53 protein-coding genes and 2 pseudogenes (1 of these 55 running past the window's edge) are annotated in these 55870 nt (G+C 68.3%); 33 read left to right on the top strand and 22 right to left on the bottom strand.

All coding sequences use genetic code 11. The features are described from left to right. The first annotated feature begins 150 nt into the window (after positions 1 to 150). Positions 151 to 1521, top strand: coding sequence for an MFS transporter (locus HWX62_RS11770; protein ID WP_175928406.1), 1371 nt, complete (start codon positions 151 to 153; stop codon positions 1519 to 1521). Here HWX62_RS11770 and HWX62_RS11765 read toward each other — a convergent pair. After that, complete coding sequence (locus HWX62_RS11765) at positions 1518 to 2318, bottom strand: SDR family oxidoreductase (RefSeq protein WP_175928407.1); 801 nt, start codon at positions 2316 to 2318, stop codon at positions 1518 to 1520. The genes HWX62_RS11770 and HWX62_RS11765 overlap by 4 nt on opposite strands. Before the next feature lie 132 nt (positions 2319 to 2450). Between HWX62_RS11765 and HWX62_RS11760 the strand changes: the two genes are divergently transcribed. Both HWX62_RS11760 and HWX62_RS11755 read left to right on the top strand, forming a co-directional pair. Next, complete coding sequence (locus HWX62_RS11760; RefSeq protein WP_175928408.1) at positions 2451 to 3410, top strand: GlxA family transcriptional regulator; 960 nt, start codon at positions 2451 to 2453, stop codon at positions 3408 to 3410. Between the two features lie 78 nt (positions 3411 to 3488). Beyond that, the gene (locus HWX62_RS11755; protein WP_175928409.1) at positions 3489 to 4637 is read left to right on the top strand and encodes an epoxide hydrolase family protein; all 1149 of its coding nucleotides are present in this window, start codon (positions 3489 to 3491) and stop codon (positions 4635 to 4637) included. Between the two features lie 94 nt (positions 4638 to 4731). On the opposite strand, the gene HWX62_RS11750 is transcribed toward HWX62_RS11755, so the two are convergent. Next, positions 4732 to 5223: a 2,4'-dihydroxyacetophenone dioxygenase family protein gene (locus HWX62_RS11750; protein ID WP_175928410.1), complete on the bottom strand. Its 492-nt coding sequence runs from the start codon at positions 5221 to 5223 to the stop codon at positions 4732 to 4734. Between the two features lie 172 nt (positions 5224 to 5395). Here HWX62_RS11750 and HWX62_RS11745 point away from each other — a divergent pair, with 172 nt between their 5' ends. The 3 genes from HWX62_RS11745 to HWX62_RS11735 are packed head-to-tail and all read left to right on the top strand — an operon-like array spanning position 5396 to position 7477. Further along, positions 5396 to 5866 carry a MarR family transcriptional regulator gene (locus HWX62_RS11745; RefSeq protein ID WP_175928411.1) on the top strand — a complete coding sequence of 157 codons (471 nt, stop codon included), beginning with the start codon at positions 5396 to 5398 and terminating at the stop codon, positions 5864 to 5866. 37 nt (positions 5867 to 5903) lie between these two features. Next, positions 5904 to 6239 (top strand): hypothetical protein, encoded by a 336-nt coding sequence (locus HWX62_RS11740; RefSeq protein WP_175928412.1) that lies wholly within the window; start codon positions 5904 to 5906, stop codon positions 6237 to 6239. Then, positions 6236 to 7477, top strand: coding sequence for an MFS transporter (locus HWX62_RS11735; protein ID WP_175928413.1), 1242 nt, complete (start codon positions 6236 to 6238; stop codon positions 7475 to 7477). Before HWX62_RS11740 ends, HWX62_RS11735 begins: the two co-directional genes overlap by 4 nt. Positions 7478 to 7495: 18 nt before the next feature. On the opposite strand, the gene HWX62_RS11730 is transcribed toward HWX62_RS11735, so the two are convergent. Then, positions 7496 to 8446 (bottom strand): LysR family transcriptional regulator, encoded by a 951-nt coding sequence (locus HWX62_RS11730; RefSeq protein WP_175928414.1) that lies wholly within the window; start codon positions 8444 to 8446, stop codon positions 7496 to 7498. 105 nt (positions 8447 to 8551) lie between these two features. On the opposite strand from HWX62_RS11730, the gene HWX62_RS11725 reads away from it, so the two are divergent. Together HWX62_RS11725 and HWX62_RS11720 are read left to right on the top strand one after the other, a co-directional pair. Then, positions 8552 to 9907, top strand: a complete 1356-nt coding sequence (locus tag HWX62_RS11725) for an aspartate aminotransferase family protein (protein WP_175928415.1) — start codon at positions 8552 to 8554, stop codon at positions 9905 to 9907. Positions 9908 to 9956: 49 nt separating this feature from the next. Further along, positions 9957 to 11474, top strand: a complete 1518-nt coding sequence (locus HWX62_RS11720) for a CoA-acylating methylmalonate-semialdehyde dehydrogenase (protein ID WP_175928416.1) — start codon at positions 9957 to 9959, stop codon at positions 11472 to 11474. Positions 11475 to 11603: 129 nt separating this feature from the next. Here the strand turns inward: HWX62_RS11720 and HWX62_RS11715 are convergent, their stop codons facing one another. Continuing rightward, positions 11604 to 11978 (bottom strand): hypothetical protein, encoded by a 375-nt coding sequence (locus HWX62_RS11715; RefSeq protein ID WP_175928417.1) that lies wholly within the window; start codon positions 11976 to 11978, stop codon positions 11604 to 11606. Positions 11979 to 12477: 499 nt separating this feature from the next. Then, the gene (locus HWX62_RS11710) at positions 12478 to 13278 is read right to left on the bottom strand and encodes a helix-turn-helix transcriptional regulator (protein WP_175928418.1); all 801 of its coding nucleotides are present in this window, start codon (positions 13276 to 13278) and stop codon (positions 12478 to 12480) included. A gap of 124 nt (positions 13279 to 13402) precedes the next feature. On the opposite strand from HWX62_RS11710, the gene HWX62_RS11705 reads away from it, so the two are divergent. Both HWX62_RS11705 and HWX62_RS11700 read left to right on the top strand, forming a co-directional pair. Continuing rightward, a complete protein-coding gene (locus HWX62_RS11705) occupies positions 13403 to 14809 on the top strand; it encodes an APC family permease (protein WP_175928419.1) in 1407 nt (468 codons plus the stop codon). Between the two features lie 64 nt (positions 14810 to 14873). Next, entirely contained in the window at positions 14874 to 15983 is a 1110-nt protein-coding gene (locus tag HWX62_RS11700; protein ID WP_175928420.1) for a P1 family peptidase, read from the top strand. Positions 15984 to 16121: 138 nt separating this feature from the next. On the opposite strand, the gene HWX62_RS11695 is transcribed toward HWX62_RS11700, so the two are convergent. After that, on the bottom strand, positions 16122 to 16334 hold the full coding sequence (locus tag HWX62_RS11695; RefSeq protein ID WP_175928421.1) for a hypothetical protein: 213 nt from the start codon (positions 16332 to 16334) through the stop codon (positions 16122 to 16124). 136 nt (positions 16335 to 16470) lie between these two features. Further along, a complete protein-coding gene (locus HWX62_RS11690; protein ID WP_175928422.1) occupies positions 16471 to 18654 on the bottom strand; it encodes an FUSC family protein in 2184 nt (727 codons plus the stop codon). 199 nt (positions 18655 to 18853) lie between these two features. Here HWX62_RS11690 and HWX62_RS11685 point away from each other — a divergent pair, with 199 nt between their 5' ends. After that, complete coding sequence (locus tag HWX62_RS11685) at positions 18854 to 19801, top strand: LysR family transcriptional regulator (protein WP_175928423.1); 948 nt, start codon at positions 18854 to 18856, stop codon at positions 19799 to 19801. A 95-nt stretch (positions 19802 to 19896) separates the two neighbouring features. Here the strand turns inward: HWX62_RS11685 and HWX62_RS11680 are convergent, their stop codons facing one another. Further along, a complete protein-coding gene (locus tag HWX62_RS11680) occupies positions 19897 to 20199 on the bottom strand; it encodes a DUF4148 domain-containing protein (protein ID WP_175928424.1) in 303 nt (100 codons plus the stop codon). A 215-nt stretch (positions 20200 to 20414) separates the two neighbouring features. After that, positions 20415 to 21557: a porin gene (locus HWX62_RS11675; protein WP_175928425.1), complete on the bottom strand. Its 1143-nt coding sequence runs from the start codon at positions 21555 to 21557 to the stop codon at positions 20415 to 20417. A gap of 340 nt (positions 21558 to 21897) precedes the next feature. Between HWX62_RS11675 and codA the strand changes: the two genes are divergently transcribed. The 5 genes from codA to HWX62_RS11650 all read left to right on the top strand — a co-directional run bounded on the left by codA (position 21898) and on the right by HWX62_RS11650 (position 27363). Beyond that, positions 21898 to 23139: a cytosine deaminase gene (gene codA / locus HWX62_RS11670; protein WP_175928426.1), complete on the top strand. Its 1242-nt coding sequence runs from the start codon at positions 21898 to 21900 to the stop codon at positions 23137 to 23139. A gap of 164 nt (positions 23140 to 23303) precedes the next feature. Further along, positions 23304 to 24638, top strand: a complete 1335-nt coding sequence (locus tag HWX62_RS11665) for a chloride channel protein (protein ID WP_175928427.1) — start codon at positions 23304 to 23306, stop codon at positions 24636 to 24638. Positions 24639 to 24914: 276 nt separating this feature from the next. Then, a complete protein-coding gene (locus HWX62_RS11660; protein ID WP_175928428.1) occupies positions 24915 to 25352 on the top strand; it encodes an STM2901 family protein in 438 nt (145 codons plus the stop codon). Next, positions 25345 to 25692: a DUF1493 family protein gene (locus tag HWX62_RS11655; protein ID WP_175928429.1), complete on the top strand. Its 348-nt coding sequence runs from the start codon at positions 25345 to 25347 to the stop codon at positions 25690 to 25692. Before HWX62_RS11660 ends, HWX62_RS11655 begins: the two co-directional genes overlap by 8 nt. 348 nt (positions 25693 to 26040) lie before the next feature. After that, on the top strand, positions 26041 to 27363 hold the full coding sequence (locus HWX62_RS11650; RefSeq protein WP_175928744.1) for a TIGR00366 family protein: 1323 nt from the start codon (positions 26041 to 26043) through the stop codon (positions 27361 to 27363). A 63-nt stretch (positions 27364 to 27426) separates the two neighbouring features. Here HWX62_RS11650 and HWX62_RS11645 read toward each other — a convergent pair whose 3' ends face one another. The 4 genes from HWX62_RS11645 to HWX62_RS11630 form a co-directional block, all read right to left on the bottom strand. Then, positions 27427 to 28755, bottom strand: a complete 1329-nt coding sequence (locus HWX62_RS11645; RefSeq protein WP_175985138.1) for an MFS transporter — start codon at positions 28753 to 28755, stop codon at positions 27427 to 27429. A gap of 194 nt (positions 28756 to 28949) precedes the next feature. Continuing rightward, a complete protein-coding gene (locus HWX62_RS11640; protein ID WP_175928431.1) occupies positions 28950 to 29882 on the bottom strand; it encodes a 3-keto-5-aminohexanoate cleavage protein in 933 nt (310 codons plus the stop codon). 35 nt (positions 29883 to 29917) lie between these two features. Continuing rightward, positions 29918 to 30724: an SDR family oxidoreductase gene (locus HWX62_RS11635; protein WP_175928432.1), complete on the bottom strand. Its 807-nt coding sequence runs from the start codon at positions 30722 to 30724 to the stop codon at positions 29918 to 29920. 68 nt (positions 30725 to 30792) lie between these two features. Continuing rightward, positions 30793 to 31503 carry a GntR family transcriptional regulator gene (locus HWX62_RS11630; RefSeq protein ID WP_175928433.1) on the bottom strand — a complete coding sequence of 237 codons (711 nt, stop codon included), beginning with the start codon at positions 31501 to 31503 and terminating at the stop codon, positions 30793 to 30795. A gap of 296 nt (positions 31504 to 31799) precedes the next feature. Between HWX62_RS11630 and HWX62_RS11625 the strand changes: the two genes are divergently transcribed. After that, positions 31800 to 32252, top strand: coding sequence for a type VI secretion system amidase immunity protein Tai4 (locus HWX62_RS11625; protein WP_175928434.1), 453 nt, complete (start codon positions 31800 to 31802; stop codon positions 32250 to 32252). Positions 32253 to 32309: 57 nt separating this feature from the next. Here HWX62_RS11625 and HWX62_RS11620 read toward each other — a convergent pair whose 3' ends face one another. After that, the gene (locus HWX62_RS11620; protein WP_175928435.1) at positions 32310 to 33101 is read right to left on the bottom strand and encodes an IclR family transcriptional regulator; all 792 of its coding nucleotides are present in this window, start codon (positions 33099 to 33101) and stop codon (positions 32310 to 32312) included. A 160-nt stretch (positions 33102 to 33261) separates the two neighbouring features. Between HWX62_RS11620 and HWX62_RS11615 the strand changes: the two genes are divergently transcribed. The 5 genes and pseudogenes from HWX62_RS11615 to HWX62_RS11595 form a co-directional block, all read left to right on the top strand. Continuing rightward, positions 33262 to 34038: an ABC transporter substrate-binding protein gene (locus HWX62_RS11615; protein WP_175928436.1), complete on the top strand. Its 777-nt coding sequence runs from the start codon at positions 33262 to 33264 to the stop codon at positions 34036 to 34038. Positions 34039 to 34126: 88 nt separating this feature from the next. After that, positions 34127 to 34783 carry an amino acid ABC transporter permease gene (locus HWX62_RS11610; RefSeq protein WP_175928437.1) on the top strand — a complete coding sequence of 219 codons (657 nt, stop codon included), beginning with the start codon at positions 34127 to 34129 and terminating at the stop codon, positions 34781 to 34783. Next, complete coding sequence (locus HWX62_RS11605) at positions 34780 to 35535, top strand: amino acid ABC transporter ATP-binding protein (RefSeq protein ID WP_175928438.1); 756 nt, start codon at positions 34780 to 34782, stop codon at positions 35533 to 35535. Before HWX62_RS11610 ends, HWX62_RS11605 begins: the two co-directional genes overlap by 4 nt. Then, positions 35532 to 36182, top strand: a pseudogene (locus tag HWX62_RS11600) (FAD-dependent oxidoreductase); the annotation flags it as partial. The gene HWX62_RS11605 and the pseudogene HWX62_RS11600, both read left to right, overlap by 4 nt. 5 nt (positions 36183 to 36187) lie before the next feature. Beyond that, positions 36188 to 36531: pseudogene (locus HWX62_RS11595) on the top strand (methyl-accepting chemotaxis protein); the annotation flags it as partial. Positions 36532 to 36573: 42 nt separating this feature from the next. Here the strand turns inward: HWX62_RS11595 and HWX62_RS11590 are convergent. Then, entirely contained in the window at positions 36574 to 37614 is a 1041-nt protein-coding gene (locus tag HWX62_RS11590) for a sigma-54 dependent transcriptional regulator (protein WP_175928469.1), read from the bottom strand. Between the two features lie 390 nt (positions 37615 to 38004). On the opposite strand from HWX62_RS11590, the gene HWX62_RS11585 reads away from it, so the two are divergent. The 4 genes from HWX62_RS11585 to HWX62_RS11570 all read left to right on the top strand — a co-directional run bounded on the left by HWX62_RS11585 (position 38005) and on the right by HWX62_RS11570 (position 41764). After that, entirely contained in the window at positions 38005 to 40002 is a 1998-nt protein-coding gene (locus HWX62_RS11585) for an ATP-binding protein (RefSeq protein WP_175928470.1), read from the top strand. A gap of 50 nt (positions 40003 to 40052) precedes the next feature. Then, positions 40053 to 40463, top strand: a complete 411-nt coding sequence (locus HWX62_RS11580; protein WP_175928471.1) for a BON domain-containing protein — start codon at positions 40053 to 40055, stop codon at positions 40461 to 40463. Between the two features lie 79 nt (positions 40464 to 40542). Beyond that, complete coding sequence (locus HWX62_RS11575) at positions 40543 to 41088, top strand: hypothetical protein (protein ID WP_175928472.1); 546 nt, start codon at positions 40543 to 40545, stop codon at positions 41086 to 41088. A gap of 49 nt (positions 41089 to 41137) precedes the next feature. After that, on the top strand, positions 41138 to 41764 hold the full coding sequence (locus tag HWX62_RS11570) for a DUF4142 domain-containing protein (RefSeq protein WP_175928473.1): 627 nt from the start codon (positions 41138 to 41140) through the stop codon (positions 41762 to 41764). Between the two features lie 25 nt (positions 41765 to 41789). Here the strand turns inward: HWX62_RS11570 and HWX62_RS11565 are convergent, their stop codons facing one another. The 3 genes from HWX62_RS11565 to HWX62_RS11555 all read right to left on the bottom strand — a co-directional run bounded on the left by HWX62_RS11565 (position 41790) and on the right by HWX62_RS11555 (position 43415). Further along, entirely contained in the window at positions 41790 to 42293 is a 504-nt protein-coding gene (locus tag HWX62_RS11565; protein ID WP_175928474.1) for a PRC-barrel domain-containing protein, read from the bottom strand. A gap of 103 nt (positions 42294 to 42396) precedes the next feature. Next, complete coding sequence (locus HWX62_RS11560) at positions 42397 to 42828, bottom strand: CBS domain-containing protein (protein WP_175928475.1); 432 nt, start codon at positions 42826 to 42828, stop codon at positions 42397 to 42399. Positions 42829 to 43166: 338 nt separating this feature from the next. After that, a complete protein-coding gene (locus HWX62_RS11555; protein ID WP_175928745.1) occupies positions 43167 to 43415 on the bottom strand; it encodes a hypothetical protein in 249 nt (82 codons plus the stop codon). A 123-nt stretch (positions 43416 to 43538) separates the two neighbouring features. On the opposite strand from HWX62_RS11555, the gene HWX62_RS11550 reads away from it, so the two are divergent. The 5 genes from HWX62_RS11550 (at position 43539) to HWX62_RS11530 (ending at position 49617) form a co-directional block, all read left to right on the top strand. Continuing rightward, positions 43539 to 43838 carry a hypothetical protein gene (locus HWX62_RS11550; protein WP_175928476.1) on the top strand — a complete coding sequence of 100 codons (300 nt, stop codon included), beginning with the start codon at positions 43539 to 43541 and terminating at the stop codon, positions 43836 to 43838. 308 nt (positions 43839 to 44146) lie between these two features. Further along, a complete protein-coding gene (locus HWX62_RS11545; protein ID WP_175928746.1) occupies positions 44147 to 44458 on the top strand; it encodes a hypothetical protein in 312 nt (103 codons plus the stop codon). A gap of 203 nt (positions 44459 to 44661) precedes the next feature. Continuing rightward, complete coding sequence (locus HWX62_RS11540; RefSeq protein WP_175928477.1) at positions 44662 to 45537, top strand: MipA/OmpV family protein; 876 nt, start codon at positions 44662 to 44664, stop codon at positions 45535 to 45537. Positions 45538 to 45625: 88 nt separating this feature from the next. Continuing rightward, on the top strand, positions 45626 to 47320 hold the full coding sequence (locus HWX62_RS11535; protein WP_175928478.1) for a VRR-NUC domain-containing protein: 1695 nt from the start codon (positions 45626 to 45628) through the stop codon (positions 47318 to 47320). Further along, the gene (locus HWX62_RS11530; protein ID WP_175928479.1) at positions 47317 to 49617 is read left to right on the top strand and encodes an ATP-dependent DNA helicase; all 2301 of its coding nucleotides are present in this window, start codon (positions 47317 to 47319) and stop codon (positions 49615 to 49617) included. The genes HWX62_RS11535 and HWX62_RS11530 overlap by 4 nt, the downstream gene beginning before the upstream one ends. Before the next feature lie 18 nt (positions 49618 to 49635). Here the strand turns inward: HWX62_RS11530 and HWX62_RS11525 are convergent, their stop codons facing one another. Next, positions 49636 to 50409: an IclR family transcriptional regulator C-terminal domain-containing protein gene (locus HWX62_RS11525; protein ID WP_175928480.1), complete on the bottom strand. Its 774-nt coding sequence runs from the start codon at positions 50407 to 50409 to the stop codon at positions 49636 to 49638. Positions 50410 to 50557: 148 nt separating this feature from the next. On the opposite strand from HWX62_RS11525, the gene HWX62_RS33300 reads away from it, so the two are divergent. After that, entirely contained in the window at positions 50558 to 50722 is a 165-nt protein-coding gene (locus tag HWX62_RS33300; protein WP_244136142.1) for an AbrB/MazE/SpoVT family DNA-binding domain-containing protein, read from the top strand. A gap of 382 nt (positions 50723 to 51104) precedes the next feature. Here the strand turns inward: HWX62_RS33300 and HWX62_RS11515 are convergent, their stop codons facing one another. Further along, positions 51105 to 52406 carry a UDP-N-acetylglucosamine 1-carboxyvinyltransferase gene (locus tag HWX62_RS11515; protein ID WP_175928481.1) on the bottom strand — a complete coding sequence of 434 codons (1302 nt, stop codon included), beginning with the start codon at positions 52404 to 52406 and terminating at the stop codon, positions 51105 to 51107. A gap of 204 nt (positions 52407 to 52610) precedes the next feature. Continuing rightward, complete coding sequence (gene shiA, locus HWX62_RS11510) at positions 52611 to 53912, bottom strand: shikimate transporter (RefSeq protein ID WP_175928482.1); 1302 nt, start codon at positions 53910 to 53912, stop codon at positions 52611 to 52613. Between the two features lie 358 nt (positions 53913 to 54270). Between shiA and HWX62_RS11505 the strand changes: the two genes are divergently transcribed. Beyond that, positions 54271 to 55398: a VOC family protein gene (locus tag HWX62_RS11505; protein ID WP_175928483.1), complete on the top strand. Its 1128-nt coding sequence runs from the start codon at positions 54271 to 54273 to the stop codon at positions 55396 to 55398. Between the two features lie 155 nt (positions 55399 to 55553). Here the strand turns inward: HWX62_RS11505 and HWX62_RS11500 are convergent, their stop codons facing one another. After that, positions 55554 to 55870 carry the 3' end of a type II toxin-antitoxin system HipA family toxin gene (locus HWX62_RS11500; protein WP_175928484.1) on the bottom strand. It continues 1024 nt past the right edge of the window, so 317 of the gene's 1341 nt are visible here — the last part of the coding sequence; the start codon falls outside the window, past its right edge; its stop codon occupies positions 55554 to 55556.

Raw genomic sequence — 55870 nt, 5'->3', positions numbered from 1 at the left:
CTCGCCGTTTTCCTGAAGCTGGCGGCAGCCGCGGCGGTATCGCGCCGCGCTGCCGCCAGCCGTATCCGGTCTTCACAAGAAAGCAGGGCGCATGCACGCCCTCGGAGACTGCCGCGCGCTCGACATCGCACGGCCCGTTTGGAGAGAGACATGCCCCAATCGCTTCCCGCCGAAGCGACGCTCGCGCACGCGAGCGCCTCGGCGTCGACTGCCGCATCCGAATCCGCACCCGGCGACGCGCTGCTGTTCCGCAAGATCGCGTGGCGGATCGTCCCGTTCCTGTTCCTCTGCTACGTCGTGTCGTTTCTCGACCGCATCAACATCGGCTTCGCGCAGTTGCAGATGAAGCACGATCTCGGCTTCAGCGATGCGATGTACGGCCTCGGCGCCGCGGTGTTCTACGTCGGCTACGTGTTCTGCGAAGTGCCGAGCAACCTGCTGCTCGCGCGCTTCGGCGCGCGCCGCACGTTCACGCGGATCATGCTGCTGTGGGGGCTCGCGTCGACCGGGATGATGTTCGTGTCTCAGCCGTCGCATTTTTACGTGCTGCGCTTCCTGCTCGGCGTGTTCGAAGCCGGCTTCTTCCCCGGCATCGTGCTGTACCTGACCTACTGGTTCCCCGCGAACCGGCGCGCGGCGGCGATCTCGGTGTTCTTCGCGGGCGTCGCGGTGGCCGGCGTGCTCGGCGGTCTGATGTCGGGCTGGATCATGCGCGACATGAGCGGCGTGCTCGGGCTGCACGGCTGGCAGTGGATGTTCGCGATCGAGGGCGCGCCGGCGATCCTGCTTGCGTTCGTCGCGTTCGTATTGCTCGTCGACCGGCCGCAGGACGCGACGTGGCTCACGTCCGGCGAGAAGGCGCGCGTTACCGCGCTGTGCGCCGAAGGCCGCGCACACGGCAGTGCGCACGACGCACGCAGCGTGCTGGCCGCGCTCGCGAACCCGCGCGTGTACCTGTTCGCGTTCATCTATTTCTCGCTGACCTGCGCGTCGCTGACGCTCAACTTCTGGATGCCGCTGATGATCCGCGACTTCGGCGTGACCGACGTCGTCGCCGTGAGCCTCTATACGGTCGTGCCGAACGCGGTGGGCGCGGTGGGGCTGGTGCTGATCGCGCGCCGCTCGGACCGCACCGGCGAACGCCGCAAGCACTTCGCATGCTGCACGATCGGCGGCGGCCTCGCGCTCGCGGCGCTGACGCTGCACCTGCACAGCTTCGCCGCGATGCTCGCGTGCCTGTCGATCGCGGCAACCCTGATCTTCGCCGCGCTGCCGATCTTCTGGGCCGTGCCGACCCGCTACCTGTCCGGTCACGCGGCCGCGGCCGGGATCGCGCTGATCAGCAGCATCGGCATCACGAGCGGCATCGTCAGCCCGTGGGTGATCGGGATGATCCGCACGCGCACGGGCAGCATGGATTCGGCGATGCTGATGATCGCCGGATTGCTGGCCGCGTGTGCGGTCGCGATGCTGCTGGGCGTGCGCGCCGCCCCGCGCGGGGCGGGCCCGGCCGCCAATTAGCGCGCCGCGGTGTAGCGCGGGGCCGGCGTATCGGCCGACAGGTGCGGCGCCATCGTGCGGCGCGCGGCCTCGTACGCCTCCCATTCGTCGCCCGCGTGCAGCGACGGGATCGTCACGAGTTCGCCGCGATCGAACCCGACCAGCGCCGCATCGACCATGTCGTGCGCGGTCATCACGATTTCCTTCGGCAGGTGCTCGAGCGGCAGGCCGCCCGTCTGCCAGAAATCGGTGGCCGTCGCGCCGGGCAGCACGGCCTGCACCTGCACGCCCTTGTCCGCGAGCTCGTGATGCAGCGACTGGCTGAACGCGAGCACGAACGCCTTGCTGCCGCCGTACACGCCGTTCAGCGTTTCCGGCGAGATCGCGACGATCGACGAAATGTTGATCACCGCGCCGCGGCCGCGTGCGACGAAGCCGGGCACGGCCGCATAGGTCAGGCGCGTGAGCGCGGTCACGTTCAGGTCGATCATCCGCGTCATCGCGTCGACGTCGCTGTCGAGCAGCGGTGCGTGTGTGCCGATGCCCGCGTTGTTCACGAGCAGCGTGATGCTCGCGTCCTGTTTCAGCTTGGCTTCGACGGCGGCGAGCGCCGCGCGGTCGTTGAGATCCGCATCGACGATCTCGACGCCGCGCTGCGTGTCGTTCGTGATGCGCTCGGCGAGGGCGCTCAGCCGGTCGCGGTTGCGCGCGACCAGGATCAGGTCGTAGCCGCGGCGTGCGAGGCGGTCCGCGTAGATGGCGCCGATGCCCGACGACGCGCCGGTAATGAGGGCGGTACCGCGATGTGCTTGCGTCATGATGTGCTCCGTTTCGATGAGGATGGCCGGATGGCGTGAACGCATTCTGGCCTCGAAACGCTGCGACACAAATGACGTAGATGGGTATGATTTCGGACATCGGGCCAATCGGCACGCGACCGGAGAACGCACATGCACCGAATCGGCTTTCTGATCAGCGACGGCTTCCAGATCATGGCGCTCGCCGCGCAGTCGGTGTTCGAGTACGCGAACATGGGCCTGGATGCGCCGTTCTACGCGATGGACAACTATTCGGTCGACGGCGGCGACGTGCGCTCGTCGCTCGGGCTGCCGGTCGCCACGCGCGCGCTGCGCGGTCGGATCGACGTCGATACGTGGATCGTCGCGGGCGTCAACGATCCGCTCGCCGTGCCGGCGCCGGCCGGCGTCGTCGCGTACCTGCGGCGCGCGAATGCCCGTGCGCGGCGGATCGCCGGCATCTGCACGGGCGCGTTCGTGCTGGCCGAGGCCGGGCTGCTCGCGCAGCGCCGCGCGACCACGCACTGGGCGTTCGGCCGCGACATGCAGCGGCACTACCCGGAGATTCGCGTCGAGGACGACCGGATCTTCATCGTCGACGGCCCGATCTGGACGTCGGCCGGGATGACGGCCGGACTCGATCTCGCGCTCGCCATGGTGGAAAAGGACCTCGGCGCCGATGCCGCTCGGTCGGTCGCGCGCAAGCTGGTGATGCATCAGCGCCGGGCCGGCGGCCAGTCGCAGCATTCGGAAATGCTCGATCTCGCGCCGAAATCCGACCGGATCCAGAACGCGCTCGACTACGCGCGGCAGAACCTCGGGCGTGCGCTGACCGTCGAGGATCTGGCCGAGGCCGTGCACCTGAGCCCGCGCCAGTTCAGCCGCGTGTTTACGCTCGAAACCGGGCAGTCGCCCGCGAAGGCGATCGAGCGGCTGCGGCTCGAATCCGCGCGGCTGATGATCGAACAGAGCCGCCATCCGCTCGACGTGATCGCGAAGGAGAACGGCTTTCGCGACCGCCGGCACATGCGCGACGCGTTCGTGCGCGGGTTCGGCGTACCGCCGCAGGCGCTGCGGCGCGATGCGCGGGCGGATGAGCGGGAAACGGGCTGACGCGCGCGGCCGCCCGCCGCCGGCGCGAGTCGGAAAAAGCGCGCAGAATCTCGTCGACAGGCTTCGCGAGGAGACACGATGCACGCCGTACCGTTCGACATTGCAATACCCGATCAAGCGCTCGATGACCTGCGCCGGCGCCTGCGCGACGCGCGCCCGCCGACGCTGACCCCCGCCGAGCCCTGGCAGCAGGGGACGGACGGCGCATGGCTGCGCGAGCTGGTCGCGTACTGGGCCGAGGGCTTCGACTGGCGGGCGGTCGAGCGTGCGCTGAACCGGCTGCCGCAGTTCGTCGCGGACGTGGACGGGCAGCGCGTGCACTTCATCCATCGGCGCGGCGCGGGGCCGACACCTTATCCGCTCGTCATCACGCACGGCTGGCCGGGCTCCGTGTTCGAATTCGGTGCGCTGCTCGATCGGCTGTGCGACCCGGCCGCATTCGGCGGCGACACTCGCGACGCGTTCGACGTGGTCGTGCCGTCGCTGCCCGGCTTCCTGTTCTCGCCGGCGCCGGCGGCACCCGGCATGTCGGCGTTTCAGGTCGCCGATCGCTGGGCGGGGTTGATGGCCGGCCTCGGGTATCGACGCTTCGGCGCGCAAGGCGGCGATATCGGCGCGGCCGTGTCGGTGGCGCTCGGCGCGCGACATGCCGACGTGGTGGACGGTATCCATCTGAACTACCTGCCCGGCAGCTACGAGCCGGCGATCGACCCGGCCGCGCCGCCGACCGACGACGAGCAGGCATTCCTGAAGCAGCGCACCGACTGGGTCGCGATGGAAGGCGGGTACGCGCACGTGCACGCGACGAAGCCGCAGACGCTGGCTGTCGCGCTCAACGATTCGCCGGCCGGGCTGGCCGCGTGGATCGCCGAGAAATTCCGCGCGTGGAGCGATTGCGACGGCGACGTCGGGCGGCGGTTTTCGCACGACACGCTGCTGACGGGCATATCGCTCTACTGGTTCACCGGCTGCATTGGCTCGTCGATGCAGATGTATTGGGAAAACCGGCTGCAGCCGATGCGCTTCGCGCCGGGGCAACGCGTGGCGGCGCCCGTCGGCTTCGCGCGCTTTCCGAAGGAGATCAGCCGTCCGCCGCGCAGCTGGCTCGAACGCGTGTTCGACGTGGTGCAGTGGACCGACATGCCGAACGGCGGCCATTTCGCGGCGCTGGAGGAACCGGATCTGCTGGCCGACGATATTCGGCGGTTTTTCCGGCGTTTTCGGTAACGCGCCGGGCGGCCGGGGAAATACACCGGCGGCTATCCGCGCGAGCGGGCGGCGGCAGCACCACCCGGTTCGCACCGGACCAACGTCGCCTGCCTTACCGTGTAACGAACGCCGTGGCCGTGTCCGGCGCCGTACGCGCATGCTTGCGCTGGCGCAGCAGCGCGACGCGGCAGTTTTCGCGCGCGGTTTCGCGGCCGTCGTCGTCGAGCAGCACGAGGTCGCCGCGCATCACGTTCAGCGTGATCACCTCGTCGCCGGGCGCACCGAGCGTTTCGGGCGTATGCACCGAGCCGGCCGGTTCGAGCACCGTCGAACCGGCGTGCGCGACCCAGTCGTATTCGCGATAGCGCCACGCGCCCTGCAGCGTATGGACGAACACCTCGCCGTCGTGACGGTGGCGCGGCAGCGTGCCGCCGGCCGGCATCTTCAGCAGCGCGGTCAGCGTGTCCTCGGCCGCATTGATGTGCAGGTACTTGATCGCGAGCCCCGGCAGGTCGGCGCTCATCGGCAGCCACGGCAGCGCGTCGCCGGGCAGGCACGAGATCGGCGGCAGGTGGGTCGGGAGCGGGGCGGACGGCTGCGTCATGGCGGAAGGCAAAGCGGAAGCGGGAAGAAGGCCGCATTATCGCAGAGCCGGATCGCGCGGCCGAACGCGTGGCGGTGTCGCGGCGAAAGCGCGCGCGACGGGCCGATCCTTACGGGATGAAATATACAGCTAAACTGCACAGTTTAACTGTCGATGTGCTATCGTCGATGTCATGAACCCGCCGTCGTCTCCTCCCGACACACTCCCGCTGGCCGGCCTCGCCGGCGAACTCCGCATCTCGGTCGGCAAGCTGATTCGGCGGATGCGCGAGCAAACCCATCCGAACGACCTCACGTCCTCGCAGAAATCGGTATTGCTGCGGCTCGATCGCGACGGCCCGGCGACCGTGTCGGCGCTCGCGCGTGCCGAAAGCGTGCGTCCGCAGTCGATGCGCGTGACGGTCGCGACGCTCGAGGCGCTCGGCGCGGTCGCCGGCGCGCCCGATCCGACCGACGGCCGGCAGACGCTGATCGCGCTCACGCCCGGTTTCCGCAAGCTGCTGCAAGCCAACCGCGCGGCCAAGGACGACTGGCTGTTCCGCGCGCTGCACGCGCAACTGTCGGCGGCGGAACAGGCCGAGCTCGCGGCGGCCGTGAAGCTGCTGCAGCGGCTCGCCGAATTCCAGGACCCCGCGCGTCCGTGAACCGCACGCCCTCGCTCGCTGAAAGGACACCCCGCACATGAATCTCCTCCATCTCGTGTCGTACTTCTTCGGCGGCGCCTTTCTCGCGAACGTCGTGCCGCATCTCGTCAGCGGGCTGCGCGGCGAGCCGTTCCAGACGCCGTTCGCGAATCCGCCCGGTCGCGGGCTGTCGTCTTCCACCGTGAACGTGTTGTGGGGCGTCGTGAACCTCGCGATTGCTTACGCGCTCGTGTGCCGGGTCGGCGATTTCGACCTGAAGCGCACGGCCGACGCGGCGGCGCTCGGTCTCGGCATCCTGGTGCTCGGCCTGTTTCTCGCGCGCCACTTCGGCGAACTGCACGGCGGCAACGAGCCCGACCGGGACCGGCCATGAGCGTGCCGGCCGCGGGCGTGTTCCGCTCGCTTCGCAGCTTCAACTATCGCGTGTGGGCGATCGGGTCGCTGGTGTCGAACATCGGCACGTGGATCCAGCGCACCGCGCAGGACTGGCTCGTCCTCACGCAGCTCACGCATCACGACGCATCGGCGGTCGGCACGGTGATGGCGCTGCAGTTCGGCCCGCAACTGCTGCTGTTGCCGTGGACCGGCTACGCGGCCGACCGCTTCGACCAGCGCAAGCTGCTGATGGCGACGCAGGCGCTGATGGGCGCGCTGGCGCTCGTGCTCGGCGTGCTGACGGTCACCGGCGCCGTGCGGCTCGAGCACGTGTACGTGTTCGCGTTCCTGTTCGGCTGCGCGTCGGCGTTCGACGCGCCGGTGCGGCAGACCTTCGTCGCGGAACTGGTCGGCGACCGCGAGCTCGCGAACGCGGTCGCGCTCAATTCGACGTCGTTCAACGCCGCGCGGATGATCGGCCCGGCGGCGGCGGGCTTCCTGATCGCATCGGTCGGCACCGGCTGGGCGTTTCTCGCGAACGGGCTCAGCTTCTTCGCGGTGCTGGCGTCGCTAGCGCGGCTTCGAGAGGATGAACTGCGCGGGAACGTGCGGGCAGGCCGCTCGCGCGGCAGCCTGCTCGACGGGTTCCGCCACGTGTGGCGCCGCCCGGACCTGACGGCGATCCTCGCGATGCTGTTCCTGATCGGCACGTTCGGGCTGAATTTCCAGCTGTTCATCTCGACGATGGCCGCCACCGTGTTTCATGTCGACGCGCGCGGGTTCGGCTTCCTGTCGTCGATGATGGCGGTCGGCACGATCTCGGGCGCGCTGCTCGCCGCGCGCCGCGAGCAGCCGCGGTTCCGTCATCTGTGGATCGGCGCGACGCTGTTCGGGCTCGGCTGCACGTTCGCCGCGCTGGCGCCCGGCTACGGGTCGTTCGCTGCCGCGCTGGTGCTGACCGGCATCGCCGCGATCACCTTCATGAACTCGACCAACAGCCTGATGCAGCTGTCCACCGAGCCCGCGATGCGCGGCCGCGTGATGGCGCTGCGCCTCGCGGTCGCATTGGGCGGCACGCCGATCGGCGCGCCGGTGGCCGGCTGGGTCGCGAACCATCTCGGCCCGCGCTGGGCGCTCGGCGTCGGTGCGGCGTCGGGCTTCGCCGCGGCGCTCGTCGCGACCCATTTCGTCGCGCGCCGACGGGCGCAGCCGCGCGCGGGCGGCGACGGGGCCTGAACGGGCCGCAAGCCGGCGCTACGCCGCCGGCCGTGCCGCCGCATGCGCGGCGTCGAGGCACGACTGGAACAGCAGCGCCGCCCGCGATGGCCGCGGCGAGCGCCGCAGCAGGCTCACGAACCGGCACCGGTAATTGAACCGGTGCGGCGCGATCGGCTGCATCAGCCCCTTGGTTTCGAAACTTTCCGCGTAGTGATCGGGCAGGAAGCCGAGATAGCGGCCCGACAGAATCAGCGTCGCGATCGATTCCTGGTCCGACGCGGTCGCGCCGCGCGTGAGTTTCGCGCGATGGCTCAGCTCCATGTTCGGCGAATGGAAACCGAGCCCGGCGAACGCGTGGTTGCGGATCGTCGTCCACGTGAGCTTGCCGTGCGGCGCATCGAAGAGCGGATGCTGGCGGCCGCAGTACAGCAGCATCCGCTCGTCGAACAGTTCCGAATACACGAGGCTGCCCGAGTTGCGGTGCGCGGGAATGATCCCGACCTGATAGCTGCCGTCGATGATGCCGCGCTCGACCTCGTTGATCGACGCGACGTGCAGGTTCAGCGCGACGTCGGGCGCTTCGTCCACGAACTGGCGGATCGCGTCGCCGAGGCGGGCCTGCGGATTGGTGGCCGTCTTGTCGAATACCGCGATGTGCAGTTCTCCGCCCATCTTGTCATGAATGCCGTCGATCCGGCTGCGAAACGCTTCCATCGACGCGAGCAGCCGCAGCGTCTCCTCGTACACCGTCTGCCCCTCGGGCGTCAGCGTGAAGCCCGCGCGGCCGCGCCGGCACAGCACGAGGCCGAGCCGCGTTTCCAGGTCCTTCACGTGCCGGCTGATCGTCGAGATGCCGATATTCAGTTCCAGTTCGGCCGCCGCCATCCCGCCGCACTGCACGACGCCCTTGAAGACCCGCAGCAGGCGGAGATCCATGTCGCTGAGCTGCCCGAGCAGCGCGCGGCTCTTCGGTTTCTTTGCTTGCATAGTTGCGCAAGTGAACATTGATATTGCGATATTCAAAAGACTAATTGGCGTCCCGACAATGTGCAACATCATTACCAGGAGGAGGGGCGCGCCGCGCCGACCGACATGACCGACATCACCACCGCCCAGCACGACGACACGAACCTCCGCACCGACGCCGCGTGGCTCGATGCGCACTGGATGCCGTTCACGGCCAACCGCCAGTTCAAGGCCGATCCGCGCATGATCGTGTCCGGCAAGGGCGCGTATTACACCGACGCCGAAGGCCGCAAGATCTTCGACGGCCTGTCGGGCCTCTGGTGCACGGGCCTCGGTCACGGCCGCACCGAAATCGTCGAAGCCGTGAGCCGCCAGATCGCGCAGCTCGACTACGCGCCGGCCTTCCAGTTCGGCCATCCGGCATCGTTCGAGCTCGCCAACAAGATCAAGGACCTGACGCCGGCCGGCCTCGACTACGTGTTCTTCACGGGCTCGGGCTCGGAAGCGGCCGACACGTCGCTGAAGCTGGCCCGCGCGTACTGGCGCGCGAAGGGCAAGGGCACGAAAACGCGCCTGATCGGCCGCGAGAAGGGCTACCACGGCGTGAACTTCGGCGGCATCTCGGTCGGCGGGATCGGGCCGAACCGCAAGCTGTTCGGCCAGGGCATCGACGCCGATTTCCTGCCGCATACGCAACTGGCCGAGAACACGTTCTCGCGCGGTATGCCCGAGCACGGCGCCGAACTCGCCGACCGGCTGCTCGACCTGATCGCGCTGCACGACGCATCGAACATCGCGGCCGTGATCGTCGAGCCGTTCTCCGGTTCGGCGGGCGTGGTCGTGCCGCCGAAGGGCTATCTGAAGCGCCTGCGCGACATCTGTACCGCGCACGACATCCTGCTGATCTTCGACGAGGTCATCACGGGCTTCGGCCGGGCCGGCGCGATGACGGGCGCCGACGCATTCGGCGTGGTGCCGGACATCATGAACTTCGCGAAGCAGGTGACGAACGGCACGCAGCCGCTCGGCGGCGTGATCGCGACGAAGGAGATCTACGACACGTTCATGGCCGCGGGCGGCCCCGAGTACATGCTCGAGTTCCCGCACGGCTACACGTATTCGGCGCACCCGGTCGCGTGCGCGGCCGGCGTCGCGGCGCTCGACCTGCTGGTGAAGGAAGACGCGGTGGCCCGCGTGCGCGATCTCGCGCCGCATTTCGAGGCGGCCGTGCACGGGCTGAAGGGCCAGCGCCACGTCGCGGACATCCGCAACTACGGGCTGGCGGCCGGCCTGACGATCGCCGCGTTGCCGGGCGAGCCGGCCCGGCGCCCGTACGAGATCGCGATGCGCTGCTGGGCGAAGGGCTTCTACGTGCGCTACGGCGGCGACACGATCCAGCTCGCGCCGCCGTTCATCGCCGAGAAGCGCGAGATCGACAACCTGGTCAACGCGCTGTCCGACGCACTGAACGAAGTGGACTGAGCCATCGCGCGCCCGCAGCCATCACCGAATTCACGAAAGAGCCAGAGACATGAAACACGACAGCAATGTGACCTCCACCGTCGGCCACCTGATCGACGGCAAGCGCATCGACGGCGGCAGCCGCGTCCAGCCGGTGTTCGACCCGGCCACCGGCGAATCGCACAAGAGCGTCGCGCTCGCCGACAAGCTGACCGTCGAAGCCGCGATCGCGTCCGCGCAGGCCGCGTTCCCGGCGTGGCGCAACACGCCGCCGCTGAAGCGCGCCCGCGTGATGAGCCGCTTCAAGACGCTGCTCGAGGAACACGCCGACGAACTGTGCGCGCTGATCACGGCCGAGCACGGCAAGGTGCTCGCCGATGCGATGGGCGAACTGCAGCGCGGGATCGAGAACGTCGAATACGCGACCTACGTGCCCGAGCTGCTGAAGGGCGAGCACAGCAAGAACGTCGGCCCCGCGATCGATTCGTGGAGCGAGTTCCAGGCGCTGGGCGTCGCGGCCGGCATCACGCCGTTCAACTTCCCGGTGATGGTGCCGCTGTGGATGTGGCCGATGGCCGTCGCGTGCGGCAACACGTTCGTGCTGAAGCCGTCCGAGCGTACGCCGTCGTCGACGCTGCGCATGGCCGAGCTCGCGCTCGAAGCCGGCCTGCCGCCGGGCGTGCTGAACGTCGTGAACGGCGACAAGGAGGCGGTCGATACGCTCCTGACCGACCCGCGCGTGAAGGCCGTGAGCTTCGTCGGCTCGACGCCGATCGCCGAATATATCTATTCGACCGGCTGCGCGCACGGCAAGCGCGTGCAGGCGCTCGGCGGCGCGAAGAACTTCGCGGTCGTGATGCCCGACGCCGACATCGGCAACGCGGTGAACGCGCTGATGGGCGCCGCGTACGGCTCGTGCGGCGAGCGCTGCATGGCGATTCCGCTCGTCGTCGCGATCGGCGACGAAACGGGCGACCAGGTCGTCGCGGGGCTGAAGGCCGAGATCGAGAAGATGAAGGTCGGCCCGGGCAATGGTGTGGGCGTCGACATGGGGCCGCTCGTCACGCAGCAGCATTTCGAGAAAGTCACCGGTTTCGTCGACGCGGGCGTGGCAGCGGGCGCGACGCTCGTTGTCGACGGTCGCGGCGTGAAGGTCGACGGTCATGACGGCGGCTATTACCTCGGCCCGTGCCTGTTCGACAACGTGAAGCCCGGCATGCCGATCTACCAGCACGAGATCTTCGGGCCGGTGCTCGGCGTGATCCGCCTGAAGTCGCTCGACGAGGCGATGGCGCTGATCGACGCGCACGAATACGGCAACGGCACGTGCCTGTTCACGCGCGACGGCGAGGCCGCGCGCTACTTCAGCGACAACATCCAGATCGGCATGGTCGGCATCAACGTGCCGCTGCCGGTGCCGGTCGCGTATCACTCGTTCGGCGGCTGGAAGCGTTCGCTGTTCGGCGACCTGCACGCCTACGGCCCGGACGCCGTGCGGTTCTACACGAAGCGCAAGACGATCACGCAGCGCTGGCCGTCGGCCGGCGTGCGCGAAGGGACGGTGTTCAGCTTCCCGTCGAATCGTTGAGTTGACGTGCGAGCCGGCTGCATGCAGCCGGTGCGACGTGCGAAGCCGTAAAAGCCCGCTCCGATCGGCGATCGGGGCGGGCTTTTCTACATCCTGGCGACGTGCGCGGAAGGCGGCGAAAGACGGGGTTTACGGCGCGACCACGTGCCACACGTTCTTGAAGTTGTCGCCGTTGCGTTCGCCCTGTTTCATGTCCTTCGAGTAGAAGTACAGCGGCTTGCCCTTGTACGCCCATTGCGGGCTGCCGTCGTCGCGCTTGACGATCGTGTAGGGGCCGACCGGTACGTCGGTCGCGCTGGCCTTGTATGGCGGCCAGAGGGTTTCGCATGGGCCGGTGCAGGCGCTGGTGCCGGCGTTCGGCTTGTCCTTGTCGAACGTGTAGACGGTCATTCCGTTCGCCGCGACGAGTGCGCCGTTTTCTTCTTTCGTGATCGACCCTTGGGCCGAGGCCGAGGCGGACGCAATGGCGAGCAGGACGGAGCTGACGAGCAGCGCAGCTTTCATGTGTGCCTCCTGGTAATCGGTGGGCGGGCGCGATCGCGTGCACGGGCGAGCGTGCGCGACGACCGCGATGAATGGCGCCGGAACGCGATGCCGTTGCCGCCGCCGCGAGCGGTGCTGGGCCGAACGGCAGCAAACGGGGCGCTTCATTCACGATAGGCGGTTTTTGCCGGGGCTGCGAGAAGATCGGGGGGCATATCGGCCAGACGTATGCATCGCGCAACGGCGTGGCGCCTGCCGGCGCACGCTATTTCGGCATCCGTCCCCGATCGTCGCGCGTACGCCGAAGTATCCGCGTTTCGCGCGGTCCCGCCGCTCGATGCCGCGCGACGAGCGGCGGCGGGGCGCCGTTGAATGCGATCCGCGCGCCGAGCCCGGCGTGCCCCCATCGCTGCCGGCCGGCGATTTTCGTGCGTCGGTCGCGTTTTATCCGGCATGCGGCGCTTGACGAAGCGTGCCCGAATCGGCGCCTGTTGCCGCGCGTGCGTACCGATCGACGCACTCATCCGTCAGCATCTTCCCCCAGCGCCTGGATGAACCGCGAAAACAGCTCCGGCTGCGACGAAATCCCGAGCTTTGCATACACATGCCGCCGATGCACCTTCACCGTTTCCGGTGAAATCGCGAGCCGCTCGGCGATGGCCTTCGACGAATTGCCGCGCAGCACCATTCTCGCGATCGACATCTCGCGATCGGTCAGCACGCCCGCACCGAAACGGGCGAGCGCCTGCTCGACGCGTGCGCCGAGATCGGCATCGGGCGTCGCGCGCGCGGCATCGCCCACCAGCCGCCAGTGCTGCCGCATCGCGGCGAGCACCCACGGCATCGCGGCCGTCAGCTTGCCGAGCGGCTCGACGTCGAAGCGTGCCGATGCCCCGAGCGACAGCGACAGCAGCGTGTCGGCGTTCGGCCGCACGAGAATCTGGATCTCGTCGTCGCCGACCGCATCGCGGAAATAGCTCAGGAAATACTCGCTCTGCCGGAACAGGTCGGGCGCGACTTCCTCCAGCCGGTAGCAGCCGTCGGCGAGCCCGTCGTGCGCGGCCTGCAGGAACGGATCGAGCAGATATAACCCGTTCAGGTAAAGCGGTACCGGCGACGCGGTGTCGGTGCCGCCCGTGTCGTATTCGTCGAGCACGAGCGGCACGCCGTCGCGGCCGATCGCGGTCGCGAGCGCGTTGTCGAACGGCGCCATTTCATTGAGCAGCAGCACGAGGAACCGCCAGAAGCGCGGCTGGCCGAGATGATCGATTGCGCGGCCGAGCGCCTGGTGCATCGCGATTTCGGAAAAGAGACGATCCATACCACCACCGGAAGGGCGTAACACGAAGGGGGAATAGCGGTCCTGAAATTGGCTTCCTAGACTGCCACGCAATCAATCGGGCCCGAGTATGGGCGTTCCAAAAAGAGCAGCAAAGGAGAACGAAATGGCGATGATGTCGGAATCGACGGGCACCGTGCAAGCGGCGCCCCTCACGCAAGACGCGCCGCGCGCGCTGTCGCAGACGCTCAGCGTGCGCGATGCAGTGATGATCACCGTGTCGGGCGTGACGCCGGCCAGCTCGATCTTCGTGATCGCGCCGTTCGCGATCCAGCAGGCCGGCAGCGGCGCCGTGCTGTCGTTCGTGCTCGGCGGCGTGCTCGCGCTCGCGTTCGCGCTCTGCTATGCGGAACTGAGCGCCGCGCACCGCAGCGCGGGCGGCGAATACGTGATGGCCAAGCGCGTGTTCGGCACGCTGCCCGGCTACCTGACCTTCATCACGGTACTGTCCGTCAGCGTGTTCATCCCGGCCGTGCTCGCGAGCGGCGCCGCGCCGTACCTGAACAACGCGCTCGGCACGCACTTCGGCAACCAGTCGGTCGCGCTGACGATCGTGCTGCTCAGTTATCTGCTCGGCATGCTGAACATCAAGACGAACGCATGGATCACCGGCGCGTTCCTGGTCGTCGAAATCGGCGTGCTGATGCTGATCGCGGGGCTCGGCTTCGGTTCGCCGCATCGCGGCGCCGATGTGCTCGTCGCACCGGTGGTCGCGAGCGGCCATGCGCTTGTGCCGGCGACGTTCGCCGCCATCGTGCCCGCGATCGGCACGGCGATCTTCTGCTACAACGGCTTCGGCTCGGCGGCCTACCTCGCGGAAGACCTGCGCGGTGGCAACCGCAACGTCGCGAAGGCGGTGATCTATTCGCTGCTCGTGATCCTCGTTGTCGAGCTGGTGCCGCTTACCGCGATCGTGCTGGGCGCGCCGTCGCTGACGGAACTGACGAAAAGCGCCGATCCGATCGGCTATGTCGTGCGCTCGTTGAGCACCCCGGCCGTGTCGCGCGTGGTCAGCGGCGGGATCTTCCTGTCGGTGTTCAACGCGATCATCGCGATCGTGATCGCGATGGGCCGCCTGCTGTACAGCAGCGGCCGGCATGCGCTGTGGTCGCGTACCTGCAACCGCGCGTTCTCGACGATCCACCCGCGGCTCGAATCGCCGTGGCTGGCGACGATCGCGCTCGCGATACCGTCGGCCGGGCTCGTATTCGTGTCGAGCCTCGACGAGCTGACCGCGTTCACGGTCGACCTGTTGCTGCTGATCTACCTCGTCGTCGGGCTGGCCGCGCTCGCGAGCCGGTTCGTACGCCGCGACGTCGAGCATCACTACCGGATGCCGCTGTGGCCCGTGACGCCGCTCGTCGCGGTGGCGGGCGCCGCCTATACGCTGTACACGACGCTGGCGACGGCGACCAAACCGACCGACCTGATCATCATCGCCGGGCTGCTGGTCGCCGCACTCGCGATGTACGTGGCCTGGGCGCGCCACAGCGACGCATTCCGCGCGCTCTGAGCACCGCATCGACACCTTGCACCATCGAAACACCGAACCATTGAAAGACGGGAGGAATTGCATCATGCGCACGAGGGATCTCGGCATCCGCATCGGCCTCGGCACGCCGGGCCGCTTCAACGCGATCACGGACGTACCGGGCGTGCGGGTCGGACATTGCACGCTGAACGTCGAGAACGGCGATGCGTCGATTCGCACCGGCGTCACCGTCATCGAGCCGCGCGCGTGCGCCGCGCACGATTCGCCATGCTTCGCGGGCGTGCACGTGCTGAACGGCAACGGCGACGCGACCGGGCTCGAATGGATCCGCGAAGCCGGCCTGCTGACGACGCCGATCGCCTATACGAACACGCACAGCGTCGGCGCGGTGCGCGACGCGCTCGTCGCGAACGAACGCGAGGCGGCGGCCGGCCGCGTGTACTGGTGCATGCCGGTCGTGATGGAAACCTACGACGGACTGCTGAACGACATCTGGGGACAGCACGTGAACGCCGCGCACGTGCAGCGCGCGCTGGCCGCCGCGCAATCGGGGCCGGTCGCCGAAGGCGGCGTGGGCGGCGGCACCGGCATGATCTGCCACGAGTTCAAGGGCGGCATCGGCACCGCGTCGCGCGTGCTGGCGAACGATGCGGGCGGCTGGACCGTCGGCGCGCTCGTGCAGGCGAACTACGGCGTGCGCGAGATGCTGCGCGTGGCCGGCTACCCGGTCGGCGAAGTGCTGCGGCACGTGCATTCGCCGTTCCGCGAAGCAGACGCGAAAGGCGAGGCCGGCATGGGCTCGATCGTCGTCACGATCGCGACCGACGCGCCGTTGCTGCCGCATCAATGCACGCGTCTCGCGCAGCGCGCGAGCGTCGGGCTCGCCCGCGTCGGCGGCGGCACCGAGGATTCGAGCGGCGACATCTTCCTCGCGTTCGCGACAGGCAACGCCGGCTTGCCGGCGGCGAACTACGGCAGCAAGGGTGCGCCGACCACCGGCGTGCGGATGGTCAACAACGACCATATTTCAGCGCTGTTCGTCGCGGCGGCGGAAGCGGTGGAAGAGGCGATCGTGAATGCGCTGGTCGCGGGCGGCGACGTCGCGTCGCGCGGGGCGCGGGTCGAAGGGCTCGGGCAGGCGCGCTTGCTGGATGCGTTGCGCGAAGTGGGGTGGCGGCCGGGGCGCGGCGCCTGAAACGGCAAGCGCCGCTTCAATCGAAGCGGCGTGGAGCAGGACGGCGATGCGGCGAGCGGCCGGGCCGCCGTCCGCCCGTGCACGCGATGCTGGCGGGACGGGCGAGGCAGGCCTGGCCGTGACGACGCGGCGTCACGCTCAGCTGCCGAAGTAGATGTTGCAGAAGCTGACGGGACCGACGCAGGCGTTCGGGTCTTCCTGCTTCGATTGCGCACGATCGACACGGCCGGCGGCCTTGATCGCCTCGGCGTGGTTCGCCTGTTGCGGTGCGACGTCTGCCGGCGCCGGCTGCGCATGAGCGACGGCAGCGGTGAGCGACAGGGCAACGAGGGCGAGGTGCAGCGGCTTCATTTTGTTTCTCCTGGGTGAGTGCCAGTCTCGCTGGCAGTGAGGACACTATAGGCTCGCACTGCTTAAAGATTAATCACCGCGGCTGTAGAGCTTTTTTCCATCCGGAACAACGATCCCGTTGCGCGCGCATCGGCCTTCAACGACGGTGCCGGTTGAACGGCGCATCCTTGTCGAGCAGCGCGCTGCGCATGAAATGCAGGCAGCCGACGGTCCGCTGCATGCTGCGGCGTGCATCGGCCACCGCGTACCATGCCTGCAACGCATGCTGCGCCGCGCGGATCGCGAGATTCACGGATTTCAGCGTGCGCGCATGGTTAGCGGGCGTCGGATCGTCGAAGAAGCGCGGCAGTTCGTTCAGCACCGCATCGATCGAACCGGTCCAGCGCAGTGTCTGCGGCGGTTTCGACGCGCAGAACGCATGCAGCTCGTCGCGCAGGTCGATGACCGCGTGGCCGACCTCGAGCGTCGACAGCATCCAGCGCAGTGCATCGCGGTGCTGCCGCGTGCGGCGCACCAGCAGCGTGCGCAATTGCGCCATCAGGTCGTGCGTGCTCGACTGGAAGCGCTGCGCGAGGCCGTCCGGCGCGCCTTCGCAGGCAAGCGTCACCTGGCGGCGCAGGTCGTGCGCGATCCGGCCGGTGAGCCAGGGCATGTGAGTGGGGAATACGACGGCGAATACGAGCGAGCACGCCAGCATCGCGACGACGATCGCCAGCCCGTTGTTGATCAGCACTTCAGGCGTATACGCGATCGTGTTGTCGGGGCCCGCGAGCAGGCAGAAAAACACCGCGAAGCCGATTCCGTAGCCGGACAGGCCGGGCCGCATCGCGAGGAACGCACCGAGGCCGAGCACCGGCGCGAGCGCCGCGCACAGCAGCGGAAAGCCGTCGATGTTCGGATAGACGTGGCACAGGAACAGGTAGCCGACCGCGGTCGCGAACGCCGCGCCGACACTCATCTGTGCGACGAACTTCGGCGCGCGCGGCGAGGTCGAGCTGAGCGCGCATGCGATCGCGGTGGCGATCACCGCGAGCGAGCCGCTCGGCCACTCGGACGCGATCCAGAATGCGCTCATCGCACCGACGGCGATCACCGTACGCAGGAACGCGAAACCGACGAAGAACGAATTGGTCTTCACCGCGTAATGCGTGACCGAGCGTTCGAACGCGTGATCGTCCTGGTTGAGCGATGCGTAGGTGTCGACGTAGCCGAGATATTCGCCGATGAACCGGTACAGCAGCTCGATCGCGGTATCGAAGTCGAGCAGGCCGCCGGCCGCATGGTCTTCGATGGCCCGCCGCGACGCGCGCGCGGCCTTCGGCAACGCACCATGAAAGCGGCGCAGGTCGAGCATCGCACCGGTGGCCGGTGCGATGCCATGCCGGCGTTCGTCGCGCAACGCGGCGAACCGCCGCGCGAGCGCGTCGACGTGCGGCGCGAGTGCGTCGAGCACCGCGTCCGAGCGATTCGCGCGCAGCCGTTTGACGAGCTGGTGCAGCGCATGCAGCCGCGTGCATGCGTTCATGAACTCGCTGTTCAGCCGCGCGAGCCGCCGGCTGCGCGCGCGAATGTGCGGATCCTCGAACGACGCGAACGCGCGATTGGCTTCGAAGCCGACGATGTCGTCGACGAAATCGGCGAAGCGCCGCTCGAAATCGCCGCGTGCGATGTCGCCCGCCAGCGCACCGGCCGTGAACGCCGCGAACGTCGCGTGGCGCGCGCTCAATGAGCGCATCAGCGCCTTCGCGGAACTCAACGGCAGGATCAGCGCGCTGACCGCACCCGAGCACGCGATGCCGAGCGCGACTTCCGCGGCGCGCGTGAGCGCGGACTGGAACAGCGTCTGAGGCGTCATCACGGCCGGCAGGCCGATCAGCGCGGCCGTATAGCCGGCGAGCACGAAGCCGTACCAGCGGAAGTGGCGGTTGCGCACCGCGAGCGCGATGCAGCCGCCGATCCACAGCGTGATGCCGGCCATGTACAGCTCGGGCTGCTGCGCGAACAGCCCGCCGAGCACGAGCGCGGCGACGAGGCCGGCCGCCGTGCCGAGCACGCGGTAGAAACTCTTCGCGAACACCATGCCCGACAGCGGCTGCATCAGCACGAACACGGTCGTCATCGCAGTGCGCGGCTGCGACATCTCGAGGCGCATCGCGATGCCCATCGCCAGCAGCGCCGCGAGCACGGTTTTCGCGAGGTGCAGCCAGATCAGCCCGTCGGTCATGGCCCAGTCGCGCGCCGCGTTGCCGAGCGGATCGAGCCATCGTCTCCATCGTGCCGGTTCGATGGAAGGTCGCTCGATCGCAGGTTGTGGCTTCATGAAGGGAGGGCCCAAGGCCGGTCGCGCGAGGTGGCGCGGCGCGTCCGAACGGGGCCGTTCGACTGGTGAGGCGCCGATTGTAGGAGGGCGGCGCCCGTGCATTAACACAGTTGCGGGGAAACGATAGTTGCAGCGGGAGTAACAATCCGTCGCATCCCGTGGAGGAAAATGGCGGCTCCGCTACAGGTTGCTCATAGGAATGGATACCCTACAAAACATGCGGGTGTTTTCGCGCGTCGTCGAGACGGGCAGCTTTACCGCCGCCGCGCAATCGCTGAATTCGACGACGGGCGCGATGTCGCGCGCGGTGTCGGAGCTCGAGGCGCGCCTGCGCACCCGTCTGATGAATCGCTCGACCCGCCGTCTCGCGCTCACGTCCGCCGGCGAAAGCTATCTGCGGCGCTGCCGCCAGATCCTCGCCGACGTGGACCGCGCGGAGGAGGAGGCGAGCTGCGCGCACGAGCGACCGGCCGGCGTGCTGCGCATGCACAGCTTCGCGAGCGTCGGCCATCACTACGTCTTGCCCGCGCTGACGCGCTATCACGCGCAGTTCCCGGGCGTGTCGATCGAGCTGTCGCTGTCGCAGCGCATGCCCGACCTGTTCGACGGCACGAGCGACATGGCCGTCGTCACCGCGTCGTCGCTGCCCGATTCGGAACTCGTGTCGCACCTGCTCGGCTCGACGTTCAGCATTCTGTGCGCATCGCCCGACTACGTGAAACGGCACGGCGCGCCGGCCCGCCCGCAGGATCTCGCCGCGCACGCGTGCCTGACGCTGTGTACGCCGGCGTTCCCGACGCACGAATGGGTGCTCGAAGGGCCCGAAGGCGTCGAGCAGATCCACGTCGCCGGGCCGGTGCAGACCAATACCGCCGAATCGCTCGCCCTCGCGATCCGCGACGGCATCGGGATCGGCATGCTGCCGCTCTATTCGGCGATCGACGCGCTGCGCGATGGCACGCTCGTCCGTGTGCTGCCCGCGCATATCCTGCAGAAGATGAACGTGTATGCGTTGTACCCGTCGCGCCGCTTCGTCGATGCGAAGGTGCGGACCTGGGTCGAGATGCTGCGTGCCCAAGTGCCGGGGATGATCGCGCGCGACGTCGAGATGCTGAACGCGATCGACCGCGAACCGCAGGCTGCCTGAGGGCCGCGCGTAGCGCCGCGTGGCTCGGTGCTCCGTGCAAACGCGACACTTGCGTCGCTCGCCATGCATGCGCGATGCGAGCGACGCGCGCGTCGTTACAATGCGGGCCTGCCCGCCGTGCCCGATTCGGTTGCCGGCTCGCCGGCCGGGCCGTAGGCGGCCTGCGCCGCTTTCCGTTCGGCGAGACGCTTCGCCTGCAGTCGTTCCTGCGCCGCCAGAATGTCCTCCGGATAGTTGCCGACTTCACCGCGCGCCGGGTTGTAGCCGACCGATTCGAGATCGATCAGTTCCTGCAGCACCTGCGCGCGCGTGACGGGCGACTTCGCCTGCTGGGCGAACGACAGGGCCGGTGCGGCAAGCAGGACGGCAGCGGCGGCGGTTACGACGAGCGATTTCACGAGATTCTCCTGAATACGGGGTGGGTGGCCGGATCGGCGCACGACGCGCGGGATCGACCTTCGACGTCAGTCTACGGAGCGCGTCCACGCGCAAACACCCCGATTCCAGGAGGGCTGCTTTCCAGAAGAAACAACATTGGCGCGCTCGCCCGCGGCGGCCGAACCCGTGTGCGAGCACGGGCGCCGTGCATACGGGCGACGTTGCGCGCTGCCGATCAGAACCGCGTGCGCATGCCGATCGTGCCGACGACCTGGTTCGCCGTGCTCGATGCACCGCCCGACGCGTTGATGAACGCCTGGTAGCCGCGGCCGGACGCGTGCTGGACTATCGCTTCCGCGTACAGGTCCGTGCGGCGCGACAGCTTGTAGACGGCCTGCAGGTTCGCCTGATGCCATTTCGGATCGGTGCCGTGCTTGCTGTCGGGATTCGACACGCTGGCGTCCGTATAGACATAGGCCGCGCCGACGCTGACAGCCGGCGTCACCGCATAGCGTACGTTCACGTCGTAGTTGTTGAACGCGATCTGGCCGCTGGAGCCGAACGCGCCCGTGTTGTCGTACTGCGAGCGCGTGTAGACGAAGCCGACGGTCGCCGGGCCGAACACGTAGCTGACGCCGCCGCCGTACGTGCGCATGCGGTCCGAGCCGATCGACCAGCCACCCTGGTTCAAGCTTTTCGCTTCGGCCGAATCGGTCGCGCCGGGGCTCGCGCTCGTCGAGCCCTTCGTGCCGTTCATCTGCAGGTACGCGCCGGCCAGCTTCAGCGGGCCGTTCGTGTAGCTCGCGGCCACGCTGTACGCGCGGTTCGCGCTGAAGTTCGCCGAGTTGGAAAACGCGTACAGCGCGCCGACCTTGAAGCCCGCGATCGTGTCGCTCGTGTACTTGACCGCGTTGTTGATACGCAGCGAGTGGTTCAGGTTGTCGTTGTCGAACGGATGCGCGAAGCCCGTGTCGCCGAAATCGCCGGACGTTGCGGACAGCGGCGCGACGAAGTCGACCATCGTGTCGTACTGGCGGCCGAGCGTCAGCGTGCCGAAGCCGGCGCGGCTCAGGCCGACATACGCGTGACGGCCGAACAGCTTGCCGTCCTGGCCGAGCCCGCCGTTGTTCGCGTTGAAGCCGTTTTCGAGGACGAACAGCGCCTTCAGGCCGCCGCCGAGATCCTCGGTGCCGCGCAGGCCGAAGCGGCTGCCGTTGATCGTGCCGGTCGTCATGCGCCACTGCGACGCGCCGTTCACGTTGTTGGTATAGGCGATGCCGGCGTCGATCAGGCCGTACAGCGTGACCGAGCCTTGCGCGTGGGCGAGTGGCGCGACCAGGGCGGCGGCGCACGCGCCGGCGATCAAGGTTTTTTTCATCGTGAAGCGCTCCTGCGTGTGGGACTGGAAACCAAAGTTCGGCGCAAGTATAGGAATGCGCGGCGCGCGCACGGCCGTCCGGGCCGCGAGCGCACTGTTCCAGATCCGGCAAGAGTCGTTCACAAAACCGACACGACGCGTCGCGTGCGCGCCGGGCAGGCGGTTCTTGCGCGACGGCCGGCTTGTGACTTCCGTCCGACGCGGCCCGGCTGTCGTGTCGATGCAACATGCGCGGCACGTGCGCGCAGAGCCGCTTTTCCTCCATACTGGTCGCCCGGACCGCACGGCCGCCGACGCAGATCGCGCGGCCGTGTCAACGCATACGACAAGAGGCCTCCCCATGAACCTGTTCAACGTACGCCTGCGTGGCCGCGACGGCCTGTTCACGATCGGCATCGATGCCGGCAGGATCGCGCGGATCGATGCGCAGACCGCGCCGGTCGCGCCGACGCACCCCGACGATATCGATGGCGGCGGCCGTCTCGCGATGGCACCGCTCGTCGAGCCGCATATCCACCTCGATGCCGTGCTGACCGCCGGCGAGCCCGCGTGGAACATGAGCGGCACGCTGTTCGAGGGCATCGAGCGCTGGGCCGAGCGCAAGGCGACGATCACGCATGAGGACACGAAAGCGCGCGCGCATGCGGCGATCGGCATGCTGCGCGACCACGGGATCCAGCACGTGCGTACGCACGTCGACGTGACCGATCCAACGCTCGCCGCGCTGAAGGCGATGCTCGAAGTGAAGGACGAGGCGCGCGGGCTGATCGACCTGCAGATCGTCGCGTTCCCGCAGGAGGGGATCGAATCGTTCGACGGCGGCCGTGCGCTGATGGAGCAGGCGATCGAACTCGGCGCGGACGTCGTCGGCGGGATTCCGCATTTCGAGAACACGCGGGAGCAGGGCGTCAGCTCGATCCGCTTCCTGATGGATCTCGCGGAGCGCACGGGCTGCCTCGTCGACGTGCACTGCGACGAGACCGACGATCCGCATTCACGCTTTCTCGAAGTGCTCGCGGAAGAAGCGCGCGTGCGCGGCATGGGCGCACGCGTCACCGCGAGCCACACGACCGCGATGGGTTCGTACGACAACGCATACTGCTCGAAACTGTTCCGGCTGCTGAAGCGGGCCGGACTGAACTTCATCTCGTGCCCGACCGAGAGCATCCACCTGCAAGGGCGCTTCGACACGTTTCCGAAGCGGCGCGGCGTCACGCGCGTCGCGGAACTCGACCGGGCCGGGCTCAACGTGTGCTTCGGGCAGGACTCGATCAAGGATCCGTGGTATCCGCTCGGCAACGGCAACATCCTGCGCGTGCTCGATGCCGGCCTCCATATCTGCCACATGATGGGCTACCAGGATCTGCAGCGCTGCCTCGACTTCGTGACCGATCACAGCGCGACCGCGATGCATCTCGGCGACGCGTACGGCATGGCGGTCGGGCGTCCGGCCAATCTCGTCGTGCTCGACGCGGACAGCGACTACGAAGCCGTGCGCCGTCAGGCGAAGGCCACGCTGTCGGTGCGCCACGGGAAGGTCATCATGCGGCGCGAACCGGAGCGCATCACGTATCCGGATTGACGCGCCGGCGGCCCGTTGCGGGCCGCCGGGCTTCATGTATTCATCAAATGCATGAGTCGATTCGAAAAATACGTTTGTCTCATGATGGGCGCACGCCTACGATGCGGTCCTGACGACGGCGCGCACGGTGCGCGCCGTCTTTTCGATTCCCGTTCGCCGACCCCATGCGCCCCGATCTTCCGTCCGCACCCGCCTCTTCTTCGCCGACCGCCAGCCCGTTCGCACGGATGGCCGTCGTCACGGTCCTGACCGGTATCGGGGCGGGGCTCGGCGGCATGCTGCTTGCGTTGCTGCTGCATGCGATCCAGCACGTCGCATACGGCTACAGCCTCTCGCACGTGATCGGCTCCGAGAGCTTCCTCAGCGGCGTGACCGCGGCCGAGCCGCTGCGCCGGTTCGCGGTGCTGGTCGTGTGCGGGATCGTCGCCGGCGGCGGCTGGTGGGCGCTTTACCGGTACGGCCGGCCGCTCGTCAGCATCCGGCGCGCGGTGCGCGCGGCCGACCCGCGGATGCCGTTCGTCAGCACGACGATTCATGCGCTGCTGCAGATCGTTACCGTCGCGCTCGGCTCGCCGCTCGGCCGCGAGGTCGCGCCGCGCGAGATCGGTTCGCTGCTCGCCGGACGGCTCGCCCACGCGGCGCGGCTCACGCCCGACGACTGCCGGCTGATGGTCGCGTGCGGCGCCGGCGCGGGGCTCGCGGCCGTCTATAACGTGCCGCTCGGCGGCGCGATCTTCGTGCTCGAGGTGCTGCTCGGCACGTTCGAACTGCGCGCGCTGATCGTGGCGGTCGTGACGTCCGCGATCGCGGCGATCGTCGCGTGGCTCGGTCTCGGCAACGAGCACCAGTACACGGTGCCGGCGTTCGTGCCGAGCACGCCGCTGGTTGCATGGTCGATCGTCTGCGGGCCGCTGTTCGGCTTCGCCGCGTACGGGTTCGTGCGGCTCACGACCCGCGCGCGGGCGAGCGCGCCGAAGGACGGGCGGCTGCCGGTGTTCGCGGTGCTCAACTTCGCCGTGATCGGCGTACTGGCGATGCGGTTTCCGCAATTGCTCGGCAACGGCAAGGGCCCGGCGTCGCTGGGTTTCGACGGCACGCTGACGATCGGCCTCGCTGCGGTGCTGCTCGCGCTGAAGGTGCTGATCGAGGCCGGCAGCTTGCGGGCCGGTGCGGAAGGCGGGCTGCTGACGCCGGGCCTCGCGAACGGCGCGCTGCTCGGTGTCGTGCTCGGCGGGTTGTGGAGCGTCGCGTGGCCGGGCGCATCGCTCGGCGGATGCGCGCTGATCGGGGCGACCGCGTTTCTCGCCGCGTCGATGCAGATGCCGATCACCGCGGTCGTGTTGATGCTCGAATTCACGCGCGCGAATCACGACAGTCTCGTGCCGATGCTGCTGGCCGTGGCGGGGTCGCTCGTTGCGTACCGGTTCGCGCAGCGGCTGGCGGAGCGAAGGGAGAGTGAGGTTGCGACCGTGAGCACGTCGGCGACGACGGTGCGTTGATATGCAAGAGTGGCCGGAAGGTGGGTAATCCACTGAAAATTGACACTCTGTATCTGTTCAGATGTATGTCGCTGCCGTGGCGCATTCGTCCGCAACAAGGAGGCTGCGACAGCCAGAAGTGCAAGCCGCACGGTACTTCACAGGAACTGCACAAGATCCATCAATCGCATCCGGACGCAGTCTTGTCGCGGCGATCTACCGGTGAGTCCGTTGTTTCGCCTGTGCCACCCGCGTTAGCCTTTTCTGCTCGTTCAAATTCAAACCACCTGAGAGAAAATGGCGAACACGTACAGATACGGCATTCACGAGGGCTTGAGCCGCGAAGCATTGTTCTTTTTGATCTTTATCGAAGAAACCGGCAAGGCATTGGGGGTAGATGACGCAGTTGGTATCGCGATGGTACTGTTGGGCCAGCGCTTTATCCCGACGAGAGGGAAATTCGCGAACGCGGTCAAGGGCACGTCCATCGCGTCCGTCGTTTCGCGTCGGCTGCTGCCATACGAATTGAAGCACCGGATTTTGCCGACTGTTACATCGTTCACGAGCCTTATTATGTTGCGCATCAGGTTTACCCAGAATATCGGCGCGTTCGTGGGGCGGGCGATTCCTGGAGTAGGTTGGGTGATCCTTGCTACGGATGTCTCGTTGATCACCTATCGTACGGTGGGCACATACAACAGCATCGCGAGGCCCGAGGATCGCTTGTATGGCTGACACGTGGCAACGCCTCGAAGCGTTCATCGCGACCGACGTCGCCAATCGCCCGATCGATCGCATCGAACTGTCGCGGGACACGGATCTTCATCACGATCTCGACCTCGAACCGAACGACATCGACAGAATCATCCGGCAGTGGGCCGCGATATTCAGCGTCGATTTGTCGGCGTTCGACCTTCACTATTACTATCCGTCCGCGAAGCTCCGCATCGGTTCGTTTCTCGCGACGGTCGTCAAATCCCCGTTCAGCACGAACGCGCGCGAGACGCTGGGCGGTCGGTCACTGACACTCGGCATGATGGAAGAAGCGATGGAGCGCGGACGCTGGGAGCCTTGATTCGCCGGCCCGGCGAGAGTCGCGAGACCCACGACGAGACGACTATCGCCGCATGAAGCGCCCGCCTGATTCGCAGTCAGGCGGGCGCTTTTGCATGTGTGCGTCCTTCCTTCATGAATTCCAGTCTGTAACGACCCGCTTCATTGGCATTCGTCGCTCGGTCGCCCTGCATTCGGAGCCGATCACGACCATGTGATGGATTCGACCGCCCGCCGAAGTCGACCGACCCGATTCCCGGCAGGGACATCAACGCAAGCAATACGGTTCTGTGCAAGAATCCGCGCGTTTCCGCGCCTCAACTAACAACGATACGCGCGGATGTCCCTATCAGGAAACGAGGAGCTCAAGTTGATCCAGCGCATTTCCCGCTTCTTCACGCAGGTGGTTCACCGCGTGTTGCCCGACCCGTTGATTTTCGCGATCCTGCTGACGATCGTCACGTTCGCGCTCGCATTCGGCCTCACGCCGAATACGCCCGTGCAACTCACCACGATGTGGGGTTCGGGCTTCTGGAACCTGCTCGCGTTCTCGATGCAGATGGTCATGATTCTCGTCACGGGCCACGCGCTGGCGAGCTCGCCGCCCGTGCGGCGCCTGCTCGTCGCGCTCGCGAGCACCGCGCGCACGCCCGGTCAGGGCGTGATGCTGGTCGCGTTCGTCGGCGCGCTGGCGTGCGCGATCAACTGGGGCTTCGGCCTCGTGCTCGGCGCGATGCTGGCGCGCGAAGTGGCGCGCCGTGTGGCCGGCAGCGACTACCGGCTGCTGGTCGCATCCGCCTACATGGGCTTCCTGAGCTGGCACGGCGGGCTGTCGGGTTCGATCCCGCTCGTCGCGGCCACGAAGGGCAATCCGATGGAAAAGACCATCGGGCTGATTCCGGTGTCCGACACGATCTTCACCGGCTACAACGCGTTCGTCACGATCGGGTTGATCGTGATGCTGCCGTTTCTCGCGCGGATGATGATGCCGAAGCCGGGCGACGTCGTCAGCGTCGATCCCGCGCTGCTCGCCGAGCCGCCGAGCGTCGAGCGCAAGCTCGGGCCCGACGCGACCTTCGCGGAGCGGCTGGAGGAGAGCCGCGTGCTGTCGATCTTCGTCGCGGCGCTGTGCGCGGCGTTCCTCGTGCTGCGTTTCATCCAGAAGGGCTTCGCGCTCGACATCGACACGGTGAACCTCGCGTTTCTCGCGGCCGGCATCCTGCTGCACCGTACGCCGATGGCCTACGCACGCGCGGTGGCCAGCGCGGCGCGCGGCGCGTCCGGCATCATGATCCAGTTTCCGTTCTACGCGGGCATCCAGGCGTTGATGGATCACTCGGGGCTCGCGGGCGTGATCACGAAGTGGTTCGTCGATATCGCGAACGTGCACACGTTCCCGCTGCTCGCGTTCCTGAGTTCGGCCGTGATCAATTTCGCGGTGCCGTCGGGCGGCGGCCACTGGGTCGTCCAAGGGCCGTTCGTGATGCCGGCCGCGCAGGCGCTCGGCGCGGATCTCGGCAAGGCGGCCATGGCGATCGCGTACGGCGAGGCGTGGACCAACATGGCGCAGCCGTTCTGGGCGCTGCCCGCGCTGGCGATCGCGGGGCTCGGCGTGCGCGACATCATGGGGTATTGCGTGACGACGCTGCTGTTCTCCGGCGTGGTGTTCGTCGCGGGGATGTATCTGTTCTGACGGGCCGAGGCGGGATGCGAGCGAGGCGGGCCCGCATCCCGCCAGCTCGAATTTCGCCTGCCTTCAGCCGCGCAATCGCACGTCGGCGCGCTCGTGCCCGTGACGCAACGCGAGGCTCGCGAACGCCGCGACGACGAGCGCGGCCGCCAGCAGCGTCAGCCCGTTCTTCGCGTTGCCGGTCGCCTGTTCGATCGCGCCGACGACGGTCGGCCCGACGAAGCCGCCGAGCAACCCGCACGTATTCACGAGCCCGAGCCCGCCGGCGAGCGCGCTGCCCGTGAGCCGCGACGCCGGGAACGTGAACACGATCGACTGGACGACGAAGAACATCGACGCGGCCACGCACACGCAGAGCAGCCCCGCGAACGGCGACGCATGCGCGGCGCCGACCATCCCGGCCGCCATGACGACGAGCCCCGCGCACAGCATCCGGCGCGAATGACGCGACTCGCGCGCGAAGCGCGGCAGCGTCCCGGCGCCCAGCGCGGCGGCGAGCCACGGCAGCGACGTCAGCAACCCGACCGCGAGCGGCGAGAGCCGCCCCGACGCGCCGATGATGCCCGGCAGGAAGAAGATCACCGTGTAGATGGTCAACTGGTGGCAGAAGTACACGAAGATCGCCAGCCAGATCTGCGGATCGCGCAGCGCGGCGCCGAACGCATGGCCCCCATGCGCGGCGACGCCCGCGTCCTGTTCGGCGGCCAGCTTGCGCTCGAGCGCGCGGCCGGTGTCCGGTGCGAGCCACGGCGCGGCGCTCGGACGGTCCGGCAATCGCGTCCACACGACGAACGCGAGGAAGATCGCCGGCACGCCTTCGACGACGAACAGCCATTGCCAGCCATGAAAGCCGAGCGTGCCGTCGAGCTCGATCAGCGCGCCGGCCAGCGGCCCGCCGACGATGTTGGCGATGCACACGCCGAGCAGGAAATAGCCGGTGGCGCGCGCACGCTCCTCGCGGCCGAACCAGTACGTCAGATACAGCATCACGCCGGGAAACAGGCCGGCTTCGGCCACGCCGAGCAGCAGGCGCATCACGTAGAACGACGTCTCGCCGCGGACGAACGCCATCGCGACCGACAGCGCGCCCCACGTGATCATGATCCGCGTGATCCAGAAGCGCGCGCCGACGCGATGCATGATCAGGTTGCTCGGAATCTCGAAGAGCGCGTAGGTCAGGAAGAACAGCCCCGCGCCGAGGCCGTACGCGGCCGACGAAATGCCGAGATCGACGCCCATCGAATGTTTGGCGAACGCGATGTTGGTGCGGTCGAGAAAACTGATCACATACGCGGCGATCAGCAGCGGCATGAGTTTGCGGAACAGCAGCCGGTTCAGCGACGCGTTCGCGTCGCCGGCGGCGGAGGGCAATGCCTGAGCGTGATGAGTGAACATGCGGACGACTCCGGTAAAGGCGAACCGGCGCGCACGGCAAGCACGGTGCGCCGCGTTCGGCAAATGCCGCTGCGGTGCACGCAGCGGATGGGCAGACGACGGAGCCGCGCCGGCGGCGCTCGAACGGAGCGGGGCGATGAAAGGCGCCTTGTCACTGCGCTTGCGGATACGGGGGTCGGGCGACGGCCCGGCGATCAGAAATTCACCGCGTCGCCACCCTTGAGTGCGAGCATCGCGCGCGCGTCGGCCGGCGTCGCGATCTCGAGCGACAGGCCTTCGAGCACCTGGCGCATTTTCAGGACCTGCGCGGCGCTCGATTCCGCGAGCTTGCCGGGCGCGATCCACAGCGAATCCTCGAGCCCGACGCGCACGTTCGCGCCTTGCGCGGCGCCGATCGTCGCAAGCGGAATCTGGTTGCGCCCGGCGCCGAGGATCGACCACACGTAGTCGCTGCCGAACAGGCGGTCGGCCGTGCGGCGCATGTGCATCAGGTCTTCCGGATGCGCGCCGATTCCGCCGAGCAGGCCGAACACGCTTTGCACGAAGAACGGCGGCTTCGCGAGCCCGCGGTCGACGAAGTGCGCGAGGTTGTACAGATGCGAGATGTCGTAGCACTCGAATTCGAACCGCGTGCCGTTCGCGCCGCAGCGCGTGAGGATCGTCTCGATGTCCGCGAACGTGTTCTTGAACACGAGATCGCGGCTTTTCTCGAGATGCTCGCGTTCCCACGGATGTTTCAGCTCGCGGAAGCGCTCGAGCATCGGGTACAGCCCGAAGTTCATCGAGCCCATGTTCAACGACGCGACCTCGGGCTGGAAATGCAGCGCGGGCTGCAGCCGTTCGTCGACCGTCATGTGCGGGCTGCCGCCCGACGTGAGATTGATCACCGCGTCGGTCTGCGCCTTGATGCGCGGCAGGAATTCGGCGAACACCGCCGGGTCCTGCGTCGGTTTGCCGTCCGACGGGTTGCGTGCGTGCAGGTGCAGGATCGCCGCGCCGGCCTGCGCGGCCGCGACCGCGGCCGTTTCGATTTCGTGCGGCGTGACGGGCAGGTACGGCGACATCGACGGCGTATGGATCGCGCCGGTCGGCGCGCAGGTGATGATGACTTTGCGAGCGTTTGCCACGGATGGATTCCTTTCGATGAACGATGCAGGAGGCGTCAGAGCACTTCGACGTTGCCGCAGACGGAGATCGCCTGCCCGGTGATGCCATGCCCGCCCGGCGAGCACAGGAACAGCGCGGTCGCGGCGATCTCCGCCGGATCGGTCATGCGCCGCAGCGAGATCTTCTCGAGATAGCGCTGCTCCATTTGGTCGTGGCCGATGCCGAGCTGCTGCGCGCGCGCCTCGATCACGCGGCGCATTCGCGGGCCGCGCACGATGCCGGGCTGGATCGCGTTCACGCGGATGCCGTGCGGCCCCAGCTCGATCGCGAGGCTTTTCACGAGGCCGACCACTGCCCATTTGGTGGCCGCATACGGCGTGCGGAACGCGTAGCCGAGCCGGCCGGCGACCGACGACAGCGCGATGATCGCGCCGCCGTGCTTCGACTCGCGCAGCAACGGCACCGCGCGGCGCGCGAACTGGAATTGCGCGTTCAGGTTGATCGCGACGGTTTGCTCCCACTGCACGGGGTCGATCTCGTCGATGCCGCCGGTCGGGCCGGCGATGCCCGCGTTGTTGACCAGCACGTCGAGGCCGCCGAGCGTGGTCGACACGTCGGCGAACACGCGTTCGACGGCGGCCGGGTCGGATACGTCGGCCAGCGTCGCGCCGATCGCGCCGGCCGCGGCGCGCGGCGGCCGGTCGGCGAGCGCCGCGATCGCGGCTGGCGACGCATCGCACACGTGCACACGCGCGCCGCATTCGGCGAACGCGTCCGCGATTTCGAGGCCGATGCCCGACGCGCCGCCCGTCACGAGGACGCGCAGGCCGTCATAGGGTTTCAGCAGGTCGGAAGCTGTCATGCCGGGTTGTCTCCATCGTTGGTGTAGTTGCGGCCGCTCGCGTGTCGGGCGGCCGCGGCAGGCGACCGCTACGGCTTCGCGTTCACGGTCCGCGGCGTCTGCTCGGCCCGCAGCGTCTCGGCGAGATCGTGCGCGGCGCCGCCGATGTCGAGCGCGATGCCGGCCCGCACGCCCGCGCCGTCGCGCCGTTCGAGCGCATCGACGATCGCGCGGTGCGCATCCATCGAGCGCCGCATGTGCGGGATGTCGAGCGCGACCATGTTGAGGAACGGGCCGACGCGCATCCACAGGTTCTCGACGATCGCGAGCGTGCTTTCGCTGGCGCCGTGCGCGTAGATCGCGCTGTGGAACGCGAAATTGCTTTGCAGGTAGGCGCGCGAGCGGCCGGCTTCGACGTGGGCCTGCATCGTCTCGCAGGTCTTGCGCACCGCCGCGATCTGCGCGTCGGTCATCCGAGCGCACGCGCGCTCGGCGATGCAGCCTTCGAGCGCGATGCGCACGTCGCGCAGTTCGTCGAGCATGTCGAGCGTCATCGGCGGGACGACGAGCGCGCGGTTCGGGCCGTCGACCAGTGCGCGTTCGGCGCGCAGCCGCGTGAGCGCGGCACGCACCGGCATCGTCGACGAGCCGACTGCCTCGGCGACGCTGCGCAGGCTCAGCGCCTGGCCAGGCGCGAAGCGGCCGCTCATCAGCGCTTCGCGCAGTTGCTGGTAGACCTTGTCTCCCATCGTTTCCTGTTCGATGGCTTTCAGTGCGGGCGGGACGATACGGGGCGGCAAGGCGGGGTCTCCTGGGTTTGATCTGCGATCTGTGATCACACTGTAGATATGCGAAGTTTTGTCGATCGGCGCGGCGGAGTCAAGGCGAACGGGATCGGGGAAAACGAGGGGTTGGGTGGGGCGAAGAGGCTGCGCGCGACAGTCGGCAATACTTTTCCGCGTTGGGAGTTGATCCGATTCTCGCGCCACGGCGGGGGGATGGCGATCGAGGCGAGCATCCAGCGTCACGACCATTGTTACTTCAACGAACCAGGCGCGCGGTATCGTACCGATCGCGCAAATTTTTGGAGCCTGTCATGAGGGGAGTCTGGATCGCCGCCATGTTGATGTGCATCGCGCTTCAACCGGCGAGGGTCGTGGCGAAGGACTCCGCACAAACCTCGCCCGAGGCCGGTTCACGAACTTACCTCCAGAACTTCAAGGACATGGTGCTCGCGGAGTGCCTGGCTACCGCTTGCAAGCCTGAGTCCGGCGCGAGCAAGGACATAGGCAGCAGCATCAGCGCTTTGCGCGACTGGACCTACTACGACATGGAACGTGCGCCGGACGTCATTCACGCGCTGGTCGCGAAGTATCTGGCTCGCGACTATCGGAATCCGGTTGTCGAACCGGAGGTCAGGGACGTGAAGTTCGACTTCCTGAAGTGCATCGATCTGTATCACGGCAAGGAACTGGACGCTGCAGCGAAGCAACTCGTATCGCGCCCGAACCGTACCTACCGGAGCGAGCATGCGTCGAAGCCGCGGTAGCGGTCAAACGCCGTTGCGCCATGCAACGGCGTACCACCGCCTTCCGTTTCGCTGCCGCTATTCAAGCGTCCGGATCGAATTGCTGATCCCGCGCGCGCAGTCGATCACAGCCGGCGCGAGCTTGCGGCGTGCATCGTCGAACGTCCAGCGGCTCGTCGGCGCGACCACGTGCACGGCCGCGACCGGCTGCCCCTGGCTGCCGAGCACGGGCGCCGCGATCGACATGTCGCCGATGAACAGCTCCTCCTGATTGGTCGCGTAGCCTTCGCGCCGCGCGCCGTCGAGCAACGCGACGAGATCGTCGAGCGCCGTGACCGTGCGCGGCGTATGCGGCGTGCGCGCCATGCCGTCGAGCCGCACACGCGCTTCTTCCGGCGGCAACGCGCTCAGGAACGCGCGGCCGCTGCCGGTGCAGTACATCGGGATACGGCTGCCGATCGGCATGTGGATCGGCACGAACTTCGTCGACACGAAACGCGCGACGTACACCATTTCATCTTCGTCCGGCTCGGTGAGGTTGGTGGTTTCGCCGGTCAGGTTCGTGAGCTCGGACAGGAACGGATTCGCGACGTCGATCAACGTATCGGCCGCGAGATAGTTGAAGCCGATCCGCATCACGTGCGGCGTGAGCTGATAACGCCGCGTGACCGGATGCTTGCGGATGTAGCCGAGCTTCTCGAGCGTATAGACCATCCGCTGCGCGGAGCTTTTCGTCATGCCCGCCGCATCCGCCACTTCCGCCAGCGTCATCGTGCGGCGCTTCGCGCTGAACGCGCGCAGCACGTTCAGCCCTTTTTCCAGCGACTGGTTGAACAGCAGGTCGTTTGCTTGGTCGGACGACGTTTCCATGGCGAGGGGCGCGATCGATTCGATATCGAATCATATCGTATCGAATATCGATACGCAAAAATCTATTTGCGATGTTTTTGATTCGTTTTAAGATCGAGCCATCGTCGCAGTGTCGATCAGCGACCGGCCGGCGCACCGGGTTATTCGAGAAGGAGACGTCATGGTTTCGTTCATCAAGCGGTTCGGCGCACTGGCCGCCGGTTTCGCCACCTGTATCGCCCTGTCCGCCGCATCGGCGGGCGCCGGTGCAGCCGAGCCGACGCTGAAGGTCGGCGCGACGGCCACCGGCGTGCCGTTCACGTTTCTCGACGTCAAGAGCAATTCGATCCAGGGGATGATGGTCGATGCGATCACCGCGGCCGGAAAGTCGGCCGGGTTTCGCGTCGACGTGCAGCAGACCGTGTTCTCGGCGCTGATCCCGTCGCTCACCACGCAGAAGATCGACATCATCTCGGCCGCGATGCTGAAGACGCCGGCGCGCCAGCAGGTCGTCGATTTCTCCGACACCGTCTACACGTTCGGCGAGGGCCTGATCGTGAAGGCCGACGATCCGGGCCGCTATACGTCGATGGACGATTTCAAGGGGCAGGTGGTCGGCGCGCAGGTCGGCACGGCATTCGTCGATGCGCTCAACAAGAAGGGCATCTTCAAGGAAGTCCGGACCTACGATTCGATCGCCGACATCATGCGCGACGTCGCGCTCGGGCGCATCAAGGCCGGCTTCGCCGACCAGCCGATCGTCGCGTACCAGATCGAGCACGGCGTCAATCGCCAGGTGCGGCTCGTGCCCGAATACCAGAGCGTCGTGAAAGGGCAGGTGTGCTTCATCGTGCGCAAGGGGGACAACGCGACACTCGAACAGCTCAACGGCGCGATTCGCAAGATGAAGAGCGACGGCACGCTGCAGCAGATCCTGCAGAAGTGGCACATGAGCTGAGCGTCGGCATTCGCTTCCTGACCGGTTTCGCCCGCGCGTCGCGGGCATCCGCGGCGGCGCGCGGTCCGGCCGTCGCATAGGAGACCTCATGTTTTTCCAGAACGCGATCGATTTCCTGCCGATCCTGTTGAAGGGCGCGGTGGTCACGGTCGAGATCACCGCGTGCGCGTTCGTGCTCAGTTCGGTGCTCGGGCTGATCCTCGCGCTGCTGAAGGTGTCGCGCAATCGTGCCGTATCGACGGCCGGCAGCACGATCGTCAACGTGATCCGCGGGCTGCCGATCATCGTGCAGCTGTTCTACATGTACTTCGTGCTGCCCGATCTCGGCGTGCAACTGTCGGCGTTCCAGGCCGGCGTGCTCGGCCTCGGCATCGCATATTCGGCGTATCAGGCCGAGAACTTCCGCGCCGGCATCGAGGCGATCGACCGCGGCCAGATCGAAGCCGCACAGGCAATCGGCATGCGCGGCCCGATGATCATGCGGCGCGTGGTGCTGCCGCAGGCGTTTCGCATCGCGCTGCCGCCGTACGGCAACACGCTCGTGATGCTGCTGAAGGATTCGTCGGTCGCGTCGACCATCACGGTCGCGGAAATCACGCGCGCCGGCCAGTTGATCGCGTCGTCGACGTTCCAGAACATGAGCGTCTACACGCTCGTCGCGCTGCTGTATCTCGCGCTCGGCCTGCCGCTGATGTTCGGCGTGAACCGGCTCGGCAAGCGGCTCGCACCGAGGAGGGGCGCATGATCCGGATCGAGTCGATACATAAACGGTTTCAGCAGCACGCGGTGCTCAAGGGTGTGAGCCTCGACGTGCAACAGGGGGAGGTCGTGTGCCTGATCGGCCCGTCCGGTTCCGGCAAGTCGACGGTGCTGCGCTGTATCAACGGCTTCGAGACCTACGACGAAGGCTCGATCACGATCGACGGCGTGAAGGTGGACGCGCATTCGAAGCGGATCCACGAGCTGCGCATGCGGGTCGGCATGGTGTTCCAGCGCTTCAACCTGTTCGCGCATCGCACGGCGCTCGAGAACGTGATGGAAGGGCCCGTGCACGTGCGGCGCATGCCGGCCGCGCAAGCGCGCGAGCAGGCCGCCGCGCTGCTCGACAAGGTCGGGCTCGCGCATCGGATGCATGCGTACCCGTCGGAGCTGTCGGGCGGGCAGCAGCAGCGCGTCGCGATCGCGCGCGCGCTCGCGATGGAGCCGCAGGCGATCCTGTTCGACGAGCCGACCTCGGCGCTCGACCCCGAGCTCGTCGGCGAAGTGCTCGGCGTGATGCGCGCGCTCGCCCGCGACGGGATGACCATGGTGGTCGTCACGCACGAAATGGCGTTCGCCCGCGAGGTGGCCGATCGCGTGTGCTTCCTGCACGACGGCACCATCTGCGAAAGCGGACCGGCGCGCGCCGTGCTCACGCAGCCGACGCACCCTCGCACGCAGGAATTCCTGCGTCGCCTGCTGGCGTCGGATAGCGCCGATACCCCGGATCGACCATGAGCGCAACGAACGCGGCACCCGGATGGCCCGATTCGCCGTGGCCCGACTCGCTGTGGGCGGCAACCGCCGCCCCGGCGCCCGATACGCCCGCGCTCGACGCGTCGGTGTCGTGCGACGTGGCGATCGTCGGCGCCGGCTTCACGGGCCTGTCGACTGCACTTCACCTGGCCGAGCGCGGCGTGAACGTCCGCGTGATCGACGGCGCGCAGCCGGGCTGGGGCGCATCGGGCCGTAACGGCGGTCAAGTGATCCCCGGGCTGAAATACGACCCCGACGAACTGGTCCGCCGGTTCGGCGACGAGGCGGGCGAGCAGCTTGCCGGCATCGTCGGCGGCGCGGCCGATACCGTGTTCGACCTGATCGCGCGGCACGCGATCGACTGCGATGCGCGTCGCAGCGGCTGGATTCAGCCGGCACCGACCGCCGCGATGCTCGACACGGTCGCACGCCGCGCGCAGCAATGGGCCGCGCGCGGCGCGCCGGTCGACGTGCTGAGCCGCGACGACGTCGCCCGACGGCTCGGCACGCCGGCGTATGCGGGCGGCTGGATCGATCGCCGCGCCGGCAGCGTGCAGCCGCTCAGCTATACGCGCGGCCTCGTGCGTGCCGCGCAGACGAGCGGGGCGGTCGTACACGGGTTGACCCGCGCCGTCGGGCTGACGCGCGCCGACGGGCGCTGGCGGATCGCGACGTCCGGCGGCGCGACGCTGTCGGCCGAGCGCGTCGGCCGGGTCCGGGCAGGTGCGCCAGGCGGGCGACACGATGCGCGAGATCGTGTCCAACGTGTCGAACGTGACGACCATCATCTCCGAGATCACGCACGCGGCGAACGAGCAGACGCGCGGCATCCAGGAAGTGAACCGCGCGGTCACGCAGCTCGACGAAATGGTGCAGCAGAACGCGGCGCTCGTCGAACAGTCGACCGCGGCGGCCACCGCGCTGCAGTCGCAGGCGAACGCGCTGGCGACGACGGTCGGGCAGTTCAAGGTCGCCTGAGCGGCCGGCAGCCGGCGGCCCGCGGCGTGCGGGCCGCGCCGCTCACGAGCCGCCCCGGTCGCGCATCAGCGCGAGCCGGTTGTAGAGCGTCTTCAGGCTGATGCCGAGCGCCTTGGCCGCGCGCGGCTTGTTGCCGTCGAAGTGACGCAGCGTCTCCGCGATGAAGCGCTGCTGCGCGTGGTGCAACGTCGCGCCGAGCGGCAGCGCCATCGCGCCCGCCGACGTGCTGTCGGCCGCCGGCATCGGCTGCTTCGGCAACGCGACGTCGATGCCGTCGTCCGACAGGATGTACGCGCGCTCGATCGTGTTGCGCAGTTCGCGCACGTTGCCGGGCCACGAATACGCGCGCAACGCGGCGATCGCCGCGTCGGTCAGGCGCTTGTGCGCGCGATGCCGCGCGTTCAGCGTGTCGACGAACTCCTGCGCGATCGTCTCGACGTCGCCGTCGCGCTGGCGCAGCGGCGGCACGTAGATCGCGAACGCGGCGAGCCGGTAGAACAGGTCCTCGCGCAAGCGGCCGTCGCGCACGGCGTCGGCCGGATTGTGGCGGGTGGCCGACACGAACCGCACGTCGAGCGGAATCGATTCGGTGCCGCCCACGCGCACGATCGTGTTCGACTCGATCGCCCGCAGCAGCTTCACCTGCAGCGCCGCGGGCATTTCCGCGATCTCGTCGAGCAACAGCGTGCCGCCGCGCGCGGCTTCGAAGAAACCTTCGCGCTGCGTGGTCGCACCGGTGAAGCTGCCTTTCTCGTGCCCGAACAGTTGCGCCTCGGCAAGGTCGGGCGGGATCGCGCCGCAGTTCATCGGCACGAACGGGCCGTCGCGCCGCGCGCTGAGATCGTGCAGCCGGCGCGCGACGATGTCCTTGCCGACCCCGCTTTCGCCGGCAATCATCACGCTCGCACGGGTCGGTGCGATTCTCTCGATACGGCCGAGCAGCGTGCGCATCGCGGCGGACCGGCCGGACAGCCGGCGACCGTCTGCGCGCTGCTTCGTCCGGTTGGCGGATTCACCCATAAGCGTTCGCGGGCCGCTTTGAAAAACGGCATCGCACGTTTCGTTGATTGCAATATTTATCATCGACAGCGAAACGACCGCGAAGGTGCCGCCGAATAGAAATTTCCAATGTGCGCGGCGTCGGTGAAAGATGCAGGCCATCGGTGTTGTCCACATACTCGCGATGTGGTGCGACGTCCGATGCAGTAGCGGTGCCTTTTTACAGAACTCCGATGAAAAAAGCGGTCGCCGACACAGCGCCGCGACCCGCACGGCAAAGCCGGCGGCCACCGGACCGGCCGCAGGGTGGGCACGCCGTCCCGCGCCCCGTCGCCGCGAATCCGCCGCGCGGCCGATACCGGGTACGTTATTTGCGGGCGCCTTCACGCTCGCCCGGTGCGTTCGACCGCATGCCGGATGGCCGACAGGCGGCATGCCTGCGCACGACGGCTGCCGGTGCGATGCAAGGATGCAATGAGGACTCTGACCGGTGAGGTGTTCCGGCAGGGTGCATGGGTCGTGCTGGCCGTCGGGTTGGCGTCCGCGCTGCAGGCGTGGGCGATTCGGGCCGTCGGCGAGCACGCGCCCTTTGCGCCGCTGCCATTTTATGCAGGCGTGGCGGCCGCCGCGTGGCTGACGTCGTTCGCCGGCGGCCTTGCCGCGACCGTCGCGAGCGTCGGCGTGATCGGTGCGCTGTGGTGGCGCGAGGCCCCGCTCGCGACGCTGCTGGCGCAAGCCGGCACGTTCGTCGCGATCAGCTTCGTCGAATGCGTGCTGGTGACGGCCGTGAAGCCGCTGCTCGCGAACGATCGTTTGCGCGAGATCGATGGCGGCGGTGAACCGTCCCCCCCGCATCGCGAGCCGTCGTCCGCCGCGAGCGTGCCCGACGACGGGCTGCTGCGCCGTGTGGTGGACGCGTCGCCCGATGCGATCGTCGGGGTCGACGCCGCGCGCCGGGTCACCAGCTGGAATCCGGCCGCGGCAAGAATCTTCGGCATCGATCCGGCCCGGGCGAACGGGCGGGACGTCGTCACGATGATCGCGCCGCGCTGGCTGCGCCGGCATGCGGTGCCCGCGTCGTTCGCGGACCTGCGCGAGCCGGTCGGGCCGCTCGACATACTGTGCATGCGCGCCGACGGCGGCCGTTTTCGCGCGACCTTCGCCGCGTCGCCGATCGTCGACGCGCAGGGCAACTGCACGGGCCTGTCGCTGACACTGCGCGAAGCGGGCGAACGCCGCCGCAGCGAACGGCACGCGCTGCGCTCGCTGCGCGGCGCGCGCGACGCGCGCGTGCAGGCCGACGCGTCGAACCGGCTGAAGGACGAGCTGCTGGCGACGGTATCGCACGAACTGCGCACGCCGCTGAACGTGATCTACGGCTGGGTCGAGGTGCTGCGCAACGCCGACGGGCAGGGTTTCGCACAGCAGGCGGTCGACGCGATCGACCGCAGCGCGCGGTCGCTGTCGCACATGGTCGCCGACCTGCTCGACGCGTCGTCCCTCGCGACCGGCCGGCTGCGCCTCGAACGCGTGCCGGTCGATCTCGTGCGGATCGTGCGCGATGCCGCGCGTGAACTCGACGCAACGGCGCAGGCGAACGGGCTCGTGCTGTCGACGGAGTACGCGATGCCGGCGTGCGTGATTCCGGCGGACGGCGAACGCCTGCGCCAGGTGCTGTCGAACCTGCTGTCGAATGCGATCAAGTTCACGCCGCGGGGCGGCCGCATCAACGTATCGCTGACGCGCGCGGGCGAACGCGTGCGGTTGTCGGTGTCCGACACCGGGCAAGGTATTGCGCCGGACCGCCTGCCGCATCTGTTCGAGACCTTCAGCCGGCCGGAAGGCGCGTTCACGTCGCCGAAGCGCGGCCTCGGGCTCGGCCTGTCGATCGTGCGCAACATCGCGCAGCTGCACGGCGGCGAGGTCGTCGCGACGAGCGCGGGCGCGGGGCGCGGAACGACCGTCACGGTGACGCTGCCGGCCGGCTGGGACGCCGACGATCCGGTGGGGCAGTTGTCGCGCGCGCGTAGCGCGTCCGATACGGTCGCGCTCGACGGCCAGCGCGTGCTGGTGGTCGACGACGACGCAACGTCGCGGACCAGCCTTGCGGCGGCGCTCAAGACGATGGGCGCAGAGGTATCGACCGCGCGTTCGGGGCACGACGCGCTCGAAGCGGTGGAGCGGCAGCCGCCGAGCGTCGTGCTGTCGGATCTCGCGATGCCGGACGGCGACGGTTACTGGCTGCTCGACCGGATCCGGCACTTGCCGAACGGCGGCGGACGTCTGCCGGTCGTCGCGGTGACGGCTCACGCCGGCACGGCCGACCGGCGCCGGGTGATGGCCGCCGGGTTCGATGCGTACCTGTGCAAGCCGGTCGACATGCCGACGCTCGCGAGCGTGATCGTCGACGTCGTACCGGACGATCCGGACGACATTCGCGACACGGCCGACGGCAAGCCGCGCGAGCGGTAGCTGCGCACAAAAGGCGCGGCGATCCGGCCGCATACGCAAAAGGAGGCGCGATGGACGCAACGGAAAACACGCGGCGCGACGGCACCGGCACTTGCTGGCCACGCATCAGGCGCGGGACGCCGGTTGCGCGGATCGCGAGCATACTGATGCTGTCGTGTGCATGGATCGCGACGCCCCGCTACGCAGCGGCCGAGGAGGGTACGCGTGCGAAGCTGGCGAGCCAGGCGTCGGCCGTCGGAGGCCAGATCCGCGACGCGACGCTCGCGTCCCGTGTCAGGGCCGCGCTCGTCGCCGAACGTGGCCTGGCCTCCGGCGACATCGACGTGCAGGTCCACGGCCGTGTGGTCGAACTGACGGGCCATGTGCCCGACGAGCGGCAACGCGCGACCGCGATCCGCGTGGCGCACGACGTCGACGGCGTGAGCGGCGTGCGCGACAGGCTGCAGATCCGCCGGAAGTAACGTGATGCGCGGCTCCGCGCCGGGCCGCTCGGGCGTCGCGCGCCCGCGGCCCTGTGCGTCACCGGGCAGGAGGTTCGACATGGACACCATCATCGCGGGCCGTTTCTCGCGGCTCGAGCAGGCGGAACGGTGCGCGGAGCAATTGCGCGGCCACGCCATTCACCGGGACGACGTGAAGGTCTTCTTTCTCAATCCGCCCGGACAGCACGCGCTGTTCTGGCTCGGCGGCGACGTCTATGCGGACTCCGCCGCGCGGCCGGGTGGCCTCGGCGCGCTGGAAGGCGTGGCCGTCGGTGCGGTCGTCGGGCTCGCCGGGGCCGCGCTGCTGTACCTGGGCGGGCTTCACTCCCCGCTCGCGTGGATCGGCGTACCGCTCGTCGGCGGCTATGTCGGCGCGTTGTGCGGCGCGCTCGGCCGGATGCGCGGCGATGCGCCGGAGGGGCACGGCGCGCTGAAGCAATGCGAAAACGGCGTCGTGCTCGCCGCGCACGTGACGCGGCGCACGATCGCGTTCGCGGAGCGGACGATGCTCGCGGCCGGCGCGCTGTCGGTGGAGCGCACCGAGGGTGCGTGGCACAACGGCGCGTGGACCGATTTCTTCACGTCGACGCATCGTCCCGCGTGACGGCAAGCCGCGCGGCCGGCTCGCGCCGGCGCCCGACCCGGAGGCCCGGATGACGAAAACGAACCGGATGAAGCAACGCGGGCGTCGGCCGGTGGCCATCGTGCTGACTGCCGCGGCCGGCGCGCTGACGTTCGCGCGCTCGCACGCGGAGACGCCGCCTGCGTCGTCCGCGCAGGTCGCGCCGGGCGTCATCCGCCCGGGCCCGACCGCCGACGAGGCCGGCATGACGCAGCGGCCGATCGGCATCGACGCCGAGTTCGTCGACAAGGCCGGCATGATCGGCAAGGTGGAGCGGCAGGCCGGCCAGCTCGCGCTCGACCGGTCGTCGAGCGCGGACGTGAAGGCCTTCGCGCGCCGGATGGTCGACGACCACGCGCGTATCGGGGACGAATTGCGGCACATCGGTGCGCAAAAGGGCGTGCCGGTCCAGACACGGATGCTCGTCGACCCGGAAGTGACGGCATTGCGAGCGAAGGAGGGACGTGCGTTCGATACCGCATATGTGGCGCTGGCCGGGCCACGCGCGCACGAAGCCGCGATCCGGCTTTACGAGACCGAGGCCAAAGCGGGCCGCGACCCGCAGCTTCGCGCATTCGCGGCCCGCACGCTGCCGATGCTGAACGCGCACCTGGGCGCCGCGCGGCAACTTGCGAAGACGGTGGCCGCCGCGAAGTGAACCGGATCCGACCGGCCAGCGGGTGTCAGTGCTGCCGCGTGCCGTCTTCGGGGCCGCCCGGCGACGCCTCGTACGGCGGCGAATCGAGCGCCGTTTCGCCTTCCTCGATCAGCCAGTACGGAGCGCTGCCGTAGTACGCATGCAGCGCCTCGGCCCATTCGGCGTCGGCCATCGTCGGCCACCGGCTCTTGTCGAAGCCGGGCGCCTCGCGCACGCGCGCGGTGTCGACGGGCAGCACGAAGCATTGGCGCTCGGCATCGAGGACGAGCGCGTTCCACGGCACCGCGAGCAGCTTGTCGCCGATGCCGAGCAAGCCGCCCGACGACACGACCGCGTACGCGATTCGTCCGGCGCGCACGTCGAGCATGATGTGCGCAACCTTGCCGATGTCGTCGCCATCGATCGTCAACACGCGATCGCCTTCGAGCGTGCGAGTGGCCATCACGCCGGGCCCCGGCCCGCCAGCGGCCGTGCGCGCATGCGCGCCGACGATGCGCGCGGCGTCGCGCGACGGTTTGTCCGTTGTCATCGAAAACCTCCTGGTCGAAGCGGCAACCCGGTCCGCGCACCAATGCGTTGCGCGGGTAGTGCGCCGGGGCTGCGGGCCGCGGGGTGATGGGGGCGCCGGTCGGTCAGCGGCGGCGCGGCAACGATACGTCCTCGAGCGTGTTGGCCAGCTCGTCGCGGGCCGGGCCGCCCGCGCGCGTCGCGATGTCGCCCAGCGACACCATGCCGACCAGCTTCAGACTGCGATCGAGCACCGGCAGCCGGTGCAACTGCACGTCGGCCATCCGTTGCTGAACGTCGCCGACGCCGTCGTCCTCGACGCACCACTGCACCGGCCGCGACGCGACCGCCTGCACGGGCGTGTCGGGCGAATGACCGTGCGCCAGCGCCCGCACCGCGAGGTCGCGGTCGGTCACGATCGCGACGAGTTCGGTGCCGTCGCAGACGGGCAGCACGCCGATATCGAAGCGCTGCATCAATTCGGCCGCATGGCGAATCGTGTCGGTCGGCGCGACGCACACGACGTCACGCGACATGATCTCGTTGACGCGATACATGAACGCCTCCTTCGTGATCGGAACGATACGGGAGCAGGGCGCGTGCCGCGCGCGACGCGCGCACGCCGGACGTGCGCAGCCAGACGACGGAGGAATTTGCCAGCCCGCTTGTACATCTTCCACGGCGGCAGCCGCGGCCGGCTCTGCGGGACGTCAGTGGCCGATACCCGTCATCGTGACGATCGCCAGCACCACCGCGCTTTCGATCGCGGCCAGTGCCGCGACGCCGGCCGCGCCGCTGATTTCATGCCATCTGCGTTCAAGGACTTTCATCGGATCGCTCCTGGTTTCGCCGGCTCGTCGGAGCGCTGCCACGCCCCGCGCGCCGGGTGCCGCCGTCAGCCGTGATCGCGGGGCGGGGAAGGGACGTGCGGCGCGCGACGTTCGTGCTCGCCGGACGGCTTGGCGGGGTCGATGCGCGTCGCACCGCCGACGGCGGGCGGGTCGCTGGCCGGAAACGTCTCCTCGAGCCCTTCGTCGATGCGCTCCTCCGTCTTGTCTTCCGACGGCGGACGCGACGTGGCGAGCCTGAGCGATCCGGCGGCCGGTGACACGGCGTCGCGGCGGCCGGTGGCGTGAACGGTCATGATCGAAACCTCCTTGTCGACGAGAAGGCGCAAGCGGCGTACCCGCGGCATCCGCGGCACGGCGCTTGCAAGCCGGCGAGCACCGGCCGGGCACGCGTCCGGCATGGACGAGAGGACATCGTGATGAATGCAGCCAGGGAAAGGATACGTTACGACGCGAACGTATGCGGCGGCGATTTCGACCACGTGCGCGAGCGTTTCGCCACGTGGAAGCGCGAATCGCTGATCTATCGGCCGGAACGGCGCATGTTCGACGGCAAGGACGAGGTACGCCAACTGAACGACATCGTCTACGACGGTCCGGAACGTGCCCAGCAGGCGCTCGTCGCGCAATGCGCGCCGTCCGATCCGTTCGCGCTCGCCGTGCAGCTGGCCGCCGAGGGGCGCACGATGTGGCTCGTCATGGCGGCTTACGACGAATGAACCGAACGGCCAACGGCCCCGGCACGGCAGCGGGCACGGCGCTTGCGGGCGCTCGCCTCGCCATCGAGATGCGCGAGCCGTCGCGCAGGAGTGACATGAACACGCCATCCACGCTGCACCGCCCCGAACCGACGACACCCGACGTCGACCCGGATCCGCCGCCGCCCGGGCACGACGACCCGGTCGATCCGCCCGTGCCCGACGGGCTGCCGCAGGGCGACCCGCCGTCGCACCCGCCGCCGATGCGGATGCCGGGCGGGGGCAGTGCGCCACCACCGGCCGCGCGAACCTGGAAAAGGAGGACCGTCATGGACATTCACGTGCAATCGCCAGACAAGCGCGCGATCGCTCAGGTACTGGGCCGCTATTTCGAATCGCGCTCGCTGCACTATCACATCGAGGAATTGCCGGGCGGCGTGCTGCAGATCGGCTTTCGCGCGAGCGGCCGCCCGGTCGCCGTCACCGTTTCGTTCGACGATGCCGCGTACGACGCGTACACGCACTGGGACGCGAGCCAGAAGCAGCTCGCGCTCGGCCGGCTTGCCGACGGTTTCTCGCGCATGATGTCGACGCGCAGTCCGGCCGCGCTCGCCGGCGACTATCACGTCGAGCGTTTCTGATCCCGCAATCATCCGCCGGCTCGTGCCGGATTCCGGCAAAGTGCCCGCCGACAACGGGCGCTTTGCGTCTGCACGCGCGTCGCGTAGGATGTCCGTTAATTCAGCGCATGCTACGTTTGCGCCGCAGGCTGCGTGCCGTTGCAGCCGATGAAGCGCGACGCGCTTTCCTTCAGGTTCGTTTCGTGCAACCGACGGAGACCGCCTTGACCACTGTTGCTCGCCTGTTGCAGTCGCCCGGCGCTCGCCGGTTCGTATTGTCGACATTCGCGGCGCTCGCCGCCGCCGGCGCCCGCGACGCGTCGGCCCAGACGCCTTCGCCGCTCGGCGAATGGCAATACACGGCGGGCGTACCGCTCCAGAAACTCTTCGATCCGAACATCCCCACGTGGCAGGTGAGCGTCGGTGCCGCGATGACGCTGCAGCCGCGCTATGCGGGCTCCGACCGCTATCGCGTGATGGGCGGCCCGAATGTCGACATCCGCTATCGCGACCTGTTCTTCCTGTCGACCGGCGAGGGGCTCGGCGCGAACGTGCTGCGCGGGCCGAACTGGCGCGTGAGCCTGTCCGTCGGTTACGACCTCGGACGCCGTTCGGCCGACGATCTCGGCCACCTGAACGGGCTCGACAACATCAACGCGGCGCCCGTGATGAAGCTCGCGGCCGACTACGTGGTCTCGAAGGATTTCCCGCTCGTGCTGCGCGCGGACGTCCGGCGCAGTATCGGCGGGTCGAACGGCTGGACCGGCGATTTCTCCGCGTACATGCCGATGCCCGGCAGCAACGAGCACTTCTTCTGGTTCGCGGGGCCCACCGTGTCGTTCGCCGACTCGCGCTACATGAACAGCTGGTTCGGCGTGAACCAGGGCGCGTCCGCGCGCTCGGGGCTGCCGGCCTATTCGTCGGGCGCCGGGATCAAGTCGGCGGGCCTCGGCGTGACGATGGTGTGGTTCGTCAACAAGCACTGGTTCGTCACGATGGACGGCGCGATCGAGCAGCTCGTCGGCCGCGCCGCGCGCAGCCCGATCACGCAGCAGTCGACCAACGGCGTGTTCGACATGTCGGTGAATTACCAGTTCTGACGGGGGCGGGCAGGCGATGTCGCGTGGGGCATCGCCCGTCACATTTGATATGATTGCGACCTGTACAAATGTACAGTGATCGATCCCCGTGACGCCTGCCTCGCCGACGCCTCCGGCGTTTTACTACCTGACCAATTTCGAACGCGCGCTCGCCTGGCTCGGCGAGCGTTACGACGACCTGTTCGACGCGCACGAGCACGCCTTCGTCCGGCAGTTCGCGACGCTGCCGCAGGCGTCGCGCGCGCTGCTCGTGCGGATGCTGATGCGCAACGGGTCCGATTTCCGCGCGAGCAAGCTCGTGTACGACGAGATCGGCTGCACGCTGGACGCCGCCGCACCGCTCGTCGCGCTCGGCTGGGTCGATCCGGCGCCGGCGCTCACGCTCGACGAGCTGTTCGCGCTGTCGACCAAGGCCGAGCTGCTGCGGATCTTCCCGTCGCTCGCCGCGCATGCGGGTGAGCGCAAGGCCGACTGGCTCGAGCGGCTGCGCCCGGTGCACGACGTCGCGCAACCGCTCGACGCGTGGTGCGCGCAGCCCGACGACCGCGTGCTGCGCGTGACCGTCGGCGCGCTGTGCGACCGGCTGCGGCTGATGTTCTTCGGCAACCTGCATCAGGACTGGAGCGAGTTCGTGCTGGCCGATCTCGGCGTGTTCCAGTACGAAAGCGTGCCGATCGCACCGTCGTCGCGCGCGTTCCAGCAGCGCGGCGACGTCGACGCGTATCTCGCGCTGCAGATGTGCCGCGACGCGCTCGACGCGTGGCCCGACGATCTGCCGTTCGACGACCTGCTCCGCGCGCTGGACGCAGTCGACTGCGCGCAACCGTGGCTCGCGACCCGCCGCGCGAAGCTGCTGTTCGCGCTCGGCCAGGCGTGCGAACGCCGCGCCGACTGGGACGCCGCACTCGACGCGTACACGCGCAGCGCGTGGCCCGGCAGCCGGCATCGGCGTATCCGCGTGCTCGAACGCTGCGGGCGCGACGGCGACGCCCTGGCGCTCGCGCTCGACGCGCGCAACGGCTTCGAGAGCGACGAGGAGCGTCAGCGCGTCGAGCGCATGCTGCCGCGCCTGCAGCGCCGCGCCGGCCACCGGGTCGAACGTGCGCCCGCCGCGACGGACGTACCGCGCGAGACGCTCGTGCTTGCGCGCCCCGACGCGTTCGTCAGCGTCGAATTCGCGGTACGCGACCATCTCGCGCAACCGGCGTCGCCGGTCCACTACGTCGAAAACACGCTGATCAATTCGCTGTTCGGGCTGCTGTGCTGGGAGCCCGTGTTCGCGGCCGTGCCCGGCGCGTTCTTTCACCCGTTCCAGCGCGGCCCGGCCGACCTGCACGCCCCCGATTTCGCCGTGCGCCGCGCGGCGGCCTTCGACGCCTGCTTCGCGCAGCTCGATTCGGGCGCGTACCGCGACACGATCCGCCGGCATTTCGCGACCAAGGCCGGGTTGCAGTCGCCGTTCGTGTTCTGGGGCGTGCTGACCGACGAACTGCTCGACGAAGCGCTCGCGTGCCTGCCGCCCGAACACCTGCGGCTGTGGTTCACGCGCCTGCTCGCGGATATCCGCAGCAACCGGTCCGGCTTGCCCGATCTCGTCCGCTTCTGGCCCGACGAGCGCCGCTACGAGCTGATCGAGGTGAAGGGCCCCGGCGACCGGCTGCAGGACAATCAGACGCGCTGGCTCGCCTACTGCCTCGCGCATCGCATGCCGGTGCGTGTCGTCGACGTCGAGTGGGCCGGCGAGGGCGTCGCGCACGCCGAGGCGGCGAGGGTGTCCGCATGAGCTACGTCGTCGCGGTGCGGGCGATGTGCGAGTTCACCGCGCGGCGCGGCGATCTTGACCTGCGCTTCACGCCCGCACCGACCGCGCTCGAGGGCATCGCCGGCCACGGCGCGGTCACGTCGAAGCGCGGCGCGCGCTACGAAACCGAGATCGCGCTGACCGGCACGTGGGGCACGCTCACCGTGCGCGGCCGCGCCGACGGCTACGATCCGGTGGCGAACCGGCTCGAGGAAATCAAGACCTATCGCGGCAGCCTCGACGCGATGCCGGCCAACCACCGCGCGCTGCACTGGGCGCAGGCGAAGGTCTATGCGCACCTGATGTGCGACGCGCGCGGCCTCGCGGAAATCGACGTCGCGCTCGTGTATTTCGACATCGTGTCGGAGCGCGAGACGGTGCTGACGGAAACGCTCGATGCCGGCACGCTCGCGACGTTCTTCGCCGAGCAATGCGCGTGTTTCGTCGGCTGGGCCGAACGCGAGACGGCCCATCGCGCCGCGCGCGACGCGGCGCTGCGCGCGCTCGCGTTTCCGCACGGGCAGTTCCGCAGCGGCCAGCGCGAGCTCGCCGTCGCCGTCTATCGCGCGGCGCGCGACGAACGCTGCCTGATGGCGCAGGCGCCGACCGGCATCGGCAAGACGCTCGGCACCGTGTTTCCGCTGCTGAAGGCATGCGGCGAAGGCGAGCTCGACCATGTGTTCTTCCTGACCGCGAAAACGCCCGGCCGCGCGCTCGCACTTGAAGCGGCGACGACGCTCGGCGCCGGCACGCCCGCGCTGCCGTTGCGCGTGCTGGAGCTCGTCGCGCGCGACAAGGCGTGCGAGCATCCGGACAACCCGTGCCACGGCGAATCGTGCCCGCTCGCGAAAGGCTTCTACGACCGGCTGCCGGCCGCGCGCGACGCGGCGATCGAGGCCGGGCTGCTCGATCGCGATACCGTGCGCACCGCCGCGCTCGCGCACGACGTCTGTCCGTACTATCTGGCGCAGGAACTCGCGCGCTGGTCGGACATGATGATCGGCGACTACAACTACTACTACGACGGCAGCGCGATGCTGCACACGCTCGCGCAGCAGAACCAGTGGCGCGTCGGCGTGCTCGTCGACGAAGCGCACAACCTGCTCGACCGCGCCCGCAAGATGTACAGCGCGTCGCTCGATCCGTTCGCGTTCGCGGCCGCGCGCGACGCCGCGCCTGCGGCGCTGCGCAAGGCGTTCGACCGGCTCGCCCGCGCGTGGGGCACGCTCAATCGCGCGCAGGCCGAGCGCTATGCGGCCTATCCCGACGTGCCGGGCCCGATCGTGTCGGCCGTGCAAAACCTCGTCGCGGCGATCGGCGAACACCTGACCGACGCACCGCGCGCGAACGACGACGCGCTGCTGCGCTTTCATTTCGAGGCGATCCAGTTCGGCGTGCTGGCCGAAGCGTTCGACAGCGCGTCGATCTTCGACGCGACGCTGCACGGCGAACCGATGCCGCGCCAGCCCGCGCTCGACGGCGTCGCGGCGGCCGGCCGCCGGCGCCGCATCCAGTCGACGCTGTGCGTGCGCAACGTGATCCCGGCCGGTTTCCTCGCGCCGCGCTACGAAGCCGCGCGCACGACCGTGCTGTTCTCCGGCACGCTGAGCCCGTTCCATTTCTATCGCGACACGCTCGGGCTGCCCGGCGATACGGGCTGGCTCGACGTCGACGGGCCGTTCCGCGCCGAACAACTGACGGTGCGCGTCGCGAGCCACGTGTCGACGCGCTGGCGCGATCGCGATCGTTCGCTCGAACCGATCGCCGACCTCATCGCCGCGCAATACGCGGCGCGCCCCGGCAACTATCTCGGCTTCCTGAGCAGCTTCGATTACCTCGGGCGCGTGGTCGCGCTGATGCAGACGCGCCATCCGGACGTCCCCGTGTGGGCGCAGGCGCCCGGCATGGCCGAAAGCGAGCGCGACGCGTTTCTCGCGCGCTTCGACGCGGGCGGACGCGGCGTCGGCTTCGCGGTGCTGGGCGGGGCGTTCTCGGAGGGGGTCGACCTGGTCGGCGAGCGGCTGATCGGCGCGTTCATCGCGACGCTCGGGCTGCCGCAGGTCAACGACATCAACGAGCAGATGCGGCGCGCGATGGATGCGCGCTTCGGCAACGGTTACGACTACATGTACCTGTATCCGGGGCTGCAGAAGGTCGTGCAGGCGGCCGGCCGCGTGATCCGCACCGAGCACGACGAGGGCGTCGTGCATTTGATCGACGATCGTTACCGGCGGCGCGAAGTGCGCAATCTGCTGCCGCGGTGGTGGCGGATCGGGTGACGCCGGCGGCGCCGGTCGCTACAGCACGTTGAGCATCGCGAGCGCGGCTTCCTGCAAATGCGGCAGCACGCGCCGCACGGCCGCGTCGGTCGTCTCCGCGCCGATCGGCATGTTCGTGCTCAGCGCGGCGACGACTTCGCCGTGACGGTTCTTCAGCGGCACCGCGATCCCCCGCACGCCGACCTGCAGTTGCTGCTCGATCGCCGCGTAGCCGGCGTCGCGCGCCTGGTCGACCTGTTCGAGCAGCCGCGCCTTGTTGGTGATCGTATGCGGCGTGAACGGCGGCAACTCGGTCTCGTCGAGCCACGCGCGCACGGCTTCGCGATCGGGATGATGGGCGAGCAGCACGACACCGGGCGACGTCAGCGGGGCCGGCACGCGCGCGCCGAGCACGAACCCCGTCGTCATCACGCGCGACACGCCGTTGCGGGCGATGAACACGAGTTCCCAGCCGTCGAGCACGCTGACGTACGCCGATTCGTTCAGCGACGCGCTCAATTGCTGCAGATAAGGCTGGACCGTGCGCGGCAGGCGCGCCGAATCGAAGTACGACCAGCCGACCCGCAGCACGCGCGGCGTGAGGCCGTACAGCTTGCCGTCGGTGTACACGTAGCCGAGCGATTCCAGCGTCAGCAGATAGCGCCGCGCGGCCGTGCGTGTGAGGCCGGTGCGCGCGGCGGCCTGGGTGGGCGTCATGCGCGCGTGCCGGCTGTCGAATGCCTCCAGGATCATCAGGCCTTTTTCGAGGCCGGCAATCCAGTCGCGTCGGTCGAGTTCGGGCTTTTTCGTCATCACGGGCGGGCGGTGGCGCGCGGTGTTCGCGCAGAAGTGGGCGATTATCGCGCGAGTTGGGGAGGAGCGGGAGATCGGCTGATACGCCATCCTTGCCGGTTGGACCGGGGCGAAGATAGAGCCGGCGGCGTCTATTCAAGGAGGTCGTATGCAGATTGCAAAGTGGGGGACTGGCCTGGCCGTGCGCCTTCCGGCCGGTCTGGTCGATGCGTTGGGGCTGCGTGAAGGCGACGAAGTCCAAGTCGTCGTTCGCCGTGCCGGTGCTTTGGCCGAAAGCCCCACCCGAACCCCGAAGTGCTTCTGCTGCAGTTGAGGCGTTTCAGAGGCAAGCTGCCGGGCGATTTCAGGTTCAGGCGGAACGACGCAAACGAGTCGGAATGATTCGATCCTCGACGAAATCGAAGCGGGAATCGATTGCCTGATCGATCCGGACCGACCCGATGCCCGTTATCGTCACGCACGTCCGCGCGTCACAATTTGCAAGGTTTCGTCCCGATATGCGATACCCAGTCTGTCCGACGTACTGACGCCGACCGCAGGAAGGGAATGGAAGCAGCACGCAGTGTGCTGACGTGAACGGATGGCAGCCGATGGCAGAACGCTGCGCGGCCGCGCATGGAATCGGCCGATACGGCATGAAAAGCGGGGAAACCGGATGCGACGCCACCAATACGCGCGCCGCATCCGTCACGACCTTACTCGCTGCTCGTCCACTCGACGTTCGCGCCGACCGAACGCAGGTTCTCGACGAAATGCGGATGCGCGCGGCGAATCGGCAGCGCGTTCATGATTTCCGAGCGGCCTTCGATGCTCGCGGCCACCATCAGCAGCGCGATCGCGACGCGGATGATGTACGGGCTCTCGACGCGCGCCGGCGTCAACTGCAGCCCGCCGAACGTGATCAGCCGGTGCGGATCGGACAACAGCACGTGCGCGCCGAATTTCGACAGTTCGCCGGACCAGCCGAGCGCACCGTCGTAGACCTTGTTCCAGAACATCGCGCTGCCTTCGGCGCGCACGCCGAGCGCGATGAAGATCGGCAGCAGGTCGACCGGCAGGTACGGCCACGGCGCGGCCTCGACCTTGGTCAGGATGTTCTGCGTGAACGGCCGGCGCACGCGCAGCGGGCCGTCGCGTTCCGCGCGCGACCAGCCGTCGCGGTGCGTGATGGTCACGCCGAATTTCGCGAACGTGCGGTCGATCAGCGGGAAATGCTCGGGCGACGAGTTGCGCACCGTGATGTCGCCGCCCGTGATCGCGCCGAGCGCGAGGAACGTCGCGATCTCGTGGAAATCCTCGGCGAAGCGGAACTCGCCGCCGCCGAGCTTGCCGCCGCCCGTCACGCACAGCCGCGACGTGCCGATGCCCTCGATCGCGACGCCGATCATCGCGAGGAACTGGCAGAACTCCTGCACGTGCGGCTCGGATGCCGCGTTCATCAGCGTCGACGTGCCGTTCGCGCTCGTCGCGCACAGCGCGAAGTTCTCGGTGGTCGTCACCGACGCGTAGTCGAGCCAGTGATCGTTGGCCGTCAGCGGGCCGTCGGTGCGGACGATCAGCGAATCGGGCGTGCGCTCGATGTGCGCGCCGAAACGTTCGAACACCTCGACGTGCGGATCGATCTCGCGCACGCCGAGCGTGCAGCCTTTCACGTCATTCTCGAGGCGTGCGACGCCGAAGCGCGCGAGCAGCGGCGGAATCAGCATGATCGACGAACGCATCGCCTCGGGCAGCCGGTGAACCGCCGGATCGAACGTCGTGTCGCGATGGTGGAGTTCGAGCAGACCCGTCGTGAAATCGACCGACACGTCGCTGCCGAGCGTGCGGAAGATGTCGAGGATCTTGCGTACGTCGGTGATGTCCGGCACGCCGACGAGGCGCAGCGGCTGATCGGTCAACAGGGTGGCGCACAGAATCGGCAGGACGGCGTTCTTGTTCGCGGACGGCTTGATGTCCCCGCGCAGCGGAGTGCCGCCGTGGACGATGAGATTCGACATGATATGGGGGCGTATCGGTGACTGACGTAGGCCCATATGATGCCATTGGTCGGCACGCGGCGTGGAATGTTCGGAGGGGAAAAAGGGGAATCGGCGCGCGTAAATGACAGTGTTTGACGTCGCGCCCGCGATGCAGCAGGTCGAATGTCGCCCGGCATGGCGAAATGGCCGGCCGCGAACCGGGCCGGCCATCCGCTCAGGCCGTCATTGCGCCGCCCGCATCCGCGCGGCGACCACCAGCGAGATCAGGCAGCCGGCCGCCAGATAGCCTGCGACGAGGTGCCACGAACCGCCGGCCAGGCTGACGAGGCCGACCGCGATGAACGGCGTGAACCCGCCACCGACGACGCTCGCGAACTGGTAGCCGACGCCCGCGCCGCTGTAGCGGTATTCGGCGCCGAACAGCTCGGTGAACAACGGCTGCTGGACACTCACGACCATGTCGTGCGCGGCGTTCGCCAGCAGGATCGAGAAAATCACGATCCACGCGATCGACCGTGCTTCCAGCGCGACGAAGAACGGTACCGCGGACGCGAGGCCGATCAACGCGCCGATCAGGTAGATGCGGCGCAGGCCGTAGCGGTCGGCCAGCCACGCGAAGCAGGGGATCGTCACGCAGCTCACCGCGCCCACCAGCAGGCCGATGTTCAGGAACAGGTCGCGCGACATCCCGAGGTTCGTCGTCGAATAGCTGAGGGCGAACGCGGTGACGATATACATCGTGAAGAGTTCGGCGAGCCGCAGCGCGACGATCAGCAGGAACGCCTTCGGGTGGCGCGTCAGCGCTTCGAGCACCGGCAGGCGCAGCTTGCGGTTGCCATGCTCGACCTTCTCGACGAACTCCTGCGATTCGTCCATGTTCTTGCGCACCCACAGCCCGATCAGCACCAGCACGATGCTGAACACGAACGGCAGGCGCCAGCCCCACGACTTGAACGCAGCCTCGCCGAGCGTATGGCTCAGGATCGACACGATGCCGGTGGCCAGCACGAGCCCGACGCCGTAGCCGACCTGCACGCCGCTGCTGTAGAACGCCTTCTTCTGCTTCGGCGCGCTCTCGACGGCCATCAGCGCCGCGCCGCCCCATTCGCCGCCGACCGCGAACCCCTGGATCGCGCGCATCAGCACCAGCAGCACGGGCGCCCACCAGCCGATCGTCGAGAACGTCGGCAGCAGGCCGATCGCGACCGTCGACAGCCCCATCAGCATCACGGTGAGCACGAGCATCCGCTTGCGGCCGAGCCGGTCGCCGTAGTGGCCGAACACGATGCCGCCGAGCGGCCGGAACAGGAAGCCCACGCCGAAGGTGGCGAACGCCGCGAGTGTACCCATCGTCGGGCTGACTTTCGGGAAAAACTCGGAATTGAACACCAGTGCGGCGACGATCCCGTACAGCAGGAAGTCGTACCAGTCGACGACGGCGCCGACGAAACTGCCGATCGCGGCCTTGCGGGCCTGGCTGCGCGCTCGGGCGGTGGCGTCGAGGGTGTCGAAGGTGGGGGTCATGGCGATGTCTCCTGGCACGGCGCATCGTGGAATCGTGGCGGCGCCGCGTCCGATGCTGCATTGAAGTCGATGGGTGAACGGAGAATAGGGCGCGGGCCGCGCGACGGCAATTGGCCAATCAGGCAAAGTGCGCGATTATCGTTCAAATCCGTGCGATTATCGAACGATTTCGGGGTTTGCACTAGGCGGCGCGACGATATCCCGTTCGGCCGGGGTGTGCCGCCGTGAACGATCTGGTTAAAATCTGCAGCATCGACAACTCGCCCGTCCGGAGCGGACGCGCAGCCGCCACATCGGTCGCGCATGCCGTACGCGACAGGCCCGATTCCCCATCGACCGCATGCCCCCGGAGACTGGAATGCCCGGCAATTCCCACCCCTTGTCCAGCGATACGCCGCCCGTCGCCGATCCGGCCGCCAACCCGCTCGGGATGGCCGGCCTCGAATTCGTCGAATTCGCGGCGCCCGTGCCGGACGCGCTCGCACAACGCTTCGAGCAACTCGGGTTCAAGGCGATCGCGCGGCACGTCAGCAAGAACGTCACGCTGTACCGGCAGGGGCAGATGCATTTCCTGATCAACGCCGAGCCCGATTCGTTCGCCGCGCGCTATGCGGAGGAATACGGGATGGGCGTCTGCGCGATCGGGTTGCGCGTGGCGAACGCCCGGCGCGCGTTCGAGCGCGCGATCCAGCTCGGCGCGTGGGCGTTCGAAGGCGAAAAGGTCGGCGTCGGCGAGCTGAAGATCCCCGCGATCCAGGGCATCGGCGATTCGCACCTGTATTTCGTCGACCGCTGGCGCGGGCGGGGCGGCCAGCGCGGCGGCGTCGGCGACATCTCGATCTTCGACATCGATTTCCGGCCGATCGACATCGCGACCGCGCATACCGATCTCGATTGCGCGGGCGTCGGCCTGCTGCAGGTCGACCATTTCACGCAAACCGTCGGCGCGGGCCGCATGCAGGAGTGGCTGGATTTCTACCACGACCTGCTGCATTTTCGCGAGATCCACCAGATCGACGCGCACTGGCACGTGTCGGAGGAGTCGCGCGTGATGGTGTCGCCGTGCGGCGCGGTGCGGATTCCGGTCTACGAGGAAGGCACGCGGCGTACCGAGCTGATGCATGCGTACCTGCCCGACCATCCGGGCGAGGGCGTGCAGCACGTCGCGCTGGCCACCGACGACATCCTGTCGTGCGTCGATGCGCTGCGCGCGAACGGCGTCGAGTTCATCGAGCCGCCCGCGCGTTATTACGACGACGTCGATGCGCGGCTGCCGGGGCATGGCGTCGATCTCGACGCGCTGCGCCGCCGCGCGGTGCTGGTCGACGGCGAGATCGGCAGCGACGGCGTGCCGAGGCTGTTCTTCCAGACCTTCGTCAAACGCCGCCCCGGCGAAATTTTCTTCGAGATCGTGCAGCGCAAGGGGCACCACGGGTTCGGCGAGGGCAACCTCGCGGCACTCGCCCGCGCGCGCGACGCCGGCTGAACGGTCGCGCGTCGTCGGCCGGCACGCGGTTTACACGGAGCCGTTCGATGGCCGTATCGGCGAAGGCGGAACTGCTCCCGCCCTGTCGGGGCTGCCGGTCGGCCGACGGCTGGAGTATTGCAGCGAAGACCGCCTCGTCTCGGCCGATCGATCCGTCACGCGGGATCGGCTGCCGCGAGCTTGCGGCTTTGCCGACGCATGCCGGCGAAAATCGCATCCGCCACGTCCGCCGGAAAATCCGCCGGGATCTGCGCCGCGGCTTCGGCAATCGCGGGCTCCGTCCGTGCGGCGACGGCCGCCATCGCCGCGCGCACGTCGTCTTCGGTCAGGCCGACGCGCCGGCCCTGCGCGATCCAGTGGCGCGGCTGGATTTCGCCGATTACGTAGTGCCGGTTCTTCCCGCAGACGGCCATCGCGAGGCGCGCGCGACGCGGCGGAATCTGGTTGCGGCGCGTTCCGATGATCGGGTGCG

The sequence above is a fragment of the Burkholderia sp. BCC0506 genome, assembly GCF_902833145.1.
Classification (GTDB): Bacteria; Pseudomonadota; Gammaproteobacteria; order Burkholderiales; family Burkholderiaceae; genus Burkholderia.
This window is presented reverse-complemented; position numbering and strand designations above follow the sequence as displayed.

Bases quoted from the DNA above. Each gene is read 5' to 3' on its own strand.
- HWX62_RS11735 (WP_175928413.1), top strand. From the start codon at position 6,236: ATGAGCGTGCCGGCCGCGGGCGTGTTCCGCTCGCTTCGCAGCTTCAAC.
- HWX62_RS11625 (WP_175928434.1), top strand. From the start codon at position 31,800: ATGAGGGGAGTCTGGATCGCCGCCATGTTGATGTGCATCGCGCTTCAA.
- HWX62_RS11530 (WP_175928479.1), top strand. From the start codon at position 47,317: ATGAGCTACGTCGTCGCGGTGCGGGCGATGTGCGAGTTCACCGCGCGG.
- HWX62_RS11730 (WP_175928414.1), bottom strand. From the start codon at position 8,446: ATGCAAGCAAAGAAACCGAAGAGCCGCGCGCTGCTCGGGCAGCTCAGC.
- HWX62_RS11700 (WP_175928420.1), top strand. From the start codon at position 14,874: ATGCGCACGAGGGATCTCGGCATCCGCATCGGCCTCGGCACGCCGGGC.
- HWX62_RS11710 (WP_175928418.1), bottom strand. From the start codon at position 13,278: ATGGATCGTCTCTTTTCCGAAATCGCGATGCACCAGGCGCTCGGCCGC.
- HWX62_RS11725 (WP_175928415.1), top strand. From the start codon at position 8,552: ATGACCGACATCACCACCGCCCAGCACGACGACACGAACCTCCGCACC.
- HWX62_RS11605 (WP_175928438.1), top strand. From the start codon at position 34,780: ATGATCCGGATCGAGTCGATACATAAACGGTTTCAGCAGCACGCGGTG.
- HWX62_RS11665 (WP_175928427.1), top strand. From the start codon at position 23,304: ATGCGCCCCGATCTTCCGTCCGCACCCGCCTCTTCTTCGCCGACCGCC.
- HWX62_RS11590 (WP_175928469.1), bottom strand. From the start codon at position 37,614: ATGATAAATATTGCAATCAACGAAACGTGCGATGCCGTTTTTCAAAGC.
- shiA (WP_175928482.1), bottom strand. From the start codon at position 53,912: ATGACCCCCACCTTCGACACCCTCGACGCCACCGCCCGAGCGCGCAGC.
- HWX62_RS11765 (WP_175928407.1), bottom strand. From the start codon at position 2,318: ATGACGCAAGCACATCGCGGTACCGCCCTCATTACCGGCGCGTCGTCG.
- HWX62_RS11505 (WP_175928483.1), top strand. From the start codon at position 54,271: ATGCCCGGCAATTCCCACCCCTTGTCCAGCGATACGCCGCCCGTCGCC.
- HWX62_RS11745 (WP_175928411.1), top strand. From the start codon at position 5,396: ATGAACCCGCCGTCGTCTCCTCCCGACACACTCCCGCTGGCCGGCCTC.
- codA (WP_175928426.1), top strand. From the start codon at position 21,898: ATGAACCTGTTCAACGTACGCCTGCGTGGCCGCGACGGCCTGTTCACG.
- HWX62_RS11560 (WP_175928475.1), bottom strand. From the start codon at position 42,828: ATGTATCGCGTCAACGAGATCATGTCGCGTGACGTCGTGTGCGTCGCG.
- HWX62_RS11580 (WP_175928471.1), top strand. From the start codon at position 40,053: ATGGACGCAACGGAAAACACGCGGCGCGACGGCACCGGCACTTGCTGG.
- HWX62_RS11515 (WP_175928481.1), bottom strand. From the start codon at position 52,406: ATGTCGAATCTCATCGTCCACGGCGGCACTCCGCTGCGCGGGGACATC.
- HWX62_RS11660 (WP_175928428.1), top strand. From the start codon at position 24,915: ATGGCGAACACGTACAGATACGGCATTCACGAGGGCTTGAGCCGCGAA.
- HWX62_RS11550 (WP_175928476.1), top strand. From the start codon at position 43,539: ATGAATGCAGCCAGGGAAAGGATACGTTACGACGCGAACGTATGCGGC.
- HWX62_RS11675 (WP_175928425.1), bottom strand. From the start codon at position 21,557: ATGAAAAAAACCTTGATCGCCGGCGCGTGCGCCGCCGCCCTGGTCGCG.
- HWX62_RS11695 (WP_175928421.1), bottom strand. From the start codon at position 16,334: ATGAAGCCGCTGCACCTCGCCCTCGTTGCCCTGTCGCTCACCGCTGCC.
- HWX62_RS11690 (WP_175928422.1), bottom strand. From the start codon at position 18,654: ATGAAGCCACAACCTGCGATCGAGCGACCTTCCATCGAACCGGCACGA.
- HWX62_RS11575 (WP_175928472.1), top strand. From the start codon at position 40,543: ATGGACACCATCATCGCGGGCCGTTTCTCGCGGCTCGAGCAGGCGGAA.
- HWX62_RS11770 (WP_175928406.1), top strand. From the start codon at position 151: ATGCCCCAATCGCTTCCCGCCGAAGCGACGCTCGCGCACGCGAGCGCC.
- HWX62_RS11525 (WP_175928480.1), bottom strand. From the start codon at position 50,409: ATGACGAAAAAGCCCGAACTCGACCGACGCGACTGGATTGCCGGCCTC.
- HWX62_RS11635 (WP_175928432.1), bottom strand. From the start codon at position 30,724: ATGACAGCTTCCGACCTGCTGAAACCCTATGACGGCCTGCGCGTCCTC.
- HWX62_RS11645 (WP_175985138.1), bottom strand. From the start codon at position 28,755: ATGTTCACTCATCACGCTCAGGCATTGCCCTCCGCCGCCGGCGACGCG.
- HWX62_RS11705 (WP_175928419.1), top strand. From the start codon at position 13,403: ATGGCGATGATGTCGGAATCGACGGGCACCGTGCAAGCGGCGCCCCTC.
- HWX62_RS11750 (WP_175928410.1), bottom strand. From the start codon at position 5,223: ATGACGCAGCCGTCCGCCCCGCTCCCGACCCACCTGCCGCCGATCTCG.
- HWX62_RS11685 (WP_175928423.1), top strand. From the start codon at position 18,854: ATGGATACCCTACAAAACATGCGGGTGTTTTCGCGCGTCGTCGAGACG.
- HWX62_RS11545 (WP_175928746.1), top strand. From the start codon at position 44,147: ATGGACATTCACGTGCAATCGCCAGACAAGCGCGCGATCGCTCAGGTA.
- HWX62_RS11620 (WP_175928435.1), bottom strand. From the start codon at position 33,101: ATGGAAACGTCGTCCGACCAAGCAAACGACCTGCTGTTCAACCAGTCG.
- HWX62_RS11720 (WP_175928416.1), top strand. From the start codon at position 9,957: ATGAAACACGACAGCAATGTGACCTCCACCGTCGGCCACCTGATCGAC.
- HWX62_RS11610 (WP_175928437.1), top strand. From the start codon at position 34,127: ATGTTTTTCCAGAACGCGATCGATTTCCTGCCGATCCTGTTGAAGGGC.
- HWX62_RS11715 (WP_175928417.1), bottom strand. From the start codon at position 11,978: ATGAAAGCTGCGCTGCTCGTCAGCTCCGTCCTGCTCGCCATTGCGTCC.
- HWX62_RS11655 (WP_175928429.1), top strand. From the start codon at position 25,345: ATGGCTGACACGTGGCAACGCCTCGAAGCGTTCATCGCGACCGACGTC.
- HWX62_RS11740 (WP_175928412.1), top strand. From the start codon at position 5,904: ATGAATCTCCTCCATCTCGTGTCGTACTTCTTCGGCGGCGCCTTTCTC.
- HWX62_RS11760 (WP_175928408.1), top strand. From the start codon at position 2,451: ATGCACCGAATCGGCTTTCTGATCAGCGACGGCTTCCAGATCATGGCG.
- HWX62_RS11565 (WP_175928474.1), bottom strand. From the start codon at position 42,293: ATGACAACGGACAAACCGTCGCGCGACGCCGCGCGCATCGTCGGCGCG.
- HWX62_RS11585 (WP_175928470.1), top strand. From the start codon at position 38,005: ATGAGGACTCTGACCGGTGAGGTGTTCCGGCAGGGTGCATGGGTCGTG.
- HWX62_RS11615 (WP_175928436.1), top strand. From the start codon at position 33,262: ATGGTTTCGTTCATCAAGCGGTTCGGCGCACTGGCCGCCGGTTTCGCC.
- HWX62_RS33300 (WP_244136142.1), top strand. From the start codon at position 50,558: ATGCAGATTGCAAAGTGGGGGACTGGCCTGGCCGTGCGCCTTCCGGCC.
- HWX62_RS11555 (WP_175928745.1), bottom strand. From the start codon at position 43,415: ATGACCGTTCACGCCACCGGCCGCCGCGACGCCGTGTCACCGGCCGCC.
- HWX62_RS11570 (WP_175928473.1), top strand. From the start codon at position 41,138: ATGACGAAAACGAACCGGATGAAGCAACGCGGGCGTCGGCCGGTGGCC.
- HWX62_RS11755 (WP_175928409.1), top strand. From the start codon at position 3,489: ATGCACGCCGTACCGTTCGACATTGCAATACCCGATCAAGCGCTCGAT.